This is a genomic window from Sphingobacterium sp. GVS05A (assembly GCF_019969845.1).
Taxonomy (GTDB): domain Bacteria; phylum Bacteroidota; class Bacteroidia; order Sphingobacteriales; family Sphingobacteriaceae; genus Sphingobacterium.
Window position 1 is genome coordinate 346030 of the sequence record NZ_JAHXYR010000004.1, and the last position, 57671, is coordinate 403700.

Sequence of the window (57671 nt, forward strand, 5' to 3'; positions counted from 1 at the left end):
CGGCTCATGGAGATGACCAAAGGCGATTGATCGTGATCATACCACACTGACTTTATATTTTTATAATGGTATATATTGTAGTTTTGGTAGGGAATAAGATCATCCTTACAGACGATGTAGACCGAAAATACAGAAGGACTCAGGGGGAGGCTGTGGATACGTTTGACGTAGGCCTGTTTCTGAAAACGTTCAGGTAGCATCGCAAAAGTATGACGAAGATTGATATTTGAAACAAATTCATTTGCATAAATCAATTGCTGATCATCTGTACGTACAGCTTTAATCAACTGTTCCTCCATTTCTACAGCAATGACTTCTTTGTTTTTCAAGATATCACCGCCATATTTTCGCAATTGGCGTATCAGTAATTTTGCGATTTGACTTCCTCCATTTATACATCGCCAAGCAGATTGAATATAGGAGTTGATGGTCAGCGCATGGACATAAAGTGGCGTACTCTCAGCCTTAGCAACATATAAGAAATTGGAACCAACAAGAACAGCTTTAAGTAGTTCATTATCGGTCAGCTCATCTAGGAAAGATTTTAATGAGGTCCCTAGAACGGTTTCATTGAATCCAAAGCTTTTCCGAAGATTATACATCGGAAAGGAGTTGCAGATTTCCTGTATTTTTTTGCAGTAATTTCTTAAAGCTTCCTCTTCTTCCGGAAAATAGGGGAGCAATTGATTGATGAAATTATCATAACCTTGAGCGTGCGGGTAATTGATTGGATCTCCTTCAAATGAAATTCGGTCATATTCATCGATATCCATGCGCTGGATGGCTAGATCCTGCATGATGCCCAGGTAATCAAAATATTTATACAGGTTTTCACCTTCACCTAGCCCGCCAATATAGTGTACTCCAGTATCTAAGATCTCCTTGTCGCGTACAAAGGTCTGCAGATTGCCACCATATTGATTGTTCTTTTCAATGACACATACCTTGCGCCCAAATCTGGCCAGCAGTACAGCGGTAACGAGACCGCCGAGGCCTGAACCAATGATCACACTATCATAGACCTTACCCATTCGTTTTTCTCTTTAATACATAACTGTGCTGGTCACTAAATACCTGTTCAAAACCTAGGTAGCTCGGTGCTTGTACCACATCATAATATATGATCGTCTGAACTGAATCCGCAATTTCATAGTTTTCGTCGTTGCTCCCGAAAATCACTACATCCAGTTTTAATTGACTTTCAGCAAGATGTTTTAGATAGGTTAATTTACGTTTTCGAACCAAATAGTTATTTGCCGCAATAATGCGTTTTTCTGAATCCCGGATAAAGGTTTCTATTTGCCGTTGCGCCTGTTGCATGGTTAACAAAAATTCAATATGACCATAATTGTCTCCAATATGCAAAATTTTTGCATTTGCTGCAATGAATTTATTCCATGCAGCGTAGGATGTCTGAAAGCGGTCAAAGGTGTTTAGGCTGGCTTTTTCTATTTCACTTTCTTTATAGCGATAGTTTAAACTGATTTTTTCTCTAAAATAAGCTGGATTTTCAAACTCATTTCTTATATCCGCAAATTGTTGTTTAAAAAAGCGACTGATATTTTTACAACGCTGGGTATAATTGTCACCAAATTGCTGATCTGTAGCAGGTATTCTTCTCCCTATGATTGTACTTAACGTACCGTCATAGATAATAAAATCGCCTTTGGGACATACATCTGCAGCGCCATGGATGTAAATTGGGATGATATCCAATTGCAATTGTTCGGCCAGATAAAATGCTCCTTTGTGAAATCGTTGTATGTCATTGGTCGCCGATCGTGTACCTTCGGGAAAGATGACAATAGAGAATCCTTCATCTATCCGTTGCTTTAATATTGTTTTGGTCTTTTCTAAATCATCATCTAACATCAAAAATCCGGCCCGCCGAACGACTCTTCCGAATACCGGTGACTTATAAACCCATTCGTTGGTGACAAAAATGCATTTTGGCATTAAACGCCCGATCAGTAAAGTATCCAATAAGGAATTGTGATTGGCAATAATGATCGCCGGTTTTTTGAAATCTTCTCCGTGTGGATTGAATTGCTGCTTTTTGACAAATGGATTTGATTTTAGGACGGAATCCCCAAAGCGGGACATGAGCCTTGTTATCAGGGCTCGGTTGTGGACAAGACTGAAAATAAAACCGGAAACAACACTTCCGATGATGTAATAGCTAAAGGAAAAGAGAGCGAATAATCGCAAACGCAGCGTCAATGGAGAACGACCTGCTGCTGGCCTATCGCTAAACAATAACCTAAAAATAATAGGATAGAGAACGAAGGTATTTAAAACGGCGGCGGTTACCCCGAGCAAGGAGACCGCGGAAATAGATTTTAACGCCGGATGTTTGGCAAAAATTAGTGCACCGATAGCCAGAATTGTGGTCAATACGGCAAGGAGAATGGATGTACGGTAGGTTGGCATCTCATCTTTGCCGGTACTGTATTCTTTTTGTAAGGCCGCTGTCATGAATATCGCAAAATCCACACCATGACTGAAGACTAATGTACATACGATCGTGCTGAAAATATTGAATTCGAGATGAAATAGACCCATGAGTCCACCAGTGACCAATCCTGTCAATGCAATGGGGATCATACTGACCAATGTCAGCTCAATACGACGAAAAGACAACCAGAGAATAATAAATATCGCGATAAAGCTGTAATTAACCAAGGTATTGAAATCATTTACGAGCTGGCCCAGAAAAGTTTCGTTCATCTCTTTTCGGTCAATCACAACAGTAGTTTTGTTGTTGAATTGCCCAATCAGATTTTCTCTGTATTTTTCCGTTGTTTTTACGACAGTATTTGCTGTAAGAAATCCATTTTTTGAACTCAGATACTCCGATAAGATACCACTATTTAGCGTGCGGTACTCAGCTAATGATATGGCTGAGAATTTTTGATCCAATAGATCAAAAAAAGCTTGATATGCATCGGGCTTAAATCCAAAGGCAGCGCTTGAACGGACAAGATTGCTGCGGATTTCTTTTTTGCGTGTCTCAGTCCAAAAGGCATTCCATTGTGCAATTTTTGCCTCCTGATCCTTTTTTGATAAAACAATTTCACCTATTGAGCTAATGGATGTGATTGTTGTATCTTGCTTTAACCTGTGATATAAGACGGTATTTTCGGAAAGAACCTGTTCGGAATTATTACCGTAACTTATTAAGAATAATGATTTGCTTTGCTGTTGCACAGAATTTTCGAGCTTTTGCTCTGCTTCCTGAAGCTCCTTTGGGAAAAAGTTTAATGCCGACAGATCTTTATTGAAACCCACCCGCCAAAAAGTGAATAAACTAACAGCAACCAACAGATAACTAAAGACCTGTAGGATTTTATTTCTCTCGAAACTGAAAGCAGATATGCGATCGATGGGATGATTTTTATCATCCGAACGTTTATTATTGGGCTTATATATATGCGGTATGAGAATCAATGAAAAAACTCCTGAAAAAAGAATAGCAATAAATGCAAAGATTCCTAAGTCCTTCAGCGCTTCGGAATTGACAAATAAGAGGCAGAGAAAAGATACCGCTGTCGTTCCGGCACTCATCAATATCGGTTTGGTGATTTCTTTATACAGATGCTTGATATCCTGTGTTTGTTTGAAGTGCGTCATGATATGAAGCGCGTAATCAATGGTAATACCTATCAGGACCGCTGCGATGGAGATCGATATAGCCGAAATAGTATCTCTCAGAAAGTAGAGAAATGAGAGCGCTAATAAAGCCCCAAATAATGATGGGATAAAGATGATGACAGGGATTTGTATTTTCTTATAAAAAAGAATCAAAATCAGCATCAATAGACTCATCGAAATAAGGATCGTTGTCTGGATATCCGTTTTGATTTGTTTTGCATTGGCAACAGCCACTAGCGAAGCTCCAAAATAACTTAATTTGGATTTCTTGCTATAATGCTGGTTGAGATCTTTTTTGATCCGGTTGAGTCCATCGACAAAAAGGACATTATGTTCGGTCTCTGAACCCGAATATTTCGGATTAATAAAGAGCAATAGCTTGCTTGAATCTTTCGTGATAATATAACCATTATAGAGCTGAAAATCACCGGCGATATTGAGTTGCTGGAATTTTTTTAGCGCTAAGAAACCAATTCCCAATGGATCCCGCTGTATAAAAGATTTTGCGATAATGCTGGTGGGGGAAATTAATGCTCCGTAATTAGCCGCAACTGTCTGGGCTATGCTATCGCTGGAAAGTCGCTCTTCGATTGATTTATAATCGTTTTCATCAAGCAGGGTAGGCAACTGCCCGTAGACGAATTTCATGGTGTTCTCCATTTCTTCCTCACTAATCTGTCCTTGGATAGCCTGATAGTAGGGGGCAAGAGGTACGATGCTATCTGAAAAAGAGTTGGCCATGTCAACCATATCATCAATTGAAGCATCTTTCTCCCGCTCGATGATAACACTGATTTTATCAGAAAATTTCAGTTGCGCTAATAATTTGGCTATTTCGTTTGTTCGTTCGTTTTTCGGTATTATCCGGGTGATATCTTCTTCAAATTTCAGTTTCAAGGCAAAAAATCCGGTAGCAACCAAAAAAAATAGTGCAATTAACCAAGCAATATAGGGCTTCTTCTTAAAAAATAAATAGAGCTGATAAAAATAGTGCTGCATATTAACGTCGTTGATTTAACCTTAATAGAGTAAATGATGAAAGTCCAAATAGAACAGCGGTAAACAGGGCTAGAGCAAGACTACCAAAGAGATATTGCAGAAAGTGCTCAGATATGGATTGGAAATCAATATTGCTATAATCTCGCAGCGGTCTGGCATTAGGGATAATCAGTTTGCCGGTCTGTATAGATCCCCAAATGATCAATGGTATCATAGGGGGAATACTGACATTTGAAAAGGCAAAGCAGAGTCCTTTATTAAGCCTAAAAATGGAAGCGAGAAAGATGGACAGAAAAGACTGAAACCCCCAGACTGGAGCAATGCCAATAAATACACCCAATGCGATGGAGATAGATTTAATTAAATCCGAATCATTGGTGCCTAGAATGTCCTCTTTTAGAAATTGCTTAAAGCTTTTTTTTTTGAAACTCTGGAAAGCATTTCTCGGGAATATATAAAGTAGGCTGATCAATACAAGGAATGTATTAAGTATACTGATTCGGGTGAAGTCTTTAAATGGTCGAAAATGGGAAACTCTCTCCGAGGGGTCGTAAAGTATTTTAATGGGTACATTTTTTACGTTAACACCCTTCCATGCCGAGCGAACAATTACTTCAATTTCGAGCTCAAACTTGTTGGTAAATAGTTTTTTAGGTATGAGGTCCAGCGGATATAAACGATATCCCGATTGCGTGTCTGCGAGCTTGATGCCCGTTTCAAACCAAAACCAGAAGTTTGAAAACTTATTACCAAAGCTACTTTTTTTTGGTATTCCGGCCTGATCCATCTGACGTTCACCAATCAATAGAACCCGACCATCACTCTGGCCAAGGGCATTAATAAATATTGGAAGATCATCGGGGAAATGCTGCCCATCTGAATCTATTGTTATTGCATAGTGAAAACCTTGCTCTCTCGCCAAGTCAAAACCTATTCGCAATGCCTTTCCCTTACCCGAGTTTTTATCAAGATGCTGTATCTCAATGGATGGATACTTTGCCAAAATTTCGGCTGTAGCATCAGTTGAACCATCATTGATGACGATGACCTGTGTGGTGTAGAACAATACACCATCCAGAACCCGCTGCAAGGTTTTTGCATTGTTGTATGTAGGAATTAGTACACATACATCTGCTGGGATCGCCATTTCACGGATAGGTTGCGAATTTAACATAGCTATTTAAATGGAATTAGTATAGCGATGAAAAAAGAGCTCCATTTTTAATGCGATAGTTTCGTCAAAAGAGCAATTAGCTTTGATCTGGATGGTATCAGCTTCTTTGATTGCTAACTCTAAACTTAGATTTGGATGAACAAAAGGATCTATAATTGCATAAAAACGAATGTTTTTTGCGGCGCTCATACGCAACTTTGATTGAAGTAAATCTTCACTTATATTTTTAATGATCTGTAACATGCATACCCCCGGTGTAACCGGTCTGTCCGGAAAATGTCCATTAAAAATAGAATGATTCGGATTAAGACTTATTTCCAACAAGTGTTTTCCATCTGCACTCAATCGACGTTCATGTATCTTATAAAAGTCTGCTAAAACCATATCCCAAATATACAGCTTTATTTATTTTTCGTAAGCTGAGTTGTGTATCAAGTCAGTTAAAAAGGAATATTTACAAAATCCATTTGCAACTTGATACCATGATGCTGTATACTAAACTTATCGAGTTTGCCAATGGAATCAGTGCTCAATTGGATTTTGAGTTTTGGTTTATATTTAGATGCGGTTTCAATTTTGGCTAATTTCCCCTGATCGTTTAGATCCAAAAAATATCGCTTCCCATCCATTGTGCTTAAAAATTGTCGCGAAGATGAATCTTGGTATGTTATTGGATAATTCACTTGTGTTAAGGTTCTAAAGTCTTTAACAAGCGTATTGATGATGATCTTTTTGTTGAGATCCTGCATGATATAGTTGACCTGATGCTTATCCTTGGCAATCGTTATATCAATGAGTGTATTCCCCAGATCAGAGGTAAGCACAATGCGGTGTTCATGCTGATTTATTCTTTTAGCCACAAACATACCCGAGAACTCTTTTTTATAAAAGCGGATCGTTGCCCGATAGAGACGTTCATCATTTAGATCTGCAAAATAAGGGTTCTGAATAACTGTATCCGCTTGTTTGTAATCCAGCTGTGTATGGTTTGGGTAGTATACCCTACAGCCGGTTAGGAGCAACAGGAGTAGTGTACTAAAAGCTAAATGACGCATCATCGATGGGCTGATTGATCTGTTTGTTTTTGAAAATAATTTTTGTGTAATCTTTAGATGGTTCTATTAATTGTACTTCAGATACCGTGAGTTGCTGATTATTAAAATAAAGAATAACTGTCTGTATATAAGTAGACAATTCTTTGGTTTTGGGCGATAATTTCGCAATCCGCTGGTTTCTATTTTTATAAAATGTGATATTGAAATCATTTGCCGAAAAAAGATCGCCACTGATACTGCCAATGATCATTTTATTGATTTTCTCAAATTTCTTATTGTTGCCCAGATCCACTTTATTCTTCTTGCCCTGATCATTTATGAGCACTTTATTGTCTTTGAAAAGAATCCCATATTGAATGGGCCTATTATATTTCCACAATAATTTATTTGGATTTTTTAGGAGCATTGATCCGCTGGAAGTAATTTCCTTCGACAAAAAATCCAGGTGCTTGTATTGCACAAAGTCTGTTTTTAATGTTTTAATTTTTTGCGCTTCGGCTACTACCGTTTGTTTGAAGTTGCTGATCTCAGCATTGGACATGGCTTCTTCTTGCGCTTTTATGTAAGCAAAATGAAATAAAAAAATAATGAGTAGGATGAGCTTAGTTTTCATATACTTTTTGATTTAAGAAATCTTCTAAATTTAACGCTTCTAGTTTGTTTGTCTGTAATTCTATCAATAAACTTTTAACAACATGGACCGTTTTTTGGGAGGTATCATGCAACAAAATGATCTTACCGGGACGGAGTCTTTTCTTTATGCGTTTGAAAATTTTATTTTCGTCTCGATTTAGGGTATCCAAAGAGCGGATGCTCCAGCCGATCGATGTCATTGCGCAATAGTCTAGTGCTTTTGCAATATGCGGATTACTGACGCCAAATGGCGGTCTATACAGCAATGTTTTCTTTCCTGTGATTTTCTCAATCGCCTGATTTGCATGTTTCATTTCAACAGCAACTCTGTCACTGGAAAGGAAACCGATCGAATTAGGATGATTCATACTATGGTTGGCGATAACATGTCCCTGCATAACAATTTGTTTTGCTATTTCGGGATATTTGAGTACCTGCGAGCCGATACAAAAAAAACTGGCTTTAACACCGTACTGATCTAATAAATCCAGAATTTCCAGCGTATAGGGGCTAGGACCATCATCAAAGGTGATGGCGATTTGATTCGTACCGGTCTTACGGTCACAGGTGGAGTGCATAAAGAAATTCAACCGGAGGTCAAAAACCCCCCAGGATAAGGCGCCGATATATAGTAGCAATACAACAAGTAATGGATAATAGAGCTGATATTCTTTCCATAGTAATATTGCCATTAAAAGTAGAGCAATGCATCCGTATGTTGTATGTCTAAAATTTAGCATCTTGATAACAGCATTAAACTGTTTTGTTCTCCAAAATTACAGATAAGAATATTTTGATCATGTTGTATTTTACCTTCATTTAGACTGATCGATGTTGAAAAGGTTTGATCGTTCAGTCGTTTTAAAGCCAGATCAAAAGCAAACACAATGTCGGTATCGAATATTCCGGTTTGAGAATTATATTTTATTTTGTTGATTTTCTCCAATATTGGTGATCCGGTGCTAAAGGGGGCTTCTACTGTTGTTGAACTATAGATAATGGTGTCTATTTGATTTATAGTCAGCTGGTTTCTTTTAAGAAATTCGCCGATTTGTTTTTCTGATGTATGATCAGCAGTATTACGATAGATGTCAATATCCTTTAATTCGCCGAGGGCGTGGCTGTCTTTTTGATTGGAAAATACAAAGAAACCAGCACCTTCTGTTTGAATGTCTTTTGTATCGTTTATCTGATCTTTGTCGATTGCTTGGTTTATTTCAATGCTAATATCTGAGAGCTCGTCAACGGCACCGACCAATAGCGACACCTGTTCATTCATTGTAAGCTGGATATAGGCGTCTAATGCGGCGGATTCAAAGGATATTCGACCTTGAGAATAGGTCATATTATAACCTGAATTTTTGGTTAGTAATGCAATTTGCCCTGCGACGGTATTATGGGTAGACTGGATAAAGGCTGTAGGAGATAAAAAATCCTCTTTTTGTTCACCGATCGCTTTTAGAAATTTGTCGGAATCAACCAGGCAACCTTTACCTGTACCGACCAATATACCATCAGGATTGGGGCAGTCCGCTTGACGCATCGCTTCCAGCCCGCAGATAATGCCCATTTTTACGGCCTTGGACATGCGTCTTGTGGCAGCTGGGGGAATTACCGCACTATCTATTTTTGGTAAATTGATCTTTATCCACTGTTCTGTAGTATCCAGCTGAGCTGAGTTAATGACAGCGACACTGCTACCATTAATATAAACTTTCTGCATCGGAAAAAATTAAAGTTGAGCAATTTCCGCCAAATCCAAAAGAGTTGCTGAGGACATGTTTGATGGAGGATGATCGATGATCGGTTACTGGTTGTAGTGCAGGTTGTTCCATTGCTGTTTCAAACCTTAAATTGGCAAAAGCCAATTGATGTTGGATTGCCAGTAAGGCGTAAATCGCCTCTATACCAGCGGAGGCCCCTAATGTATGGCCTGTATAAGCTTTTGTTGAACTAAAAGAAGGAACATTGTCTCCGAATATACGCTGTATGGCAATCGCCTCTGTTCGGTCATTATTTTCTGTTGCTGTTCCATGTGCATTGATGTAATCAATTGCATCAGGAACCAATCCGCTTATTGTTAAGGCTTCTTTCATCGCTAAATAAGCACCATCACCGCTGTCGGAAGTAGCTGTTTGATGAAAAGCATCATTCGCATTGGCGAATCCCGTAAGATAACCTAATATGGGCTTAGGCATTTTTTCTAATGCTTTAGCAGACTCCAATACCAAAAAGCCTGCACCTTCACCGAGGTTTAATCCGTTTCTATTCCGGTCGAATGGTCGATTAGGCTTGTCAGATAGGAGCATCAAGCTGTCAAATCCATTGATTGTAAACCGCGATAATGCATCTGAACCGCCGACCAAAACACGTTCTACACGACCTGAAAGTAATAAACGGGCTCCAAAACTAATCGCATTGGCCGCCGAAGAACATGCTGTGCTGATCGCTGTAGCAAATCCATTACCACCTAGTAATTTTGAAAGCACAGAAGCCGAATCTCCCACATCTCTTCTCTGTATGAGCGTTCTATCGCCATTTAAATGTGGAAAGTATTGTTCGAAAATATCCATTCCGGCGACAGATGTGCCCATAATAACGGGTATATTTCCCAAATGTGCTATCGCTGCTTGTGTCAGGGCTTCTTTGGCAGCAATGGCGGCCAATAAACTTGTGCGTGAGCTGTATTTCGGAACGGTAGTTCCCAACTTTTCTACTAGCTCCTGGTTTGTCCAAGGGACTTCACCAACTAGGGTGCCCGCTTGATGTTTTCCCGCAATATGCTGAAGTGGTTTAATACCGTGCTGTTTCCGGAGTAATGAATGATAGTTTTGCGCTACGTCATCTCCGATAGCGGTAATCATTCCCATTCCGGTAACAGCAATCGCATTATTCATGGGTTATTTTGTTCTATTTTCTGAAATATAGTGGGCAAGGGTGTCAATGGACTGAAAAATTGTCTTTCCAACTTTTGGATCAGTCACTTTGATGCCATAATCTTTATCCAATAACACGGTTAATTCCAATGCATCGATCGAATCGAGCCCAAGGCCATCTCCAAACAGAGGAGCATCGTTTTCAATGTCTTCTACCGCAATCTCTTCCAGATTTAATGCTTCTATTATCTTTGCTTTTAATTCAGATTTCAATTCTTCCATTCCTTTATAACATTAATTGTCTTACGACGTTTAAATCATGCGCTAAATTGCCTGTTTTTTCCACAAGATACAAAACCAATTTATAGTTTTCTTCCAAATATTCTACCCAGCCGCACAATACCTTTTCTGCTCTATTGCTGTTTAAAAGGTAATTGCAGTAGTTTACTGTGAGTTGGCTGTCAAACTGCTCCGAAACAAAAAATATATTCTCCGTTTGCAGATGATGTCGAATAGCAATCTCACCGATACAGACATTCGGTAAGGTATAAACAAAAATTGCAGGACTTGGGTAGTATTGTTCCGTGTTGCTGATCGTATGTATATGCTTTAAATCTGTATCGTAGCTGCTGGAACGATTTGATAACACGATGGCAATATTTTTGGAAAGCTCCTCTTTTAGCAATAGCTCAGCACCTAGCCAGGCTAATTTGCTGAGATTATCCATTTTAAAAAACTTGGGATAAGTCGTTCCCAGCGAATAATAAAACGCCTTCGAAAAGATGGAAAATTCCGTTGATATTTCTGCTGACAAGGGTCGACCATTGTAAAGTACACCATGATGATCAATACGACAGTGCTTGCTGATATGATATTTACGTTCCATCTATAAGATCTCCTTCTCGAACAGTATTGCCGTATTGGTGCCCGCAAATCCAGATGCTGTTTTCAGACAGCGGGAGAGTGGCTTGTGAATTTTTTCTGTGATCACCGCCAGCGGCAATGAGGTTCCCTGTTTTTGATAACCTAAACTGGGTAATAATATATTATTTCGTAAACTCTCCAGGGAGACAATGGTTTCTATCAGTCCGGCAGTACCCAATGTATGTCCAAAATAGCCTTTCAGGCTATTGATCGGTTTGTCGGCCAGTTTCGTACGATGCAGTGCTATGGCCTCCATTTCATCGTTATATACTGTGGCGGTTCCGTGGGCGCAGATAAAATCGACCGCTTCCGGTAAGGTAGCGGCTTCGGCTAAAGCTCGTTCTATGCTACACTTCAGGCCTTCTCCCGTACGTGAGGGACCAGAAATATGGTTTGCGTCATTGATTGAGGCTTCCCCAGCGACATAGAATTGTTGCTTTTGGCCTGGAATTGGTTGGTTGCTGATATAGAGCGCTGCTGCCGCTTCACCTAGATTCAGGCCTTTTCGGTCTTCATCATAGGGTCTGCAAATCCCATCACTCAATGCCTGAAACGATCGGAATCCCGAAAGGACAAATTCGCTCACCAAATCGGCGGCAACAATGACAGCATCTTTGCAGTAATCTATCTGGATAAGTCTTTTAGCTGTTGAAATAGCCTGTAGCCCCGAAACACAGGCATTGCTGATAACGATAGGGCTACGTTTAAAGCCAAATAGGTCCGCTATCCGCTGTGCGAGTGCAGGGAGGCTGGCAGCTGCACCATCTTTATCTTTGCCATCACATTGGGCAATATTACCTTTTGTTGTGGAAATGATCAATTCGGTCTCCGTAGTAATATCAAGGTTTCTGACTATTGGTAACAGCGCCGAAATCATTAATTTTTCCAGCTTTGTGAAACTGAAAGGCGCGGATAATTTTATATCCTGTAGTTGCGCTGTGAAGTAGCTGTCGAGTTCATCTGTGGCAATTATAGCAGCATAGGTATTGGGAATTTCACCGATTGGTTCTTGAAGAGCAATACCTGATTTCCCCTCGACAACAGCGTTCCATGTATCTTCAAGCCTATGACCCAGTGGGGATATGCAATTGTAAGGGCCTATATATACCTTTCTCATCTGTTGGAAAAATGGAGCGAATTTTTCCACTGTTGGAAAAATTCTGGAAAATACAACTGCAGGTTTCCGGATGCATCCAAAAAAACCTGGATTGTTTCGCCTAAACAGACAACTTGATTGTCATCGTTTAAAATACGGTAATGGTAGATTATTTTCGCAGCTTTGCAGTCAACCAAGGAGGTTTCAATGCGTGCATGTTCGCCATACCGTAAAGGCAATTTGTGCTCGCAGGTGCTTTTCACAATAGGCGTGGTATAGCCCTGCCGATGAATGTCCAGATAAGTCAATCCATGTTCAATTCCGAAGGATTCTCTGCCATCTTCAAAATAACTGATATAATGACCATGCCATACTATTCCCAACGAATCGACTTCATTAAAACGTATACGTAAAGGACTTGTCCAGCTGACCTGATTAACTGGTTCTGGTAATTTGTTTTTTGCCATAGTTAAGACGCTATTACACTTTTTATCTCGGCATAGGCGATGCGTCTATCTCCGATGAAGGTCTCTACTGAGACAAGTGTGACTCCCATAAATTCCTGCAATATTGTAGCGCTGGTCGATATATCTTCACCGATCATCGGAAAATAATCAATAGCAATACTTTTTATTGTACCGAGGTAACCGATTGGAGCAGCCTTTTGCTGGATATAGAAACTGTAACCAGTATGTAGAGCAATGGATTGGGCCATATGTTCTAAAATACCAGCTTCGAGGAATATCCCATCTTCAACAAAAATATTATCTTCCTGAATAGTTAAGCCAGCTTGCACGGTAGTGTCCGTAAAATCATATAAGGTATCAATCATTATCATAGGGGCACGATGCGGAAGCAATTCCTGCAATAATATGCTATCGGTTATTGGAAATGGGCTTGCTGTCATTTATATTAAACTTGCACCAAAGGTAGTAATTTAAAGACAAAATCAGCGATTACAGGAACCTCAAAATTGCTTGTAGGGCATCATAATGGATGAAATGCGACTTAGAGAGGGATATTTGGTGTTAATTTTTACTGTAATAGTTTTTTTGCAGTAGTTGCAAATTACGCTGTGCTTTTTGAAAGCGTGTAACTTTTAATCATTACTTTTTTTGTTCGATAGAATAAATAATATGCTGATGGATAGCGTATTTATTTGGAATAATCTTTCCAAAAATCAAAAAAATTAAACCATTGAAGTGGATGTTTTTTGATCATAGTTGAGAGGGATTCGCAATAGGATTGTAGCAGACCTTGGGCATCACGGTGCTTGATTTCAACTTCCCGCGCATATAAGTGATAGTGAAGATTGGGCTCTTTCATAACATATACGAAAATAACAGGTACTTTAAGTCTGGAGGCAATCAAAAAAGGTCCCGTCGGAAATTGGGTCTCTTTTCCAAGCAACTGAGCGCGGAGTGTTTTGGTTCCTTCCATATAGCGATCACCAGTAAAGACAATCAATTCGTTATTGGTCAGTGCCTCATTTATTGCAAAAACATGGGAGAGGTCTTCTTGGATAACAATGAATTTTATGGAAGATTTGCGGGCTACTTTTGATAGATAATCTTTGATTGCTTGATGTTCCCGATCTGAAATTACCAGGTTGATCTGGTTTTCAATATTAATATCTTCCAGAAAATAGGATGCAATTTCAAAGTTACCGATATGGGCTGAGAGCAGGATACCGCCATTTTTCCTTTTCAATGCGGATTTTAATATATCTATTCCATCAAATTCATAAGTGAATTTGTTGCGCATTCCGGCAGAGATCGCCGTTTTGTCAATAAGGACTTTACCGAATGTGAAATAACTTCTGTAGAAACCAATAACTGTTGCCCCAAGGGAATATCGAAGACGATATCTTAAATAATAGTACAACGATCGATTGCTATTCCAGGCCGTCATAAAATAATAAAAAGCCACGAATGCCAACAGCAGATATGCTGTGCGGATTCCCAGCTTTTGAATACAGAAGACAAAAATTCTATATCCTAAGACACTACCTTTGGATTGTCCTTTCCAGTGGCTCATCAGTAAGGTTTGGCTTAGTTCTCACCGGTTTTACGTTTTAAAAGATCATAAAAGTCTTGAAAGGTTTGAATGTTCGCAAAATCTGCTTCTACTAATTTAACACCAAAATTGGACTCAATGATAACGACAAGATCGACATAGTCCAAACTATCCAGATTTAAAGTGTCTTTTAAATTTAGATTCGGCTGAATTACGTCAACATCCACCTCAAACTCATCAACAAGTATTTCGTTAATCTTTTCAGAAATCATTTTTATAAGTTAATCATTAATTTTTTTAATAACTAAGGCGGAGTTAGTTCCCCCAAAGCCAAAAGAATTGGACAAATATAGATCAAATTCTTTAAATAATGTCTTCTTAACAATATTTAATTTGGCCGAATGCTCATCTGGATTTTCGAAATTAATGTTTGGGGCAATAAAATCATTTAGCATCATAATATTGGAGTAGATGATTTCACTGGCGCCAGCCATCCAACATTCGTGTCCAGTCATTGATTTTGTAGAACTGACGAAAGGTTGGTTTTCACCAAATACACGCAGGATCGCCTGGGCTTCATTTGCATCACCTACAGGTGTTGATGTTGCATGCGCGTTGATGTAAGCAATATCTGCGGGACTGATTTCCGCTTGTTTAATCGCCCGTTGCATAGCTAGAGCCGGGCCGTCGACGTTTGGCGTAGAGATATGACCGCCATTGGATGAAAAACCGTAACCGAGTATTTCGGCGAGGATAGGTGCGCCTCGCCGTACCGCTGATTCATAACTTTCGATAATTAGCGTAGCCGCTCCACCCGAAGGCACCAAACCAGAACGGTCTTTGTCAAAAGGGCGCGAAACGGTTGTAGCCGGTAAAGCATCATTTCCAAATACCCCTAGACCGTCAAAACTGGCCATTGCATATTTGTTGATCTCTTGTGCGCCGCCACATATAATCATGTCCTGCATTCCACTTTTTATTAAATTGAATCCCAGACCCAAGGAATGAGATCCCGAAGCACAGGCTGCGGAAATCGTCATATTGATTCCTTTCAATCGGAATATGGTGGAGAGGTTCATGGTCACCGTAGAGTTCATTGATTTGAAAATAGCCCCCGAACCGATAAGGCTGGTGTCTTTTTTCTCGCGGACAATATCAACGGCTTCAATGATTGCTTTAGATACCGAATCATTACCATATAAGATGCCGATCTCATGTTGATCTAGATAAGTATCATCAATGGACGCATTTTTTAAGGCTTCCATCGTCGCCAGATAGGCATATTCGGTTTCTTCGCCAATGGACATCCGTTGGCGACGGTTTAATTCATTTTTTAAATTAGGTAGAGGTACAGCGCCGGTCAGTGCTGAGCGAAACCCAAATTGCTTACGTTCGGTATCGAAGATTATACCCGATTTTCCTGCTTGAAGAGATTGCTTTACTTCATCCAAAGATGTTCCTAAGCAGGAATATATCCCCATACCCGTGATCACTACTCGTTGTTCCATAGCTTTACGAATAAACTCCTCCATTTATGTTAATCACCTCACCTGTAATATATCCCGCTTTTGGAGAAGCCAAAAAGCTGACTAAGTCAGCGACTTCTTCGGGCTCACCAAATCTATTTGCGGGTATCAATTTTTTTAATTCTTTTTCATCTATATTGGCCGTCATATCGCTATGGATAAACCCTGGTGCGACAGCGTTGACGGTAATGTTCCGTTTGGCGACTTCTTGTGCTAATGCTTTAGTAGCACCCAGCAAAGCGGCCTTCGCAGCTGAATAGTTGGTCTGGCCCGGTGTTCCCTTGACACCAGAGACTGAAATAATATTGATGATACGACCATAACGTTGGCGAAGAAGCTTCTGTATGAAAAACTGTGTGACATGATAGAAACCGTTTACAGTCGTGTTAATGACTGAAGACCAGTCTTCGCTGGACATCCACATAAATAAACCATCCTTGGCAATACCGGCATTGTTGACAATGACCTCGATAACGGCTTCGGGATGATTAGATTCCCATTGGGTTAGGGCATTGGTTACTGCCGCATGGTCTCCCACGTCAAATTTTAAAATAGTCCCAGTTCCACCTGTCGCCTCAATGCCAGCAAGCGTTTCCTTTGCTGCATCCTCATTATGCTGAAAATTAATCAATACATGATAACCTAATTCCTGAGCTAGTTTAATACAAATTGCTCTTCCAATTCCTCTAGATCCACCAGTAACTAAAGCACACTTCATCCTTCGGTACGTATATTAATTTTGAAATAATTCTGCATTGTCAAACCATTTATTTCCTAAGAGATTTCCTTTGGTATCAATGAATCCCCATTTACCGTTGAGTTTGACACGGGCAAGTCCGTCAATAAAGCCCTTTTCCTGCTTCTTAAAAGTCAATGCCGCGGTAATGTCGTATTGAAAAGGAATAACAACTTTGCCCGCTCTATCGATAAATCCCCATTTGCCATCTTTGACAGCAGCAAGTCCTTCGGGAGAGAAAGATAAGGCATCATGGTAGGCTACAGGAATAATCATTTTGCCTGTGGTATCGACAAATCCCCATTTCCCATTCATTTTCACAGGCGCTAGACCTTGCTGAAAATTTCGGGCATCATCATAAGTCGCAGCAATTGCCCATTTACCTTCTGCTGTCATAAAACCTACTTTATTGCCTTGTTGAACAAGAATAAAGTCTGGATTTTTTATGTTTTCAATTTTTGAAGCAGCCGGCACGAGGATTTCTGTTTGACCGGACACGATATACCAGTTATTTTGTTTTTTTGCCCAAACGAATCCCGCATTGAAGTCTCCGATATCATCATAGTTAGGTGCAACAATTTCTTTCCCCAGGTTGTCAATGATACCCCATTTTTTGTTTTTTGCAATTTTGGCATAACCACCTTTAAACGGACGGATAACATCATAAGTAGGGGCGAGCACAACCTCTTGTTTATTGTTAATAAGCCCGACCAAGTTTGAGTCGTCACGGTAGAAGGCTACACCGTCATTGAATTCATAGACACGTTTACTGGAAATTGCTTTCATTTCCTGACCTAAGGAATCGATATATTGCCAACCTTTCGACGATTTGACCATAGCCATTCCCTGACTGAATGATCTGGCATTATCATATTGTGGCTGAACGATATAATTGGCGTCTTTATCTATAAATCCCCATTTGCTACCATTGTAAACAGCGATCTTTCCTTCGGACTGATCCTGTGCATCTTTATATTGAGGAGCAATCTGAAATGTCCCGTCTTTTTTGATAAATCCGATAAGTCCTTTTTCTTGGACCCGAGCTAATTGCTGTGCGGATGTGATGGAACAGGATAGTATAAACAGTCCGCCAAGGGTGAGCTTCTTAATCATCATTTTTATTTATCAGATAGTCTTTTACTTTTTGTATAATCGGATACATCGCTTGATCTTCTTTAAAGACCGGAAATAATTTGCGAAGGTCCATATACCAAGATAGTGTTTCTTTTGCTAATTTTTCCTGACAGCCCAAATTGTCAATTGCCTGAGCTAAAGTTATAAATTCTATAGCCAATACTTCAAACGAGTTTTCAATAATCTGACTGCAGGACATTGCGGCATTTGTACCCATACTGACAATATCCTGGTTGTCGTTATTGTTGGGAATACTATGGATATAGATGGATGTACTTAAGGCCTGAGATTCCGCAGTAGTGGAGGTCGCGGTGAACTGTACACCCTGCATGCCAAAATTTAGTCCCAAGGTTCCCAGATTCATAAAAGGTGGGAAAATCTCATTGATCTTGCTATTCAAAAGATAATTCAATTGTCTTTCTGCCAGCATGGTCATTTTGGTCATAACCAGTTTGAGCTTATCCATCTCAAGTGAAATATAATCACCATGAAAATTACCACCATGATATACATGTTTGTTCTCCACATCAATTATGGGATTGTCATTGGCGGAATTGAGTTCATTTTCAAGCACAGATGCGACATTGTCAATGGTATCTGAAATTGGTCCCAAGATCTGCGGTACACAACGGATAGAATAATATTCCTGAACTTTGTCCTTGAAAATATCCTCTTGGTTTTCGCCTGAGTACAGGTGGTCTTCACGTTTTCGGATCAATAAGCTGGAAGCAAGGTGATCCCGCATTTTCTTTGCGATATGCTGCTGTCCAATATGTTTTTTACTTTGATTTAACGCTTCTGAAAAATGATCATCGTATGCTTGCACAATTTCGTTGATAGCGCATGCCGCTTTGATAGACCAGGATAGTGCCTTTTGGGCCTGATTCCAATTTAGGATACCAATGCCTGTCATGACAGAAGTTCCATTGATCAGTGCTAAACCTTCACGAAGGACAATTTGAATAGGTTTGAGCCCCTCCGCTTCAAAGGCTTGCATGGTGGGGATACGTTCATTTTTATAAATTACCTCGCCTTCACCGATCAACACTAATGCCAGATGGGCCAATTGTACAAGATCGCCACTCGCACCAACACCACCATGAGCAAAAATGATCGGCGTAATGTCGCGGTTGATGAGTTCTTTCATTAATGCGATCGCTGAACGATGAACACCCGAATAGCCCAGTGTTAGTGTATTCAAGCGGGCTAAAATCGTGCTTTTAACCTGCAATGGGTCTAAGAGCCGCCCTGTTCCTGATGCGTGACTGCGGATCAGATTGTATTGAAGCTTGATTCTATCCTCGTCCTTAATTCTATATTGTGCCATAGGGCCGAAGCCGGTATTGACACCATATATTATTTTGTTATCGGCAAATTTTAGAAGAAAATCGTGACTAGCATCAACTTTCTCCCAGACATCGTCATCAATAGCCAAGTGTTCATTTCTATAGGTTATTTGGACAAACTGTTTTAAATCTAAATGCTTTGCAAGTGAGCTCATGGGGTATGGGATAGCAATTTTGAAAAACTCTCGAAATTGGTTTTTTTATATTATTTTTTGTGAATAGATTTGGCATTTATTAATCAGAGACGAAATTAATATTTTTTTCTTTTAATCAAAGCGTATAATGAACGTTGAAGAGGTCGACATTTTGATCATTGGCGCTGGTCCATCAGGAGCAGTGGCTGCGGGGTATCTGCAAAAACAGGGGGCGAAAATAAAAGTAGTTGAAAAGAGCAGATTTCCAAGGATAGTGGTTGGGGAGAGTTTGATTCCACGGGTTATGGATCACTTTGATGAAGCAGGATTGTTTGATGCGTTGGATGCTAAAGGTTTTGAAAAGAAATTTGGTGCGCGTTTTATACGCGGCGAGGAAATCTGTATTTTCGATTTCTCTGATAAGTTTTCTCTGGGCTGGGATTGGACATGGCAGATTCCGAGAGCAGACTTTGATCTGGAAATGGCCAATGAGCTCATCCGAAAGGGTGTGGACTTGCAATTTGAAACCGAAGTGATCGATGTACAGTTTATGGATGAAATGTCTATGACCACTGTACAGAACAAAGAAGGCGTAGAGACAGCCATCAAAGCAAATTTTCTGATCGATTGCTCTGGTTATGGTCGGGTGCTACCACGTATGTTAAATCTGGATCAACCTTCCAGACTAAGTCCGCATTCGGCGATATTTAGCCATGTCAGCGATGTGAACAGACCAGTAGGACAGGAGGGGAGCTTGATATCTTTTGATATATTGGAAACGCAGGTCTGGTTATGGGTTATCCCATTTTCCAATGGCAATACATCTGTAGGGATCGTAGGGCCAACTTCCTTTATTGAAAATCTTGGTGCAGATACAACTCTTGCATTGAACAAGGCGATTCAACTCTCTGATTACTATATGAAGCGTTTTGGCGATTTGCCTTTTATTTTTGAACCGCGCAAATTGAGTAATTATTCGACAGCGGTAACTAAGATGTACGGAAAGGGGTATGCATTGACCGGTAATAGCTCTGAATTCCTAGATCCTGTATTCTCTTCTGGTGTGTGTTTCGCTACAGAGTCCGGTATCTTGGCTGCGAAACTAGCCTTAAGGCAAGTGCGAGGAGAAACGGTAGACTGGCAATCAGAGTTTGAAGATTATATGAAAGAAGGGATTGCTGTTTTTACCACTTACATCCAGGAATGGTATACCGGCAATCTACAGGAACTGTTTTATCATCGTCCGGAGAACCCAGAAGTTAAAAGAAGCATCTGTGCTATATTAGCGGGATACGTCTGGGATAGAAATAATCCTTTTGTTGTGAAGCATGATCGTGCTGTGAAAAATCTGGCACACCTTATCCGAATGTCCAAAGGTGAACAATATGATTCGCTATGCTAAAATTACGATCTGGGATGGTATTGCGTGATAATGGAATGGAGATAATCCCGATCAATATGGGTATATATTTCGGTTGTCGTAATACTCTCATGCCCCAGCATATCTTGTACAGCCCTTAGATCTGCACCTCCTTCAACGAGATGGGAGGCGAAACTATGCCTAAAGGTATGGGGACTGATTATCTTTTGTAGTCCAATTTTTTGAGCAAGCTCCTTAATGATCAGAAAGATCATCACCCTAGACAAAGCCGAACCTCTTCTGTTCAGAAATACAATATCCTCATTCCCATTCTTGATCTTAATATGTGATCTAATGGAATCCAAATAAAGCCTAAGATGTTTGATCGCTTGTTGGCCAATCGGAATCAGTCGTTCTTTGCTACCTTTACCTTCCACTTTGATAAATTCTACGTCGAGAAACAAATTGGAGATCTTGAGATTAACGAGCTCGGACACACGCAATCCACAGCCATATAAAACCTCAATAATTGTTTTATTGCGTTGCCCCTCCGTGGAAGAAAGATCTATGGCAGCTATCAGTTGATCGATCTCATGAATACTCAGTACACTAGGGAGTTTCCTCGCAAGACGTGGAGCCTGTAGCAATTCTGTTGGATTATTATCTAGTTCATGTTCAATGATCAGAAAACTAAAAAAGGTTTTTAGTCCGGATATCAAGCGGGATTGTGTGAATGGTGAGATATTGAACTCCTGTAACCAGTGCAGAAAATCCTGAATATCCTTTCTGACGATTTTGTTTAAAAGGAGCCCGTTGTCCTCACAATAGATTTGGAATTTGGAGACATCGTTGAGGTAAGCCTCGATCGAATTAATGCTCAAACCCCGTTCGAACTTTAGAAATTGCTCGAATTCTTTTTTAATGACCTGCCAGTTGCTAAAATCCATTTGCAACAAAATTACAATTAACTATTGTTCTTTTCGAAAGATATTCTGTATTTTTAAACGTGTTTTTTACAAACCATAAGCTATAGCAATGATACGCTCCATCCCATAAGGGATATTAATAAATATTATTTATCTGTATTTTACTATTTAGCGGGACAATTGGTCTCCAGTTCCGTTTACCCTAATATAAACAATTAGCAAAAAATAACTGACTAAAAAAAAGAAATTTTTTTGTATGAAATTCATTAAACCACTTGCATTAGCCTTTTTGCTTCCGGCTACATTTTACGGCGTAGAGGCAAAAATGCCTACTACTTTAACGGCACATGCCAGGGCTATTCTATCGCAGGATAGTTTGGCCTTAAACCAAAAGTTACCTTTTGACAATGAAGTTGTCACTGGTAAATTGAAAAATGGATTTACATATTTTATTCGCAAAAATACAGAGCCGAAGGGGCGTGTTACCATGTATTTGGGTATGAAAGCTGGCTCAATCCTAGAAAACGAAAAACAGCTTGGGTTGGCGCACTTTTTAGAGCACATGAACTTTAATGGCCTGAAGCATTTTCCAAAAAATGAACTTGTTAATTACCTTCAGAAAGCTGGTGTACGGTTTGGCTCGGATCTGAATGCTTATACGAGCTTTGATCAGACCGTCTATCAACTACCTATCCCATCTGATGATCCGGAATTACTAAAAAATGGATTACAGGTCATGCGTGATTGGGCACAGGATGCCTTATTGGACGGTGAAGAAATTGATAAAGAACGCGGTGTTATCTTGGAGGAGAAGCGTGGGGGAAGGGGCGTACAACAGCGTCTGCAAGACCAGTATTTTCCAATGGTGCTTAACGGCTCCCTTTATTCGAAACGTCTACCTATTGGTACCGAGGAAATTTTAAAGACTTTTCCGTATACTGAAATACGCAAATTTCATCAGGATTGGTATCGACCAGATCTACAAGCCCTCATTATTGTAGGTGATATTGATCCCAAAGCAATTGAGGAAAAAGTGAAAGTATTATTTTCGGATATGACAATGCCGAAAAAGGTGCTTCCACGCAAAGAGTACAAGGTCGATTTATTAAATAAAAATCAGTTTTTGACTATTTCGGATCCGGAATTGCCTTATACTGTTGCTCAGGTCTTAATCAAAAATGAGAAAGACAAGGTTGTGACTGTCGGAGACTACCGTAATGAATTACTCAAAAATATTTTCAATCAGATGATTGCTGGTCGTTTTTCTGAACTGATGCAGCAACCGAATCCACCTTTTATGCAAGCTGGTGGTAGTATTGGTGATTTTGTCGCGAATTTAAATACCTTCTCTTTATTGGTTGTACCTAAACCGGGTGAACTGGAGTCTGGATTTAAGGCCATGCTGACTGAATTTGAACGTATTCAAAAATATGGTTTCACGCAGACAGAATTGGATCGTGCGCTTGCCGATATGAAGAAAGGAAATGAAATGGCATATATCGAGCGGGATAAGAAGAAATCCGATAGCTATGTCAACCGTTACCTGAACTATTTTATCGACAATGAGCCGGCCTTGAGCAATGAAGCTTCTTATAGCTTAACGAAACAGTTGTTGCCTACATTGAAACTCGAAGAGGTGAATGGCCTGGTCAAAAAGTATTACACGGATTTAAATCGTGATATATTAATTATGGGACCAGAAAAGGAAAAGGCAAACCTGCCTACAGAACAAGCGGTTTTGGGATGGGTGAAGGCGGTCGAAGATAGTCCGGTTTCTGCTTATGAGGATAAGGTTTCCAATCTTCCTTTGCTTTCCAAAGAACCTACTAAGGGTACAATCGTGTCCTCAAAGGATGTCACAGCTGTCCAAGCTAAAGAATTGGTTTTGAGTAATGGCGTGAAGGTGATTTTAAAACCTACAGATTTTAAAAATGACGAAATCCAGATTATGGCCTATAGCCCTGGAGGGACCTCGTTGTATACTGATGCTGATTATTTCTCCGCTTCAAATGCCTCTTCATTAGTCGATGCGAGCGGTGTCGGACAGATGAGCAATGTGGAGCTGACTAAGTACCTTGCCGGAAAAGATGTGTCGATTTCGCCATATATCTCAGAACGATATGAGGGACTTTCAGGTAGCACAGACAAAGAAGGCTTGAAAAATGCTTTTGAGCTGATTTATGGCTATTTTACAGAGCCTCGTTTGGATAGTGACGTTTTCCAAAGTACAATGACAAGGGCAAAAGGATCTTTGGAAAATAGATTGAGTGATCCAAATAATGTTTTTTCAGATAAAGTGAAGGCGGTGCTCTATGGGAATAACGTTCGCCGACAAAATGCTACTGTCGAGACGCTAACAAAAATCGACCGTGATCGTGCATTGGCAATTTATAAAGAGCGATTTGCAGATGCTTCAGATTTTGTGTTTACCATTGTAGGTTCATTTGATGAAGCGCAAATTAAACCGTTTATTGAGACTTATCTTGCTTCCCTGCCTTCGGTCAAACGAGGAGAGAATTACAAAGACTTAAATATTCTAGAGCCGAATAAAGGAGAGCGTGTGGTTGTTCATAAAGGCAAGGAAGAAAAAGCAAGTACCCAATTGGCTTATTACGGAGACTATAATTATAGTGAAAGTGAAAATGTCAATATGGAAGCTTTGGAAAGTGTATTGACAATCAAATTGCTTGAGCGACTGCGTGAGAAAGAAGGTGGTGTTTATGGTGTTGGTGCCCGTGCCAGCTTCGGTAAATTACCTAAAGCACGCTATGCCTTTTCAATTGGTTTTGGTTCAGCAGTGGATAAAGCAGATGCTTTGATTGCTTCTGCTTTGGATGAAGTGAAAAAGATTCAGGATCAAGGTGCGGATAAAGTAGATATTGAAAAATTTGTGGCTGAACAAAAAAGACAGAATGAATTGAGTTTGCGTGAAAATGGCTACTGGTTGAATTACATTTCGAGTTCTTATCAAAATGATTTGGATATCACTAGATATAAACGTCGGATGGAGAACCTGAATAAGGTTACGCCAAAATCAATACAAGATGTAGCTGGAAAATACCTGAAGAAAGATCGGCTTTTCGAATTCATTTTAATGCCAGATTCTAAATAAAGAGTAGCATTGCTCCAATATCAATGCAGGGTAGAGGCTGTTTGCGAAAAGCAAGCAGCCTTTATTGTACAAAAAACTTTATTACACAAAAAATCCCAATCATTTCTGATTGGGATTACCAAAAATTTCAATAAATATCTCTTTTAACCTAAATAAGATTTTAAGATTTTGCTTCTTGAAGTGTGTCTCAAACGTTGAAGAGCCTTGTCTTTAATTTGACGGACGCGTTCACGTGTCAAATTGAATTTCTCACCGATTTCTTCGAGCGACAGTTGGTGGTTGGAACCTAATCCAAAGAATAGAACGATGATTTCACGTTCTCTTTCTGTTAAAGTTGCCAATGATCGCTTGATTTCTTCTGATAGAGATTCATCAATTAGAGAACTATCGGTGTCTGGGTCATGGTTTTCCAATACATCCAAGAGTGTGTTTTCTTCACCTTGAACGAAAGGTGCATCCATAGACACATGACGTCCAGAATTACTTAGGGTATCTGAAACCTTGTCAACTGTGGTTTCAAGGATATCCGCCAATTCTTCTGGAGATGGTTCCCGCTCGTATTCTTGTTCTAGTTTTGAGAAAGCTTTACTGATTTTGCTTAGAGAACCTACTTGGTTCAATGGCAGACGTACGATACGTGATTGTTCAGCAATTGCTTGAAGAATAGATTGGCGAATCCACCAAACGGCATAAGAAATAAATTTAAAACCCTTTGTTTCGTCAAAACGTTTAGCCGCTTTAATTAAGCCCAGGTTGCCTTCATTGATTAAATCACCTAAGGTCAATCCTTGATTTTGATATTGTTTTGCTACTGATACTACGAAACGAAGGTTGGTTTTAGTCAATTTTTCCAAGGCAACTTGGTCGCCTTCGCGGATGCGCTGTGCTAATTCTACTTCTTCTTCTGCTGTAATTAAGTCTACTTTACCAATTTCGTGTAAGTATTTGTCCAATGACTGGGACTCACGATTGGTGATAGATTGTGTAATTTTGAGCTGTCTCATTAATTTTTATTAATTCTCCTCTCTAAGAAATGTTTGCGAAAATACGAAAAATTTTTGAATTATTAATGGAAAATGGATTATCTAACCTCTCATCTATAATGAGTTATGATTTTGTGAATCTTCATTTTACACTATCAAAAACTATTCCATTTAAAATTGTTTTTCTTTCTCAATTGTGGCTGTAATATTCAACTGATTGATATTTAAAGCGCTAACAAATTTTATTTTTTTCTATTCTCAAGTAATTTATCTAATGATATCAGATATGTTACGTAAAACGTATTCTTTGAATTTATTTTAAAATGATAATTTTATGATAAAACAAAAAGATATATGTTTTGTTTTACAAGAGACATTAAATAAATTTAAAGGAATAAAAATTATAATATGCCAATCTTAATTCATTTGGATAAAATAATGAAAGAGAAAAAAATGTCACTTAACCAATTGAGTGACAGTGTAGGGATTACACTTTCTAATCTTTCAATCATAAAAAATCAAAAGGCTAAGGCCCTGCGATTAGATACACTTGAAGCAATATGTAAAGCGCTAGACTGTCAGCCTGGTGATTTGTTGCAATATTATGATGGAGATGACGAGAAAAACTAGAATCTATAGCCTTTTAAAAAGTCTACCACATTCATTTTCTTCTTGCCTTCCAGTTGAAGTTCCGATACCATGATATAGCCATCTTGTGTCGCAAACCTTAAATAGCTTTTTTGGTCTGTCTCTATTGTTCCCGGTGTGGCAGTAGTAGCTGTTTGCTCTTTTTCTGTTTTATATATTTTTAATACCTTATCATTGAGTACAGTAAATGCCGTTGGATAAGGGCTAAGTCCGCGTATAAAATTATAAACAACGTTAGTAGATTGATCCCAATTTATTTTACAATCTTCTTTAAAAATTTTCGGTGCGTGTTTCAACGTTTCTGTTGGGAGGATATCATCTTGGCTTTTCGGCTGTAAATTTCCCTCTTTCAGCTGTTGTATCGTTTGAAGGAGTGTTCTGGCTCCCGCAACCATCAGGTTGTCGTGAAGATCTCCAGCTGTGTCAGTTTCATTTATTGTAACTTTTTCGGCTAAAAGTATATTTCCAGTATCAATCTCATGTTGCAATAAGAATGTAGTCACTCCGGATTCTTGCTCCCCATTCATAATGGCATGATTGATTGGAGCTGCACCGCGGTATTGTGGAAGTAAAGAGGCATGGACGTTAATGGTGCCATGTTTCGGCATATTCCAGACAACTTCAGGCAGCATACGGAATGCTACCACGACCTGAAGATCGGCTTGATAGTTTTTGAGTTCGGCAAGAAAGGCCTCATCCCGAAGTTTGACTGGTTGAAGGACGGGGATATGGTGTTGGGTAGCGTATACTTTAACGGCTGATTCATGTATTTTTTGACCACGACCTGCCGGTTTGTCCGGTACTGTAACTACAGCAACGACTTGTTCGCCAGATTGAATGAGTGCATCAAGTGAAGCAACGGCAAAGTCAGGAGTGCCCATGAAAATAATACGCATAAGAGCTGTGTTTTTTGTAAAATCCTTAAAATCAATAAAATCGTTGGGATGATAGAAATCATCTGCGAAAGCGCTAATAATTTGCTATTAAAGTTTTGTAAATAACAAATTTTTATAACTTTGCGAAGTTACATAAATATATTGAAAGCTTGAATTTTCCTTATTTTTTAGCAAATCGAATAGCATTTTCAGGTAAACGGACGTTCTCAAAATTGATCGTTCGGGTTACGATCGGTGCAATTGCGCTAGCCATTGCTGCCATTATCATATCTATTGCGGTTTTGCGGGGATTTAAGGGGGAGATCATCAGCAAGCAACGTGGTTTTTTTGCGGATGTATTGGTGCTACGTTATGATCTCAACAAATCGTATGAAAATTCACCCATCTCACTTACGCCTCAACTCCATAAGTCTATATTAGCAGATCCTGAAGTATATTCCATTAATCTATTTGCAACCAAAGCTGGGATTATCAATGTGAACGACGAAGTGGAGGGTGTAGTTTTGAAAGGTATTGATTCACTATACGATCAGCAGCCTATAAAAAATATGTTGCTCGAGGGGAATACCATAGATTTTAAATCCGAGAATACCGATAATCAGATCTTAATTTCTAAATATCTGGCAGATAGGTTGTTGTTGAAAGTAGGTGACGACTTTATTATGTATTTTGTCCAGGAGCCTATCCGTAAACGAAAGTTTGTCATCAAGGGAATATTTAATACTGGGTCGGAGGAGCTTGATAAAGTTTATGTAATCGGATCCTTGAATGTCATTAGGAAGCTGAGCAATCTTGATGACAATGAGGTCGGTGGCTATGAGATTCGAATCAAGGATTTCAGCCAACTCCAACAGACAACACAAAAAATAGAAGATATGCTGCCTATTGATATGCAGGCAATCAATATTAAAGACCAGGTGCCCGATATTTTCCAGTGGTTGGATTTATTGGATATGAATACCAAAATTATCTTTATCTTAATGACTGTGGTAGCGATTATCAATATGATTTCAGCTTTATTGATCACCATCCTTGAGCGCACATCCATGATTGGTATATTAAAGGCTTTGGGTTACCATAATGCCGGTATACGCCAAGTCTTTATGTATAGTGCTCTGTATCTCATTGGACTTGGTTTACTGATTGGAAATCTTATCGGATTGGGCTTTTATTTTCTACAGGATTATACCCATTTTTTCAAACTGGATCAGCAGACCTACTACATTTCTTATGTTGCCGTAAAACTCTATTGGTCCGATGTTATTTTGGTCAATCTTGCGGTGGTATTTATTGGCATGGTTTCCTTGTTTATTCCTTCGATGTTAATCACCAAGATTAGTCCGATAAAAGCAATTTCTTTTAAGTAAGCCCTTTTTTAGGCGTCGTTTTGTTGGAAAAATTGTATTTTTAATGCTGTTAGCTATTTTACTGCTGGTAACGAATAATAAGTTGACACATTTTACCGATAGCATACGAGCACATATGAATAAAACTTTCGAGCATATTTCCCACGCCTTCGAAGCGCCCTTACAGAATCCCGTACTCATTTTTTCACTGGTACTCTTTATTATCCTACTTTCACCCATTATCCTCAGACCGATCAAGGTGCCGGGTATTATTGGTTTGATAATATCTGGTGTTATTATTGGACCCCATGGATTAAATTGGCTGGAAAAAAACTCTGCAATTAATCTGTTTTCCACGATAGGGCTTCTGTATATCATGTTTATTGCAGGTCTGGAATTGGATATGAATGAATTTAAAAAGACTAAGAACAAAAGTTTACTGTTTGGTTTTTTTACATTTATTGTGCCTATAAGCATAGGGTATCCCGTTTGTCATTTGTTGTTGGGCTATGATGTACTGGCGAGTCTTTTGATCTCGAGTATGTTTGCGACCCACACCCTGGTATCTTATCCCATTGTGAATAGTTATGGTATTTCCAAAATGGAAGCTGTGGCGATTACGATCGGTGGTACGATCCTGACCGATACGGCAGTACTGATTATACTGGCTGTTATTACCGGAGTTTCACAGGGTAATATTGGAAATGAATTTTGGGTTACACTGGGTATTTCCTTTGCGATTTTCCTCTTTATCATGTTCGGTATTATCCCGCGGATCGCAAAATGGTTTTTTGAACGGTTGGGCAGCGAAAAGACATCAAACTATATTTTCGTACTTTCCGTTGTGTTTTTTGCGGCATTCTTAGCGGAAATTGCGGGATTGGAACCTATTATAGGGGCCTTTGTGGCTGGTCTGGCCTTAAATAAATTGATTCCGCATTCTTCGGCGCTGATGAATCGAATCGAGTTTATCGGGAATGCCATTTTTATTCCTTTTTTCCTCATATCAGTCGGTATGATAGTGGATGTGAGTGTAATTTTAAAAGGACCTCAGGCATTAATTATAGCGGGTACCTTGACCGTCGTTGCAATCGTCGGGAAATATGCCGCTGCTTGGCTGACACAGAAAACATTTAAATATAGCCGTGGGCAGCGCAACTTGATTTTTGGTTTGAGCAGCGCTCATGCTGCGGCGACTTTGGCTGTTATTATGGTCGGTTATAAAAATGGGATCATTGACGAAAATGTCCTGAATGGTACGATTTTGTTGATCTTGGTAACTTGTATTGTCGCCACCATTGTGACAGGGAATGCTTCCAGGAAAGTGGTTATGGATGGGGAGCAAGATGAAGAACATACCGACGTGGTGAAGGAGAAAGACGAAAATATATTGATCTCTATTGCAAATATGGACAATATGGAACCTATCCTTGACTTTTCCACTTACATCAAGAGTAAAAAATGCACTCAGCCTGTGAATATTGTATCCGTGGTAAAAGATAATGAACAGGCACAGCTGAATATGAGCAAAGCGCGCAAAAATTTGGACAATATGGTGCGTTATGCTTCTGGTTCGGAGACCAATGTTAATATCAGTGCAACGATAGATCTAAATATTGCAAGCGGTGTGGCGCGGTCAGCGAAAGAAGTTTCCGCAAATTGCATTGTGCTTGGTTGGCCAAGCGCAGCGAATTTTATGGATAAATTTGTTGGCGAAAAAACAGAAAGTATCCTCAACAGAACATCGGCCAACGTGATGCTCTGCCATTTTAGAAAACCTTTTATTTCCAATAAAGCTATCGTTGTATTTGCACCGCCAATGTGTGAGGCAGAGTTTGGTTTCGAATATTGGTTGGAGAAGGTGATTAAACTTGCGCAGGAACTATCGGTTCCAATCTCTTTTGTTGTGGATACGCGCTCCACATCGGCAATTGAGGCGCACCTGGTCGAAATAAAGAATTCCGTGCCAGTTACTTTTAAACACTACGATGACTGGGATGATTTACAGGGATTAAAAGCGTTTAAGGACGAAGCGTCCATGTTCATTTTTGTGTCTGCACGAAATGGCGAGGTTTCATATCGCGATTCACTGGATGGTGTGGCAAAAAAATTAGATCGGATCTATGCAAACGAAAACCTTGTTTTGGTGTTTCCTAGTAGGGTAGAGAATGCGCACATCGACGAATACGAAGATGTTGAGGCTGCTCCGATATTCCGAAAGATTAGTAAAGAGATTGGAAATATGTTTAATAAAGGATAGTTGCTATCCGCAAAAAACGCTGATTATGTCAAATAAGATTACAATGTCCAACGATGGAACACTACAAGTTCCAGATTCCCCAACGATTCCTTTTATCATAGGTGATGGTATAGGTCCTGACCTATGGCATGCCGCCGTGCGTGTTTTTGATAAAGCCGTGGAGAAAGCCTATAACGGACAACGAAAAGTAAGTTGGAAGGAAGTTTTGGCGGGGGAGAAAGCATTTGATGAAACCGGAGAGTGGTTGCCCAAAGCGACATTGGATCTATTGCGCGAATACCTGGTTGGTATAAAAGGGCCTTTGACCACACCTGTAGGTGGTGGCATACGCTCCTTGAATGTTGCCTTACGGAAGGATTTGGATCTCTATGTCTGCCAGCGACCGACGAAGTGGTTCCAAGGTGTGCCATCTCCGGTCAGACATCCAGAATATGTGGATATGGTCATATTTCGGGAGAATACCGAAGATATCTATGCCGGGATAGAGTTTCAGGCGGGAAGTGCAGAAGCCAATAAACTACAGGATTTTTTACATGACGACCTTGATATTGACTATAACTTTTCGAGTACCACGGGGGTAGGGGTCAAACTGGTTTCTGAAGAAGGATCCAAACGCTTGGTTCGAGCAGCGATTGAACATGCGATCCATTATGGATTACCCTCGGTGACTATAGTGCACAAGGGTAATATTATGAAATATACAGAAGGAGCCTTTAAAATCTGGGGTTTCGAGGTTGCAGAAACAGAATTTGCGGATAAGACCTATACTTGGGGGCAATGGGAACGTACCAAAGCAGCGCAAGGTGAGGCCGCGGCCAACCAGGAACAAAAAGAAGCCTTGGCTTCAGGTAAAATCTTGATTAAGGATATTATCGCGGACAACTTCCTGCAACAAATCTTGCTTAATCCGCGCGACTTTTCTGTGGTGGCAACCTTAAATCTAAACGGAGATTATATCTCGGATGCTTTGGCAGCCATGGTAGGCGGTATAGGGATTGCACCGGGGGCCAATATCAACTTTAAAACCGGTCACGCTGTTTTTGAAGCGACCCATGGTACAGCACCTCGGTTTGCAAATACAAATACCATGAATCCTTCATCCGTTATCCTGAGCGGTGTGATGATGTTTGAATACCTGGGCTGGACCGAAGTAGCGGCGGCAATTGTGCGCGCATTGGGGGAAACCATTATTGCGAAAACGGTCACTGTTGATTTTTACAATCTGATGGATGATGCGACCTTAGTGAAAACCAGTGAGTTTGCTGATCGGATCATCGAAAAATTATAAGGATTTTCTTTTTTAAGATATTAAGCAGAAATTTGACTAAAATTTCTGCTTTTTTTATGGACTACGACCAACTTCCTCCTTTTGTAAAGGAATCCACCGTTTTTAGTACGGAAGATAAAATTAAACTGGCAAAGTTAGACCGACTGCCTACACCGTTGGAGGTGGATGAGATTACGTCCTTGCCCGAAATTTACGAATTGTTAAATGCCTTTATTGGGGACCAATCCTCCCGTAACGTTCATCTTCAGCTTAAAGCAAAGGAGTATTTGCAAGATAATCAATTAGATATGGCTTGGAAAGTGATTCTTCTCTGATTGTTTTAATAACCAATAGGGATCTACTTGTGTAATATTTTTATTGAAATGATTCAGAATTTTGTAAATTTTCAATAAAAAAACAGAATAGTTGAAAAATATATAATTTTATTTTACCTTTGGTTTTTAAAACAACAGATTGCTTTACTAGGGTTCTGAATGAGCAGTCAAACAAACTATAACATCAATGAAACATAATTTTGGAGCAGGTCCATGTATTCTGCCAAAGGAAGTATTTCAACAAGCCTCAGAAGCTGTAATTGATTTTAACAACACAGGTTTATCAATTTTAGAGATCTCTCACCGTTCCAAAGAGTTTGAAGCAGTGATAGATGAGGCGACTCAGTTAGTAAGAGAATTATTAGCCGTACCACAAGGATATTCGATTCTTTTTTTGCAAGGTGGAGCGAGTCTGCAATTTGCGATGGCACCACTTAATCTTTTACCTGAAGGCGGTAAAGCTGCTTATTTGGATACAGGTGTATGGGCAACAAAGGCCTTAAAAGAAGCGAAGAAATTCGGAACAGTAGATGTTGTAGCTTCGTCGATTGATAAAAACTATTCTTATATACCTAAAGGGTATTCAATCCCTTCGGATGCTGCCTATTTTCACTATACTTCAAATAATACCATTTACGGTACTGAGGTGTTTGAAAAACCAGCGACGGAATTACCAGTGGTTGTAGATATGTCTTCAGATATTTTTTCCCGCGAGATCAATGTCGCAGATTACGATTTGATCTATGCTGGAGCACAAAAAAATATGGGTCCTGCTGGCGTAACACTAGTTATTGTGAAGGATGATATTTTAGGTAAATCAGGACGTGTTCTACCTTCGATGTTAGATTATAAATTGCATATCGATGGCGGTTCCATGTATAATACTCCTCCGGTATACTCGATCTTTGTTTCCATGTTGAACTTACGTTGGTTAAAAGCAAAAGGTGGTGTGCCAGTTTTAGAGCAAGAGAATATTATTAAAGCACGTGCTTTATACGATGAGATCGATCGCAACCCTTTATTTAAAGGCACTGCTGCTGTTGAAGACCGCTCACGCATGAACGTGACTTTCGTGATGGATACTCCTGAATTGGAAGCGGAATTCTTAGCTTTGGCAAAAGAACGTAATCTGATTGGTATCAAAGGACACCGTTCGGTAGGTGGCTTTAGAGCTTCTATCTACAATGCATTGCCTTTGAGCAGTATAAATGCGTTGATTGATGCCATGAAGGAATTTGAAGACACACGCAAATAGTCTATTCGGTCAAAAATATTTTGATGAAATCGTCGGATTCATTCCGTTCACATAGCTGTCCGAATGAATCTGATTGCTTCATCGCTTAAATAAACAATCAGGGTGTCACAGATTCATATATACAATGAAAAATCGACATTCATAAATAAATATAAAGGATGAAAATATTAGCAAATGACGGTATCGATCCACTAGGAAAGAAAATGTTGGAAGATGCTGGTCATACTGTAGATACAAATCATATACCACAAGAGGAGTTAGCTGAAAAGCTGCTTGCTTATGATGCAATCACTGTACGTAGCGCAACTAAAGTTCGTCAGGAATTAATTGATGGCTGCCCAAATTTGAAAGTAATCGGTCGTGGTGGCGTAGGAATGGATAATATTGACGTGGAATACGCACGTTCAAGAGGTATTGCTGTTGTCAATACTCCTGCTGCATCTTCTTTATCGGTGGCTGAATTGGTTTTTGCGCACCTTTTAAACGGTGTACGCTTTTTATATGACTCCAACCGCAAGATGCCTGTTGAAGGAAATACCAAATTCGGTGCTTTGAAAAAAGCCTATGGTGCCGGAACTGAGCTTCGCGGTAAAACAATCGGTATTGTTGGTTTTGGCCGTATCGGTCGTGAAGTGGCTAAAATCGCGATCGGTCTGGGAATGGATGTAGTCTATACAGATCTATTCGAAGGACCCAAAGGTTTAACGATTGAACTTTCTGGTGGTATTCAGGTTGAGGTTCCGATCAAACAGGTGGAAATGGAAGACTTATTAAAAGTTTCTGATTTTATTTCCTTGCACGTGCCATTTTTGGACAAACCAGCAATTGGCGCAGGAGAGTTTCCGCTGTTAAAAGATGGTGTTGGACTGGTCAATGCTTCTAGAGGCGGTGTTATTGATGAGTTGGAATTAGTGAAGGCATTAGATGCAGGTAAAGTAGCATTTGCAGGTTTAGATGTGTTTGACAACGAACCTACACCACGTGAGGAAATTTTAAAACATCCAAAGATTTCGTTGACACCACATATTGGCGCAGCGACAAATGAAGCACAAGAAAGAATCGGCGAAGAATTGGCCGGTTTACTGATCGAAAACTTGAAGAAGTAATTCTTCCGCATAGAACAAATATATGCGGCACAAAACTTTCATGATTTTGTGCCGCATTTTTTTTAATATACATTCATGAATTGCCTATATTGGCGCACAGAAATTTAATAATTGTAACTTTAGTATGAAAGTTTTAAAATTTGGTGGTACTTCAGTAGGAAGTGCAGTACGTATCAAAGGGTTGTTGGATATTGTAAACCCTTCGGAACGTCAGATCGTTGTGTTGTCCGCGGTAGCTGGAACGACAAATGCTTTAGTAGAAATTGGTCAAGCTTACACAGCAGGTAAGAAGGACGAGGCTAAGGATTTGATCAAGAAGCACAAGGATAAGTACGAAGACCTTATTAAGGAACTTTTTAATACTGAAGCCGGTTATAAAAACGGGAAGGAATTAATCGACTATCATTTTAACCTGATCTCTAGCTTGGCGAACGAGCTGTTTACGTCGATAGAAGAAAAGATTATTTTGGCGCAAGGAGAATTGATGTCTACAGCATTATGGCATTTTTACCTCAATGAAATCGGAATTCAGTCTGTCTTATTGCCGGCGTTGGATTTTATGAAAATCGACGAGGACAATGAGCCAATGGTGGAATACATCGGTGAGAAATTGAGTACCATTCTTGCTCAGCATCCCGAAAATACCTTGTTTATTACACAAGGATTTATCTGTAGAAATTCGTTTGGTGAAATTGATAACCTACGCCGTGGCGGATCGGATTATACAGCTTCATTGATTGGCGCAGCTATCCGTGCGGATGAGGTTCAGATCTGGACAGACATTGACGGTATGCACAACAATGACCCGCGTGTCGTAAAAGGGACAACACCGATAGCACATCTCAGCTTCGATGAGGCGGCCGAATTAGCTTATTTTGGGGCGAAGATATTACACCCTCAATCGGTATTTCCTGCACAAAAATATAATGTACCGGTGCGTCTGTTAAATACGATGGAGCCAAATGCTAAAGGAACATTAATTAGCAAAGATGGTGCACAAAAAGGTTGTATCCGGGCAATCGCGGCAAAAGATGGTATCACCGCAATTCATATTCATTCCTCAAGAATGTTGCTTGCTTACGGTTTCTTGCGTCGTGTTTTCGAGATTTTCGAACGCTATAAAACACCGATCGATATGATCACTACCTCAGAAGTAGCGGTTTCGTTGACCATAGATGATACCACCAATTTAGCCGATATTATTAAGGAAGTAGAAGATTTTGGATCTGTTACCGTAGATGGCGATCAGACAATTGTTTGTGTAGTCGGTGACTTTGGTTTGAATAGCCATGGTTATGCTGCACGTGTACTTGATGCTGTAAAACATCTTCCGGTCCGTATGATTTCATACGGTGGTTCGGATTTTAATGTATCCATTTTATTGAATTCGGATCATAAAACAGAGGCTTTACGTTCATTGCATAATCGTTTATTTTAAGAATTAGGTTTTATATGATAAATACAGCTATTGCAGCAAAATTTGCAGAGAAAGAAACGCCGTTTTATTACTATGACTTGGCCGTGTTAAACAACACCTTGGAAGCGGCTTACGCAGCTTCCCACAAAAGAGGATTCCATGTTCATTATGCATTGAAAGCTAATTTTAACGATGTGTTATTAAAAGCCATGCAACAGATCGGCTTCGGTGCGGACTGTGTGAGTGGAAATGAAGTGAAAAAAGCTATAGAGTGTGGTTTTGCGCCTCAGAATATTACCTTCGCCGGCGTTGGGAAATCGGATAAAGAGATCAATTACGCATTACAACAAAATATCTTTGCATTCAACGTAGAGTCTATTCAGGAGCTTGAAGTTATTAACGAATTGGCATCAAAACAAGGTGTGAAAGCGAATGTTGCATTGCGAATAAACCCGAATGTTGACGCGCATACACACCATTATATTACAACAGGACTCGACGAAAACAAATTTGGTATTCCAAATGCGGATCTGGAGAAATGTGCCGCTGTTCTCAAGAAATGTGATTTTATAGAATTGGTAGGCTTACACTTCCACGTCGGATCTCAGATTACCGATATGACGGTATTCAAAAGTTTGTGTGTAAAAGTTAACGAGTGGAAAAACTGGTTTGAGGAGCGTGGAACACAGATTCGTGTGTTGAACGTCGGTGGTGGCCTTGGGATAGATTATAAAAATCCAGATGGGAATCCAGTTCCAGATTTTGAAGCTTATTTTGATATTTTTGATCGTTTCCTAGAGCGTAAGCCACATCAGGAAGTTCATTTTGAACTGGGCAGGGCTTTGGTTGCTCAATGTGGAAGCTTGGTGAGCCGTGTATTATATGTTAAGAATGGTGTCAAGAAAAACTTTTTGGTACTGGATGCAGGGATGACTGAATTGATGCGACCAGCCTTGTATCAAGCTTACCATAAAATAGAAAATATTAGTGAAGGCAGCGCTACCGAAGCATTAAACTACGATGTTGTAGGGCCAATCTGTGAATCCTCGGATTGTTTTGGAAAGGAAGTACCTTTGCCGGTATCAAAACGTGGTGACTTGATCGCGATTCGTTCTGCAGGAGCTTATGGTGAAGTTATGGCTTCCCGCTATAATTTGAGAGAAGAAATCAGATTTGTCTACAGCGATCAATTGTAGGTAGCTATCCTAGACGGAGATAAGGAGATAAAGCCGGTTTATTTGTGAACCGGCTTTTGTTTTTTGGTGATCGATATCTGAATTGTCTTTTGTATACTTGCTTATGCTAACTGCAATCGAATTTCCTGTTACCATTGATTTATTTGGAAAGACCTTTCTCCTCCATCCCTTTATGGAAGGCTTGGGGATGTTTATGGGCATGCGTTATTATCAGCTTCTGAAATGGAAAGATAAGGAGAGCTTAGGTCACACCAACTCACTTTTAATTGTCATTGCAGCCGCTGTAGGAGCCTTGATCGGATCTCATGTGATCGGATCGCTTGAGCGCCCAGCGGAATTGTTTGGTGCCCTAAGTAAATGGCGTTATATCTGGCTAAATAATACGATTGTAGGTGGTCTGGCGGGTGGACTGGTCGGGGTGGAACTGATGAAAAAAATCATGCGCAAGCAAGAGAGCACGGGGGACCGCATGGTCTTTCCGCTGATTGTTGCGATTATGATCGGGCGGATAGGTTGTTTTTACACTGGGGTATTTGAGCAGACCTATGGCTTGCCTACGGAATGTCCATTGGGGATGTACCTTGGTGATACTTATCGCAGGCACCCGGTAGCTTTATACGAAATTGCATTTTTGATTCTGCTATTTATTTCCCTGCAATGGTTTAAACGGAGATTTATATTCCAAAATGGCGTACTGTTTCAGTTTTTCATGCTCAGCTATTTCAGCTTTCGTTTTTTATTGGATTTTATCAAGCCAAGGGTAGTTATTCTTTTCGGAATGAGTACAATACAAATTACCTGTCTTGTCGTGATAATTTATTATATTTATTTATTGAATAATACGCATATAGAAAGGAAGGTCTAAGTTATGTATTTACTCGAAGGGTCATTTGGTTCGGAAAACACAGCTGTATTGGGCTTGTTTTTACTGTTTGGAGGAGCTATAGTCATCGGAATAGCACTTTTGGTCATTATTATTGGTTCGATTATGAAATCCAATAATAAAGAGTCTACATTTAATGTCAACCTTTGGCTTAAAGTGCTTTTGGGTGGTGTTGGAGCGATGATCGCAGGTGGAGTTGCCTGTGGGATAGCATTAAGTTAATAACGATAAGATATATGCCAGTTAGAAATTATACCTATTACGATTATACCATTAGTCTGTGTCCGACCTGTCTTTCGCGCGTAGGGGCAAAAATTATCATCGAAGATGAAAAGGTTTTTATGACCAAAAATTGCCCTGATCATGGTTTTTTCAAAACCCTGATCGCCACAGATGTTGAATATTATAAAAATATCCGAAATTATAACAAAGCGTCTGAGACGCCATTGAAATTTGAGAACGAGGTTCATTTTGGCTGCCCGTATGATTGTGGCCTCTGTGTCGATCATGAACAACACAGCTGCCTGTCTATCGTTGAGGTGACCGATCGTTGCAACCTGACATGCCCGACCTGCTACGCCATGTCTTCACCTCATTATGGGCGGCATCGTTCACTGGAGGAAATCGAACGCATGTTTGACAAGATTGTCGAAAATGAGGGCGAGCCTGATGTTGTTCAGATTAGTGGCGGAGAACCAACTATTCATCCGGAGTTTTTTAAGATTTTGGATATCGCTAAAACAAAGCCAATTAAGCATTTGATGCTGAATACCAATGGTATCCGGATTGCGAATGACCCTGGATTTGCTGAACAGCTAGCAACCTATGCTCCGGAATTTGAAATTTACCTCCAATTTGATTCTTTCCGTCCGGCTGTGCTGGAGAAATTTAGAGGAAAGGATTTGACCGATGTACGGAAAAAGGCAATCGACAAGCTCAATGCGTTAAACCTAAGTACGACACTTGTCGTTGTCCTGGAAAAAGGAACCAACGATGATGAGATCGGAGCGATATTGGATTATGCTTTGAATCAGCGTTGTGTTCGTGGTGTAACCTTTCAGCCCGTAGAAATTGCCGGTAGAAATGCGGAGGATGCACAGCAGCATAAGATGACCCTCACTGAGGTCAGACAGGAAATCTTAGATCAGTACCCGCTCTTGAATCCGCATGATATCATTCCCGTACCTTGCAACCCAGACGCTTTGGCTATGGGCTATGTGCTTAAGATTGGTGATGAAAGGATTCCGCTAACACGGCATATTGACCCCGCTGTACTCTTGAATAATCAGTCACGCAATACCATTGTGTATGAACAGGACACTGGTGTGCAGATGCAGTTGCTGGATATTTTTAGTACCGGTATTTCGGTGGATAAAGTAAAACCAAAGGTCAATCAATTGCTTTGCTGCCTGCCTGATGTGTGTGCTCCTGAGCTGGATTATGATAATCTTTTCCGCATCATTATCATGAATTTTATGGATGCTTATGACTTCGATGTCCGTGCGGTCAAAAAATCCTGCGTACATATTGTCAATAAAGATTTAAAGCTAATCCCCTTTGAGACAATGAATCTGTTTTACCGTGATGACAAAGTCAAGCGTTTGGAAGAACTTAAATTATCAGATGCTATACGATTTTAAGCTTAGATAAGCTATTTTTGTCGGAAAAATAATAATCGTTATCGGCTTTCCTGAAACTTCATTTTGCGGAGTTCTCCTGTGAGGCACAGGTTATTATTTAGAGAGATTAACATATTGGGCGTATGAAATTGAGCAGCATGAAGCATTTCATTGTTTTTATAATAAGTCTATTGGCATTGCATCTGTATGCTATCGGACAAGATTCGGTTCAGGTAAGAAGAGGTGTCAGTACCGATAGATCACAGCCGCATACTGGTTTAAATAGAAGATCTGGTTCCGATTCGACAAGAGTAGGGAACGATTCGCTGCGGAATGACCTGCGTAAGGTAAATTTGACATTTTTGTCCAATATCCGTACAGCCTCTATGGCTGAGTTTGTCGCTCAGTTAAATGAAAAATCCAACTCTTATGCCTCGACAAGTGCCAATTCCGCAAAAGATTCTGTCGCAACAATAAAAAATGCGATTTCCGAAGAAATCAGACAACTTAAATCGATCAAAGGGAGTATTGCAAATTATTCCAACAGTTTAAGTGGCACGAAAGACCAAATCCGTAATATCGTCAATCATTATGATATCAGTGCCAATAATCATGCTAGGGCACATCAATACCTGAATAGCGCTGAACTTAAGTTATCGTCAAAGATGGATTCGCTGGAAATGATCAATCGCACGATAGATGAGCTTATCCTAAAGAACCAGCGGCACCTCAACAGATTGGATCTGATTACTGAAACAAAAACTGCTGCGAAGAAGTCTACTACCGCTCCTGGTAAAAGTTCCATTTGGAAGGCCAATACGACAAGTATCTCGAAAGATGTTATTTTAGACAATATTCGCAGTAATTATAGTAACAATAAATCCATTGATAAATATGTGAATCGTACAGATTGGGCGAGCCGGATTCTATTGATTGTGCTGGGACTGGCTTATTCATATTGGATTGTGCGGGTTGCCTATGTGCTGAAACAAAATGATCCATCTAATAAACTTGCTATTGATGCTATTGTTGGAAAAACAATTATTTTCCTGCTGACCTTATTGCCCTTTGTCAATTTCTTCACGCCAACTTTCATCTTACAAGCGTCTCAACTGGTGATCATGTTAATTTTTATGTATTTGCTAAGACATAAAATGACTGGACAACAACGTAAGATCGCGCTAATTCTGATCATCTTTTACCTATTGGATGTTTTTGTCAATATGATTGTGAGTGATGATCTGTTTTTACGTATTGTTTGTATTGGTTTTAATCTAATCGCATTGGGATTGGTAAGTTATACTAAACGGCGTATAAAGAATCCAGAGAGTCCGGGTTATATCAGTAATTTTATCTACGTGGTATTTGCGATCTTAAATATCACGGCGATTACATTGAATGTCATTGGGCATGTAGAGCATTCACGCAGTTTCAGTATAGCCTGTGCGGTAGGCTTGGTACAGTCATTTACCTTACAATATTTTACGGACATGATCAAATTGGATGTCCGTAATCAATTCAAAAAAGACCGCTTGGTGGCGGGATTTTGGATGCGTTTTAATGAACAGCGCACGCTGACGATTATAACAGAGATCCTTCGGATTGTATGTATCCTTTTGGCAATTATTGTTTTGGCCAATAATCTTCAGTTTATCGAAACCTTATTGGCGCTTAGTGAAACATTCTTTGGAAAAGTGCGTAGTATCGGCAGTATATCGTTCACTTTGGGGAACCTTGTTGTTGCGGTTTTGCTCTTGCTGGTCGCCAATTGGTTTCAAAAGAATATTAGCCTCATCGTACTCGGTGGTGAAGATGGTCAGTTAAATCAAGCCTATAATCAAAAAATGACGCTGTTCCCGTTATTTCGTTTGGCGATTATTCTGGTTGGGTTTTTTATTGCTATTTCCGCTTTGGGGATGAGCTTGGATAAACTTACCGTCGTTATCGGGGCGCTGAGTGTGGGGATAGGTTTGGGGATGCAAAATATCATCAACAACTTTGTATCTGGGATTATTCTCGTTTTTGATAAGCCTTTCCGCGTGGGAGACCAGATTGAACTCGCCGATAAAAAGGGGCGTGTCAAGGAGATCGGTATTCGTGCAAGTGTATTGAAAACTGCCGATGGTGCTGATGTAATTATTCCAAACGGTGATTTGCTGTCGGGTAGATTAGTCAATTGGACATTATCTCAAGAGTACAGTCGGACAAGTTTTGTCCTCCATATCGATCGAAAGACGGACCTTGACGAAGCCAAACAATGGATTAATGCGGCTATAGCGGCGAGCCCACATTTCGTCAAGGAAAGAGATAGTGGTATCAGCGTGCAAGACATTAGCGAAGAAATGATTTATTTAAGTGTTTTCTGCTGGGTAAATTTCGCGGCGAATGCCTCATCTCTGAAAAATGATGTGTTAGTTGTCCTCTATAAACAGTTTGAGGAAAAGGGACTGAAATTCTATAGTGTATTGCCTCCTAAATCTTGATAGGCACCAGTGTCTTTTGTATGTTGCATGCTTGGGGTGGATCATAGGATTACTTTGTCTGTTGTTGCCGATATGCTTTGGGGCTGTAACCCTTTGTGCGCTTGTAGAAATGGGATAAGTGGCTTTCGTCGACAAAGCCCAGTTCTTCGGCAATCTGTTTGAGTGTATATGCAGTGGACTTAAGCCGATGTTCTATTAATTCGATTCGGTACATGGTGATGTAGTCTCTCAGGCTACTCCCAAAGTTTTTCTTGAAATAAATGCCAAAATAAGTCGGGGAGAGGTTAAATTTCTGAGCAATCGTTTTTAGCTGAAGATACTCTGGGGTAAAGATATGCTGGTGGATATAAGCCGAAATGGAGCTGTCGATGTGCAGCGTATGTGCCTGTGGCAAGCGCTGTATTTCGGATATTTCCTTATAGCGACCAAAGATAGCAACCAGTTGATCAAACAGCCATTGTGATGTCTGGTTGATAGCGGTAATACAGTATAGCCGGACCGCTTCCATAAGATGGGAATAAATCAAACGATCGTGATCGGTCATGTGTAATTTACTTTCTCGCAATCCTCTGTCGTTCATTAATTCCATTATCCAGGCGTAGAGTTTTTGCTGACGCCGATTTTGCATAAAATAGCTATCCGTAAAAAGAATGAATAGGAAATGTGTTTTTTCGTGAATATTAAAGTAATGTTTATCTGCTGGGCTAACAAGAAAAATATCACCGCGTTCATAATCCAATTCAAATTTATTGATGATATGTTTCCCCTGTCCGCTGCGTATATAAACAAGTTCATAATAATTTTGCTCATGCATAGGCAGGTGGAAAGTTTCTTCCACAAACTCACTGATCAATAATGGTTCGAATTGTTTCTTTCGCATGATTTTTTTGTGTATCGTGTTAAATGTACATAAAAATAATGTATTTATACATGTTTTTACTAAGCATACTATTGCACTTTTGTGTCGTATAAAATTGTAGAGAAAACATGGTGAATTTTATAATGATTGCGTTTTGTATTGCTGCTGGTATGCTGTTGCGAAGGACAAATTTAATCCACGCTGAGGCGCATAAAGGAATCAATACCTGGATACTTTATTTTGCTCTTCCGGCGGTTTCGTTTAAATATATTCCAAAGATCGTATGGTCGTCACAGTTGTTGTTTCCGATCTTTTCGGCAGTTTTGGTTTGGGCCGGAAGCTGGTTATTTATGGAATGGTATTGTAGGCGAAAATCCTATAAGCAACGTTCCAGGAGCAGTCTGGAATTGGCGGCAGGCTATAGCAATACATCCTTCATCGGGTTTCCATTGATTATGGCTTATTTTGGCGAGGCGCAACTACCGATTGCAATCATTTGTGACCAGACGACATTTATTCTATTATCTACTGCTGGTATCATCAATGCGCTTAAAGCAAATCTTCAGGAAGGGCAATCCATTGAGGCCAAATTTATGATCAGGAAACTGATTACTTTTCCGCCATTGATCGGTTGTCTTCTTGCATTGACTTTATCTCAGTTTATTGATTTTAGTGTTGCCGAACCTTTTTTTGATAAACTCGTGGCGACAGTAGGACCATTGGCACTATTTTCTATCGGTTTACAGTTGAAATTCGAGGGCTGGCGCCAACAATTCGCACAGATTAGTACAGCCATGATCTATAAATTAATTTTGGCTCCCGCATTGGTTTTGCTATTTGCATTGTTACTTGGAGTAAAGGGGCCTGTGGCGCGAATCAGTATTTTCGAAGCTGCCATGCCCACCTTAGTCACCTCAGGGATCATCGCTGAACAATATCATCTCAATGCAAAGTTGGTGAATCTTGTTATCGGGTTTAGTATTGTAATCGGGCTAATGACAACGGCCTTATGGGATCTTGTGATCCGGTTTGCGATAGCCTAATGTTTCGTTCAACCTTTTTGAAGGACTTCGATCCCATGTAAGGGCAATGGTCTGTGTATTAAAATGATACTGAGCTACAACTTTTTTGCAATTCAGTTGTTATAGCAGTATAACCATCGATAAAAGGAGGTATGTTATGAACCTGATACATAGAATTGAGCATTGGGGAAATGTCCATCACCCACAATGGATTGATTACCTAAGAATTGCCTTGGGTATTATGATTTTCGCCAAAGGTATAACTTTTGTAAACGATAGGCAAGTGGTTGAGCACATGATCGAACAAAGTAGCTTTCACCTGTCTGTTTGGGGTGCCGTTCACTATGTGGTATTTACGCACTTGGTTGGCGGGTTATTCCTTATTTTGGGTTTTCAAACCCGTTTAGCTTCTTTATTATTGTTACCAGTCTTGGTGGGAGCTGTCTTTTTTGTTAATATCACCAATGGTTTTAGTTATGTGAATTCCGAATTGTGGCTTTCTATAGTCGTATTCTTTTTGTTGATCTTTTTTATGGTCATGGGATCTGGAAAATATTCCCTTGACAATATGATGAACAAACCAGGATATAAAAGGGATATCTAAAAAAAGAAGCTCCTTCATAGATGAAGGAGCTTTTATGTAGTGCTTATTACTTGCTTTGATTGTCAATCCAATTGCGGGCATTGACGAAAGCCTCTAACCAAGGAGAAACTTCATCCTGACGTCCTTTTGGATAGTTTGCCCAATGCCATTGGAAAATTGAGCGCTCGATATGCGGCATTGTGGCCAAATGGCGACCAGTTTTATCGCAGATCATCGCTGTATTGTAATCCGAGCCATTTGGATTGTGCGGATATTGCTCATAACCGTATTTCGCAACAATATTGTATTGTTCCTCTGCATACGGTAGATTGAATTTTCCTTCACCATGTGAAATCCAAACACCCAATGTACTTCCTGCTAATGTAGAAAGCATAACAGAGTTATTTTCCTGAACTTTCACGGAAATGAAATTTGACTCGTGTTTGCCTGAAGTGTTGTGCAACATTTTACCATGAACCTCGTGCTCCGGATTGATCATTTCCAATTCCATAAACAACTGGCATCCATTACAGATACCAATCGAAAGCGTGTCTGGGCGTGCAAAGAAATCGGTCAATGCCTTTTTCGCTTTCTCATTGTAGAGGAATGCTCCGGCCCATCCTTTTGCCGAACCCAGTACATCCGAGTTGGAGAATCCACCAACAGCACCGATAAATTGAATGTCTTCCAAAGTCTCACGGCCTGAAATCAAGTCAGTCATATGAACATCCTTCACATCAAAACCTGCTAAGAACATCGCATTTGCCATCTCGCGTTCCGAGTTGGAGCCCTTTTCTCGAAGAATTGCCGCTTTTGGACGTGCTTTACTTCCGTCGATCACCGGTTTTTTGCCGTTGAACTGACTTGGAAAGGTAAATGTTAAAGGTTGATTTTTATAGTTATCGAAACGTTGTTGTGCAGTTCCGTTTTTCGATTGTTTCGAATCCAATAGGAATGAAGTGGTCGACCAAACATCACGTGTTGCCGCAACATCAAAGCTGAAGTTCTCTTCTCCATTTTTGATGGTAACGGTGTTCCCTGCTACCGCCTGACCAATTTTTATGGCATCTACGCCAGCTTCTTTAACAGCTTGCTCGAAAACAGTGTCATTTTTAGCTTGAAGCACAAGTCCAATATTTTCACTGAACAATACTTTTACAGCATCAGACTCATTTAATCCCGAAAGGTCATAATTTGCAGCCAAATTCACATCTGCAAATGTCATTTCCAAAAGGGTCGTGATCAAACCACCGGATCCGATATCATGACCGGCTTCGATTTGATTATCGTTGATTAATTGCTGAACGGTATTGAATGCTGTTTTGAAATAATTTGCATCTTGAATTGTAGGAACTTCTATGCCTAATTTGTTGACAATCTGAGCGAAAGACGAACCACCTAATTTGAAGTTGTCTTTTGATAGATTGATGTAGTAAATGGATCCTGCATTTTTGTTTAATACGGGTTCAACTACTTTAGTAATATCCGTACAATTTCCAGCTGCTGAAATAATCAATGTGCCGGGAGCAATTACATTCTCACCATTTGGATATTTTTGCTTCATCGATAAGGAGTCTTTTCCTGTAGGGATATTGATTCCTAGTGCGATTGTAAAATCCGAACAAGCTTTGACAGCCTGATAAAGTCGAGCATCTTCACCTTCGTTATTTGCGGCCCACATCCAGTTGGCCGACAATGAGATGCCTGCAAGACCATTTATAATCGGTGCAAATACGATATTTGATAATGATTCTGCGATAGCAGTTTTACTAGCCGCTGCCGGATCAATTAATGCTGCGACAGGGGAGTGTCCTATCGTTGTTGCGATACCCTCTTTTCCTTTGTAGTCAAGAGCCATGACACCAACGTTATTTAAAGGTAACTGTAATGGACCTGCACATTGTTGTTTGGCAACACGGCCACCCACACAACGGTCCACTTTATTGGTCAACCAATCTTTGGAAGCCACAGCCTCCAATTGTAGGACCTGATTTAAGTAGCTCGGGATATTCGCGGAATCATAGGTAAGATCTGCATAATTACGAGCAACTATTTTATCACGCATAAAGGTCTTTGGTGAGGAACCAAAGAAATCCTCTAAGGCATAATCCATTGGTTTGGCGCCATTGCTTTTTGATGCAAATGTGAAGCGGTGATCTCCAGTGACGTCACCTACGGTGTACATTGGTGCACGTTCACGATCAGCAACACGTTTTAGGATTGCAATATCATCTTCAGCAATCACCAAGCCCATTCTTTCCTGAGACTCATTGCCGATGATTTCTTTTGCTGAAAGGGTAGGATCACCTACCGGAAGTGCATCAAGATCAATTAAACCGCCTGTTTCCTCCACCAATTCGGATAGACAGTTGAGGTGTCCACCAGCGCCATGGTCATGGATAGAGACAATTGGGTTATGATCCGCTTCAACTAAGCTTCGTACAGCATTGGCCGCACGTTTTTGCATTTCCGGATTTGAACGTTGAATGGCATTCAATTCAATGCCTGACCCGAAAGCGCCTGTATCAGCAGAAGATACTGCAGCACCTCCCATACCGATACGGTAATTTTCACCCCCTAAGATGACGATTTTATCACCTATTTTTGGGGTATGTTTTTTGGCTTGATCCAATTTTCCATAACCGACACCACCAGCTTGCATGATGACTTTGTCATAACCAAGCTTACGGCCTTCTTCTTCATGTTCGAAGGTCAGTACAGATCCCGTAATCAAGGGTTGTCCGAATTTATTACCAAAGTCAGAAGCTCCATTGGAAGCTTTGATAAGGATATCCACTGGTGTTTGGTAAAGCCATTGGCGTTCTGGCATTGCTTTCTCCCAAGGACGATCTTGCAATAGACGTGAATAGGCTGTCATATAGACCGCGGTACCCGCCAAAGGAATCGCGCCTTGACCACCGGCCATACGGTCACGAATTTCACCTCCTGATCCTGTCGCCGCTCCAGAGAAAGGCTCTACAGTCGTTGGGAAATTGTGGGTTTCGGCTTTTACGGATAAAACAGAATCGAAAGATTTCTCCTCGTAAAAGTCAGGCTTATCAGCGGATTTAGGTGCAAACTGGGTGACCCGTGGGCCTTTAATAAAGGCTACGTTGTCTTTATACGCAGAAACAATCTCATTTGGATTTGTTTCGGAAGTTTTCTTGATTAATTTAAATAGGGAAGTAGGTTGTTCTTCACCATCAATGATAAATGTACCATTGAAAATCTTATGTCTACAGTGCTCGGAATTAGCTTGTGAAAAAGCAAAGACCTCGGAGTCTGTTAAAAGACGTCCCAATTTGGTGGCAAGATTGTTTAGGTAGGCTACTTCTTCCGGATTTAATGCCAATCCTTCGGATTTGTTGTAGGCGTCAATGTCTTCAATTTCCAAAATAGGTTCTGGTGTGATGTTGACCGTATACATATCCTGCGTCAACATACTGAACTTTTGCGAAATCATTGGATCGAAATCATTGAAATCTGCTGGTACCGGTTGAAATTCTTCGATACGAACAATTCCTCCAATACCCATGTTCTGTGTGATTTCTACTGCATTGGTACTCCAAGGAGTGACCATCGCTGCGCGGGGGCCTACAAAGTAATGGTTAAGGGTTTGGTCGTCGAGTTTTTTGGCGTTGCCGAATAGCCAGTTGAGTTTAGTAATGTCTTCTTGTGATAAAGAGTTTACGCTTTGAACACCATATACGGTGTTCGATGGGTTCTCAAAGAAATGAATCATTATAAATGTTTGTTTTGAACGTTCTTCAAATTAAAGCACAAAGTTACATATTATTTTTATGGAAATGATTGAATTTTGATTAAAAAATAGTGGTTACTATTCGGTTTAAAAACAGTGAAATAACGGTTCTAATGTAAATAAATGTAAAGTTGTGTTAATTCGTGTAAATAAATGTTATCATTCTACCCGCTATTAGGATAGGTCGCTTGTAGGTGGTAGATTCGTAAACCCTATTCCCTATGAGTATAACATGATCGAGCCTTGGGATGTGGATCTAATGCGTATCCCAAGGCAAAGATTGAATTAGGCTGTCGATCAACCAACCTCATAGTCATCTTCTATTCGATTTTTTTCAATCTTTAAGAATCCTGTTTTCTCAGCGCATTATAACAAGCAAGGTGGGTAGCAATCAGGATATGGCAGATTGCAAAGAATGCGAGGAACAGAAAGACTATAGTCGGGTGAGCGCCTGGGAAAATGTATGTATTGACAGGGATAAATTGATATACTACGCAATTATAATTGCATACAAAGTCAAATTTATCTAAGTTTGTGCATCAAATCAAATTCGAGATGAACATTTCATATAATTGGTTAAAACAACACGTTAATATAGATTCGACGCCGGAGGAATTATCTTTGATCTTGACAAACACAGGATTGGAAGTAGAGGCACTGGACGTCGTACAGAGTATCCCCGGTGGATTGGATGGTTTGGTCGTTGGCGAAGTAAAAACTTGTGAGCAACACCCGAATGCTGATAAATTGCGCGTTACTACAGTTGATGTAGGCGCTTCTGAATTACTAAATATCGTATGTGGGGCGCCAAATTGCCGTACAGGATTGAAAGTAATTGTGGCAACAGTAGGTACAACATGTCACCCCTTGAGCGGAGAACCCTTTAAGATTACCAAATCTAAAATTCGTGGCGAAGTATCCGAAGGTATGTTATGTGGTGAGGATGAAATCGGTTTAGGTACATCGCATGCCGGTATTGTTGAATTGCCAGCTGATGTTGCGGTAGGGACATTAGTGAAAGATCATTTCAATATTCAGGATGATTACCGTTACGAAATAGGCCTTACACCGAATCGTGCGGATGCGGCATCCCATTTAGGTGTAGCACGCGATATCGCTGCTTATTTCCGTACAAATATTCTAAAAGCGGATGTTTCGGCCTTTCAAGCGGCTGAGGAAGCTGGAACAGCTGTTGTCGTCGAAGACACTGCGGCTTGTCCACGTTATAGCGGAATCAATATTTCCGGTGTTCAGGTTGCAGAATCGCCTGATTGGTTGAAAGAAAAATTAAATGTGATCGGTGTACGTCCAATCAATAATATTGTCGATATCACCAATTATATATTGCATGACCTTGGCCAACCATTGCATGCGTTTGATGCGGATAAAATTGCTGGTAACAAGGTGCTTGTCCGTACAGCAAAAGAAGGGGAAAAGTTTGTGACCCTAGATGCTGTGGAACGGACGCTTTCTGCTGAAGACCTTGTGATTGCTGATGCTGAAAAACCAATGTGTATCGCTGGTGTTTTTGGTGGTGCACATTCAGGTGTTTCGACAGAAACAACCAATGTGTTTTTGGAATCGGCTTATTTTAATGCTGTATCAGTGCGTAAGACCTCTAAAAGACATGGTCTGAAAACAGATGCTTCATTCCGTTTCGAACGTGGTACAGATCCTAACATTACGGTGGAAGCGTTAAAACGTGCGGCATTGTTGATTCAGGAAATTGCTGGAGGGACGATATCTTCGACCTTGAAAGATGTATATCCTGTCGAAATTAAACCATTCTCATTCCATGTGAGCTATGCGAACGTGGTACGTTTAATTGGGCAAGCAATCCCAAATGAAGAAATTAGAGCCATTATCGTTGCTCTTGGTATTGAGATTGCTTCGGAGACAGCTGCGGGACTAGATGTTTTAGTGCCTGCTTATCGTGTCGATGTAACCCGCGAAGTAGATGTTGTGGAAGAGGTATTACGGATTTATGGCTACAATAACATTGAACTAAAATCCCAAATTAAGGCTTCCTTAAACACGGTCGAAAAACCAGATAAAGAGGTCGTCTTAAATCAACTTGCGGACTTATTGATCGGTAATGGATTCCGTGAAATATTAGCGAATTCGTTGACAAAGCTTGATTATGCAGACGACAGTGAAACTGCTGTCAGATTGTTCAATCCCTTGAGTTCGGATTTGGATACCATGCGTCAAAACATGTTATTCTCCGTGTTGAATGCCATTGAATATAATCAGAAACGTAGAAATTTTGATCTGAAATTTTTTGAATTCGGTAAAACTTATGCGTTGGATGGTGAGGGATATAAAGAAACGCAGCATTTGACTTTTGCAATAACGGGAAGGGAGCAAGCTGAACAGTGGAATAGCAAAAAAGGTAATGTGAATTTCTATAACCTTAAAGCTGCAGTTGATACCATTGTCAAACGTCTTAAGATAGAGGGCATACAAATACAAGATGCGCCGAGCAATCATTTTGCCTACGGATTGAGTTATATGAAAGGTCAGAAATGTCTGGTTTCTTTTGGCGCGGTAGCTAATGCCAACTTGAAAAAAGCAGATGTTGAGGGGCAGGTTTTCTTTGCAGATTTTGACTGGGATGTCTTGATGAAAATCATTCGCAAGAATAGTATTCAATATAAGGAAGTGTCGAAATTCCCTGCTGTACGCCGTGATTTATCCTTGTTGATTGACGAAAATGTGAGCTTTGATAAGCTTCAATTTGTCGCTCAAAAGACCGAACGCAAGCTTTTAAAGGAGGTAAATGTGTTTGATGTGTATAAAGGTGATAAAATTCCGGAAGGGAAAAAGTCTTATGCTCTGAGCTTTATCCTGCAAGACGAAGAAAAAACATTGACCGATAAACAAATTGATGCGATAGTTCAAAAATTAATTGTTAATTTTGAGAAGGAACTAAGCGCAGAGGTGCGTGGTTAATTAGATATAGAACATTAATTGGTAATATTCGATTTACGCTATGGCAACATTGTCTTCACAAATGAATCTGATCGTTGAGAAAACGAAAAACTTAATTCAAATGTGCGAAGTCTTGCAAGAAGAAAATGATTTGCTTAAATTAGAGGTACAATCCTTAAAAGTGGCTTTCGACGCGAGCAACGATAAAAGCAAGCAGTTGGAAGAGAAAGTCAAGGCGCTGGCAGTAGCCCGAACCTTGGATTCAGAAACGGATAAGGAAGCAATTAATGAAAAAATACTTGACACAAAACAAAAAATTAACGATTTTGTGCGAGAAATAGACAAGTGTATTAGTTTGTTGAAGTAGTTGGAATTTGGAGATCATCGGAATTTAAACTAATACAACGTTAAAAAGCTCAAAGAAATGGGAGAGATTTCCATAAAAATAAATATCGCAGATCGTGTCTATCCCCTTCGGGTGGAAAGCGCGGAGGAAGAAGTGATTCGACATGCTGCGAAATTGATAAATGAAAAAGTAAAGGAATTGCAGGAAAACTATACTGTTAGAGATAAGCAGGATTTGTTGTCCATGTGTGTATTGCAGTTCGCTACGCGAATGTTAAATGCGGAGCGACAGTCCCAGAACCACGAAGTGGGGCTGGAGAATTCAGTACAGGAGCTTGATCAGTTGTTGACGGATTTCTTTAACAAATAAATTTACGTTCTTTATATTTAGAGCTTAAAACGACGAATTTGCCGCAATTAAATTCGGGTTGTCACTATTTTAAACTTAACGCTTCAATATTACAGGCGCAAAAAGATATAGGCCATTTTGCGAAAGCCATCTGGGTCATAATCTAAGCCTAATTATGTAATCACGAAGTTTAATAATACATGAGACCTGTTTAAATTTAATTGCGGTTTTTTTTTGTTTTGAAACCATCATGCGTTGGGCCTGTTTGCATAAAATGTAAACACTGTCTGATTCAATCGCTGGTATTCCCAAGAAGTATATTGGAATACCAATTGCATTAAATCAGCTTGTGTCCAGTTCAAAAAATAGCGAAGATATTTTTCTATTGAAATTTAATAATTAATAAAAACAAACATATATAATACAATTATACATACATGGACGTCGCAATTTATATCATAATTTCTCTGATTGTTGGTGTAGTTATAGGTCGTTATCTGTTGGTTCTGTTATTCAAAAAACAAGAACAGGAAGCCAAAGATAAGGTAAATAGCATACTAAAAGATGCAGAGCAAGAAGGAGAACACATTAAAAAGAAACGCCTTTTAGAGGCTAAAGAAAAATTCCTTCAATTAAAATCCGAACATGAAAAGGAGGTGAATCAACGTAATAACACCATCAACCAAAAGGAAAATACGTTGAGACAGAAAGAACAATCGATTAACCAAAAGCTTGAAAGCATCAATCGCGATAAGCAGGATGTGGATACCAAAAAGAAGCAATTGGATAAATTGGTTGAACTTAATGAAAAGAAATCCGAAGAAGTCGAGGCTTTAAAATTACAACAGATCAAACAATTGGAGAGTATCGCTGGTGTTACAGCTGACGAAGCTAAAAACCAATTGGTGGATTCATTGCGCGAGGAAGCCCGTTCCCAAGCAATGATTCAGATCAAGGATATTGTGGACGAAGCGAAATTGACCGCGACGAAAGAAGCGAAAAAAGTCGTTATCCAAACGATCCAACGTACAGCTACTGAATCTGCAATCGAAAATACAGTTTCCATTTTCAATATCGAAAATGATGAGATCAAAGGCCGTATTATTGGTCGTGAGGGCCGTAATATCCGTGCATTGGAAGCTGCAACAGGTGTAGAGATCATCGTGGATGATACACCGGAGGCAATTATCCTTTCAGGTTTCGATCCAGTACGTCGTGAGATTGCCCGTTTGGCTTTACACCGTCTTGTAACGGATGGCCGTATCCACCCAGCTCGTATCGAGGAGGTTGTAGCAAAAACACGTACACAGATTGAAGACGAGATTGTTGAGATTGGTGAACGTACTGCCATTGATCTGGGTATTCATGGATTGCATCCTGAACTGATCCGTATGGTGGGACGTATGCGTTACCGTTCTTCTTATGGTCAGAACCTTCTACAGCACTCCCGTGAGGTTGCCAATTTTGCAGCAACAATGGCTGCTGAGTTGGGATTGAATGTAAAACATGCCAAACGTGCTGGACTATTGCATGATATTGGTAAAGTGCCTGATGATAATCCTGAATTGCCACACGCGATTCTAGGTATGCAATTGGCTGAAAAATATAAAGAGCACCCAGATGTTTGTAATGCCATTGGCGCTCACCACGATGAAATTGAGATGACAGCCTTAATTTCTCCTGTTGTACAAGCCTGTGATGCTATCTCAGGAGCACGCCCTGGAGCACGTCGTGAAGTCGTTGAAAGCTACATCAAACGTTTGAAAGAACTTGAAGACTTGGCACTATCTTACCCTGGTGTCGAGAAAACTTTTGCGATACAGGCAGGTCGTGAATTACGTGTCATCGTTGAGAGTGAAAAAGTGTCGGATGCGCAATCAGAAATATTGGCAGCTGATATCTCAAACCGTATACAGACTGAAATGACTTATCCAGGTCAGATTAAAGTGACTGTCATCCGGGAGACAAGATCCGTATCTTACGCGAAATAACGTATGGGAGAGTCCTGAAAAACAATACAGGATCTTTGGTAAACAAATAATAATAAAAAAGCCTCAATCATTGATTGGGGCTTTTTGTTGCTGTATCTTTTGATACAGGGAAGTTTTCGGCGGTCCACCTGAGCTAACATAGTTATTTCTTCTGAAAATCTGTTTATGAGCCAAAAAACTCCATTAAATCATCCACACTATGCAGCAGATAGGTTGGCTTTTCCTTCATAAGTTCATCCTCACTACCATAACCATAAAGCACAGCGATGGCATCCATACCCGTTTCCTGGGCACCGATTAGATCATGTTTGCGGTCGCCGATCATAATACAGTGCTGTGGCTCCGTCAGGCTAGCCTTATCTAATACATACTGAATGACACTTGTCTTGGTCGGTCTGGAGTCGTCCAATGCACTTCCGCCAGCAAAATCGAAATAACTGTCGATTGCAAAATGCTGTAAAATCTTATGTGCAAAAATTTCGGGTTTGGAGGTCGCTAAGTATACCTTATAGCCTTTCGATTTTAGTCCTTCCAGTAATTCGGGGATACCATCAAAGAGCAGATTCTCATATAAACCCTGGGTAGCAAAGCGTTCACGGTATTTGTCCACACAAGCCAAAGCTTCCTTTTCGTCAAATCCATAGGTATGCATGAAGGTATCTTTCAACGGAGGGCCAATTAATGGCTTCAGACTATTTAAATCAGGCGTATGTACTCCTTTTGCTTCGAGTGCATACGCAATGCATTTGGTGATGCCTTCAGCAGGGTCTGTCAGCGTACCATCGAGATCAAATAAGATATGTTTGTAAGACTTCATGTTGCAATATTACGTAATTGGATAGGAGATTGCCAGTTAAAGGTCGAAGAAAGCATATAATGACAAGCGACAGACCAAAAAAATGAGAATATTATCCCGTTCAACGGTTTATGCAGATCAATATTTATTAAATTTGCCGAATGAAACAAAAGAAGAAAGTTCAGGAAGTAGAACCGAAACGTCCAGTAGATACCTATTTTGAGGAATTGAATGCTAATTTTCAAGATCCAATCAATCGTATTATTCAGATCATCTTTTTGCCGCTGTTATTCTTCGGTGTGATGGGCTGTATTTGGATGATTCCTTTTCCACAGTTTGAATTTTTGGTGAAGCTCAATTGGCACACCTTTTTGAATTGGGGTTCTTTCTTCATTGCAATTATCATCTATTTTTACCTGAAATTATCCGCGACCCTGTCTTATGCAATCTTGTTCTCAATAGGAGCAATGAGCTTTTTTATTGTTCAATTGGAATATGTACAAAAAAACGGCGGTCCTGCGGTGATATGGGTATGCTTGGCGATCGCATTGCTGGCGTTAGTTGCACTGTTTCTCGGTAAAGGAAAAGAGAAAAAGGTAATTACTGGAAAGGAATTTCTGCAATTTCTACTGATAGGCCCGATATGGCTATGGCATTTTGTATTTCAGAAGTTCAATATTAGATATTAACCCATTTGCCCTATAGTTGTCATACTGAAAGAAAAGCAGGTTTATGGATCTGTTTGAACTGAGGTTTTGACAGTTGGATTGATAACAAGCGAAGGCTGGATTGTACTGTACAATCCAGCCTTCGCTTCTTTATATGCCTGTCGATCGGTCCGATCAATTTTTATAATTAAACCATTTGATGATTTCTTTGAGACTGGCTTTCTTTCCATAGATCAATATCCCTACACGATAGATACGTGCAGCTACCCAAGTGATCAATAGGAAGGTTAAAATAAGCAAGGTCAATGAAGTTAATATCTGCCATAAGGGGACACCAAAAGGAATGCGAACCAGCATAGCGATGGGGGATGTAAATGGAATAAAACTCAGCCAGGTGGCAATTGGACCATTGGGATCGTTAATGATAACTCCGAAAGAGAGAATATACGTCAACAATAGGGGCATAGTGATCGGCATGGAAAACTGATTGGCCTCGGTTTCGTTATCTACGGCAGAACCCGCAGCAGCAAATATAGCACTATAGAGGAGGTAGCCTGCTATAAAGAACAGAAAGAAGAATACAATAACCTCTGTGAAATTGAAACTTTGGATTGAAGCGAGAATAGAGGCAGAACCACCTTGTCCCATTGCTTTGGATACTGTTCCCATATTGGCCGCTCCAGGCTGGCTGGCCGCGACTTCCTGTATGTCTTGTGGATTGACAAATAATGTAGTAGCCACAAGAAAGAGCCCTAGCGTGAGTACAAGCCACATCACAAATTGTGTAAGGCCAACCATACCGATGCCCACAATTTTACCCATCATAAGCTGAAAGGGCTTTACAGAAGAAATAATAACTTCTATAATGCGATTGCTTTTTTCTTCAATGATACCCCGCATGACTTGCGCGCCATAGAGAAAGAGGGACAGGTAAACCAAAATAGCCAAGGCGACGCCAATCCCCATCGCTATTGCCGTATTGCTGTTTTTTTCCTCACCGTCTGCAGTTATTTCTTTCGCTTCAATATCCACCTTAGGTTTAATGGATTGAATCAGCTTGAGGTCTATCCCTTTGGCTTTATATTCCTTTTCCCGAATGATGTCTTCCAACTGACCACTGATAATCTCCTGCGTGACAAAACTTGTTTTGCCGCTGGTAATCAATTCAGCCTTTTGTGTCGTCAGGATATCTTGAGGGATGTATAAGATCGCCTGTTTGGTTTGCTCTTGGGCCAGGCGTTGTTTTTGTTGCTGCAGCGGTAGCTGACTCTTCTTGTAGCTTACATTTTTATTGCTTTGAAGCCTATTGGCAAAGTCGCCCTGTTGATCAATGATAAAGACTTCTGTATGGGCATCTTTAAAGCTCTTTTTTGTCAGGTAAAACATACCTGCATACAGCGCAAAAAAGAAAAGCGGGACCGCGAAAGTCATCACAATGAATGATCTTTTCTTGACTCGGGATAGATATTCCCGTTGGATGATGAGTAATATCTTATGCATGATCTGGGGATAAAGGTGAGACCTCAGTAACCTTCTGGATAAAAATATCTGCCATAGAAGGGACAAGCTCAATGATTTGATTGAGCTGTATTTTTGGTAATAAAGATGTTAATGCATTGTTTATATTAACATCTTTATTTAGCTGAATAGTAGTATTGTAAATATTTTCTTTTTGTGATGAGCTGACAATTTTAAATAGACTTTCATTGCTGATGTCAATGCCTTCTGCATTGGGGGTGAATTCCAATGTATAGGTTTGGTTCCTGTAGTCTTTCTTGATCTCTTGTACGGGACCATCCAGGATTTTCTTGGAGCGGTGGATCAAGGCGATATGATCGCAGAGCTCTTCTACCGTTTCCATACGATGGGTGGAGAAGATAATTGTAGCACCTTCAGCATTTAACCGTAGGATCTGTTCTTTGATGATATTGGCATTCACTGGGTCAAAACCTGAGAAGGGTTCATCAAGGATAAT

50 protein-coding genes (2 of these 50 only partly in view) are annotated in these 57671 nt (G+C 40.0%); 22 read left to right on the forward strand and 28 right to left on the reverse strand.

Annotated elements, in window-relative coordinates:
* The 20 genes from LC454_RS11980 to hutH form a co-directional block, all read right to left on the reverse strand.
* Nucleotides 1-1031: the 5' portion of a phytoene desaturase family protein gene (locus tag LC454_RS11980; protein ID WP_223582608.1), read on the reverse strand. Its footprint begins 511 nt before the window's first position; 1031 of the gene's 1542 nt are visible here — the first part of the coding sequence; its start codon is at nucleotides 1029-1031; its stop codon lies beyond the left edge, outside the window.
* Entirely contained in the window at nucleotides 1024-4650 is a 3627-nt protein-coding gene (locus LC454_RS11985) for a 1-acyl-sn-glycerol-3-phosphate acyltransferase (RefSeq protein ID WP_223582610.1), read from the reverse strand. Before LC454_RS11985 ends, LC454_RS11980 begins: the two co-directional genes overlap by 8 nt.
* A 1-nt stretch (nucleotide 4651) precedes the next feature.
* The gene (locus LC454_RS11990; protein WP_223582612.1) at nucleotides 4652-5824 is read right to left on the reverse strand and encodes a DUF2062 domain-containing protein; all 1173 of its coding nucleotides are present in this window, start codon (nucleotides 5822-5824) and stop codon (nucleotides 4652-4654) included.
* Between the two features lie 6 nt (nucleotides 5825-5830).
* The gene (locus LC454_RS11995; RefSeq protein ID WP_223582613.1) at nucleotides 5831-6208 is read right to left on the reverse strand and encodes a hypothetical protein; all 378 of its coding nucleotides are present in this window, start codon (nucleotides 6206-6208) and stop codon (nucleotides 5831-5833) included.
* Between the two features lie 56 nt (nucleotides 6209-6264).
* Nucleotides 6265-6882, reverse strand: a complete 618-nt coding sequence (locus LC454_RS12000; RefSeq protein ID WP_223582615.1) for a hypothetical protein — start codon at nucleotides 6880-6882, stop codon at nucleotides 6265-6267.
* A complete protein-coding gene (locus LC454_RS12005; protein WP_223582617.1) occupies nucleotides 6860-7492 on the reverse strand; it encodes a LolA family protein in 633 nt (210 codons plus the stop codon). Before LC454_RS12005 ends, LC454_RS12000 begins: the two co-directional genes overlap by 23 nt.
* Complete coding sequence (locus tag LC454_RS12010) at nucleotides 7482-8204, reverse strand: polysaccharide deacetylase family protein (RefSeq protein ID WP_223582619.1); 723 nt, start codon at nucleotides 8202-8204, stop codon at nucleotides 7482-7484. The genes LC454_RS12005 and LC454_RS12010 overlap by 11 nt, the downstream gene beginning before the upstream one ends.
* A gap of 41 nt (nucleotides 8205-8245) precedes the next feature.
* Nucleotides 8246-9235 (reverse strand): beta-ketoacyl synthase chain length factor, encoded by a 990-nt coding sequence (locus LC454_RS12015; protein WP_223582621.1) that lies wholly within the window; start codon nucleotides 9233-9235, stop codon nucleotides 8246-8248.
* Entirely contained in the window at nucleotides 9216-10409 is a 1194-nt protein-coding gene (locus LC454_RS12020; RefSeq protein ID WP_223582623.1) for a beta-ketoacyl-[acyl-carrier-protein] synthase family protein, read from the reverse strand. The genes LC454_RS12015 and LC454_RS12020 overlap by 20 nt, the downstream gene beginning before the upstream one ends.
* A gap of 3 nt (nucleotides 10410-10412) precedes the next feature.
* The gene (locus tag LC454_RS12025) at nucleotides 10413-10670 is read right to left on the reverse strand and encodes a phosphopantetheine-binding protein (RefSeq protein WP_108633207.1); all 258 of its coding nucleotides are present in this window, start codon (nucleotides 10668-10670) and stop codon (nucleotides 10413-10415) included.
* A gap of 4 nt (nucleotides 10671-10674) precedes the next feature.
* Nucleotides 10675-11274: a hypothetical protein gene (locus tag LC454_RS12030; protein ID WP_223582625.1), complete on the reverse strand. Its 600-nt coding sequence runs from the start codon at nucleotides 11272-11274 to the stop codon at nucleotides 10675-10677.
* Nucleotides 11275-12429 carry a beta-ketoacyl synthase N-terminal-like domain-containing protein gene (locus tag LC454_RS12035; RefSeq protein WP_223582627.1) on the reverse strand — a complete coding sequence of 385 codons (1155 nt, stop codon included), beginning with the start codon at nucleotides 12427-12429 and terminating at the stop codon, nucleotides 11275-11277.
* Nucleotides 12426-12875, reverse strand: a complete 450-nt coding sequence (locus tag LC454_RS12040) for an acyl-CoA thioesterase (protein WP_223582628.1) — start codon at nucleotides 12873-12875, stop codon at nucleotides 12426-12428. Before LC454_RS12040 ends, LC454_RS12035 begins: the two co-directional genes overlap by 4 nt.
* 2 nt (nucleotides 12876-12877) lie before the next feature.
* The gene (locus tag LC454_RS12045; RefSeq protein ID WP_223582629.1) at nucleotides 12878-13315 is read right to left on the reverse strand and encodes a hypothetical protein; all 438 of its coding nucleotides are present in this window, start codon (nucleotides 13313-13315) and stop codon (nucleotides 12878-12880) included.
* Nucleotides 13316-13563: 248 nt separating this feature from the next.
* The gene (locus LC454_RS12050; RefSeq protein ID WP_223582630.1) at nucleotides 13564-14445 is read right to left on the reverse strand and encodes a hypothetical protein; all 882 of its coding nucleotides are present in this window, start codon (nucleotides 14443-14445) and stop codon (nucleotides 13564-13566) included.
* A gap of 14 nt (nucleotides 14446-14459) precedes the next feature.
* Nucleotides 14460-14696: an acyl carrier protein gene (locus LC454_RS12055; RefSeq protein WP_223582631.1), complete on the reverse strand. Its 237-nt coding sequence runs from the start codon at nucleotides 14694-14696 to the stop codon at nucleotides 14460-14462.
* 9 nt (nucleotides 14697-14705) lie between these two features.
* On the reverse strand, nucleotides 14706-15932 hold the full coding sequence (locus LC454_RS12060; RefSeq protein ID WP_223582632.1) for a beta-ketoacyl-[acyl-carrier-protein] synthase family protein: 1227 nt from the start codon (nucleotides 15930-15932) through the stop codon (nucleotides 14706-14708).
* A 4-nt stretch (nucleotides 15933-15936) separates the two neighbouring features.
* Complete coding sequence (gene fabG / locus LC454_RS12065) at nucleotides 15937-16668, reverse strand: 3-oxoacyl-ACP reductase FabG (RefSeq protein WP_223582633.1); 732 nt, start codon at nucleotides 16666-16668, stop codon at nucleotides 15937-15939.
* A 15-nt stretch (nucleotides 16669-16683) separates the two neighbouring features.
* Nucleotides 16684-17802, reverse strand: coding sequence for a WG repeat-containing protein (locus tag LC454_RS12070; protein ID WP_223582634.1), 1119 nt, complete (start codon nucleotides 17800-17802; stop codon nucleotides 16684-16686).
* Nucleotides 17792-19321, reverse strand: a complete 1530-nt coding sequence (gene hutH, locus LC454_RS12075) for a histidine ammonia-lyase (RefSeq protein ID WP_223582635.1) — start codon at nucleotides 19319-19321, stop codon at nucleotides 17792-17794. The genes LC454_RS12070 and hutH overlap by 11 nt, the downstream gene beginning before the upstream one ends.
* 127 nt (nucleotides 19322-19448) lie before the next feature.
* Between hutH and LC454_RS12080 the strand changes: the two genes are divergently transcribed.
* Nucleotides 19449-20702 carry an NAD(P)/FAD-dependent oxidoreductase gene (locus LC454_RS12080; protein WP_223582637.1) on the forward strand — a complete coding sequence of 418 codons (1254 nt, stop codon included), beginning with the start codon at nucleotides 19449-19451 and terminating at the stop codon, nucleotides 20700-20702.
* Between the two features lie 2 nt (nucleotides 20703-20704).
* Here LC454_RS12080 and xerD read toward each other — a convergent pair whose 3' ends face one another.
* Nucleotides 20705-21607, reverse strand: coding sequence for a site-specific tyrosine recombinase XerD (gene xerD / locus LC454_RS12085; RefSeq protein WP_223582638.1), 903 nt, complete (start codon nucleotides 21605-21607; stop codon nucleotides 20705-20707).
* Between the two features lie 235 nt (nucleotides 21608-21842).
* Here xerD and LC454_RS12090 point away from each other — a divergent pair, with 235 nt between their 5' ends.
* A complete protein-coding gene (locus LC454_RS12090; RefSeq protein ID WP_223582639.1) occupies nucleotides 21843-24698 on the forward strand; it encodes a M16 family metallopeptidase in 2856 nt (951 codons plus the stop codon).
* Between the two features lie 143 nt (nucleotides 24699-24841).
* Here LC454_RS12090 and LC454_RS12095 read toward each other — a convergent pair whose 3' ends face one another.
* Nucleotides 24842-25702, reverse strand: a complete 861-nt coding sequence (locus LC454_RS12095) for an RNA polymerase sigma factor RpoD/SigA (protein WP_028068906.1) — start codon at nucleotides 25700-25702, stop codon at nucleotides 24842-24844.
* A 387-nt stretch (nucleotides 25703-26089) separates the two neighbouring features.
* Here LC454_RS12095 and LC454_RS12100 point away from each other — a divergent pair, with 387 nt between their 5' ends.
* On the forward strand, nucleotides 26090-26311 hold the full coding sequence (locus LC454_RS12100; RefSeq protein ID WP_120260837.1) for a helix-turn-helix domain-containing protein: 222 nt from the start codon (nucleotides 26090-26092) through the stop codon (nucleotides 26309-26311).
* On the opposite strand, the gene fmt is transcribed toward LC454_RS12100, so the two are convergent.
* Nucleotides 26308-27225 carry a methionyl-tRNA formyltransferase gene (fmt, locus tag LC454_RS12105; RefSeq protein WP_223582640.1) on the reverse strand — a complete coding sequence of 306 codons (918 nt, stop codon included), beginning with the start codon at nucleotides 27223-27225 and terminating at the stop codon, nucleotides 26308-26310. The two genes, LC454_RS12100 and fmt, sit on opposite strands and share 4 nt — an antisense overlap.
* Before the next feature lie 149 nt (nucleotides 27226-27374).
* Here fmt and LC454_RS12110 point away from each other — a divergent pair, with 149 nt between their 5' ends.
* The 12 genes from LC454_RS12110 (at nucleotide 27375) to LC454_RS12165 (ending at nucleotide 42392) form a co-directional block, all read left to right on the forward strand.
* Entirely contained in the window at nucleotides 27375-28592 is a 1218-nt protein-coding gene (locus tag LC454_RS12110) for an ABC transporter permease (protein WP_223582641.1), read from the forward strand.
* 115 nt (nucleotides 28593-28707) lie between these two features.
* Entirely contained in the window at nucleotides 28708-30831 is a 2124-nt protein-coding gene (locus LC454_RS12115) for a cation:proton antiporter (RefSeq protein WP_223582642.1), read from the forward strand.
* A gap of 25 nt (nucleotides 30832-30856) precedes the next feature.
* The gene (gene icd / locus LC454_RS12120; protein WP_223582643.1) at nucleotides 30857-32119 is read left to right on the forward strand and encodes an NADP-dependent isocitrate dehydrogenase; all 1263 of its coding nucleotides are present in this window, start codon (nucleotides 30857-30859) and stop codon (nucleotides 32117-32119) included.
* A gap of 56 nt (nucleotides 32120-32175) precedes the next feature.
* On the forward strand, nucleotides 32176-32433 hold the full coding sequence (locus LC454_RS12125) for a hypothetical protein (protein ID WP_120260842.1): 258 nt from the start codon (nucleotides 32176-32178) through the stop codon (nucleotides 32431-32433).
* A 187-nt stretch (nucleotides 32434-32620) separates the two neighbouring features.
* Complete coding sequence (gene serC, locus LC454_RS12130) at nucleotides 32621-33688, forward strand: 3-phosphoserine/phosphohydroxythreonine transaminase (protein WP_223582652.1); 1068 nt, start codon at nucleotides 32621-32623, stop codon at nucleotides 33686-33688.
* A 158-nt stretch (nucleotides 33689-33846) separates the two neighbouring features.
* Complete coding sequence (locus LC454_RS12135) at nucleotides 33847-34794, forward strand: D-2-hydroxyacid dehydrogenase (protein ID WP_223582654.1); 948 nt, start codon at nucleotides 33847-33849, stop codon at nucleotides 34792-34794.
* 124 nt (nucleotides 34795-34918) lie between these two features.
* Nucleotides 34919-36232 (forward strand): aspartate kinase, encoded by a 1314-nt coding sequence (locus LC454_RS12140; RefSeq protein WP_223582656.1) that lies wholly within the window; start codon nucleotides 34919-34921, stop codon nucleotides 36230-36232.
* Nucleotides 36233-36246: 14 nt separating this feature from the next.
* Nucleotides 36247-37407, forward strand: coding sequence for a diaminopimelate decarboxylase (lysA, locus tag LC454_RS12145; RefSeq protein WP_223582658.1), 1161 nt, complete (start codon nucleotides 36247-36249; stop codon nucleotides 37405-37407).
* A gap of 103 nt (nucleotides 37408-37510) precedes the next feature.
* Nucleotides 37511-38272 carry a prolipoprotein diacylglyceryl transferase gene (locus LC454_RS12150; protein WP_223582660.1) on the forward strand — a complete coding sequence of 254 codons (762 nt, stop codon included), beginning with the start codon at nucleotides 37511-37513 and terminating at the stop codon, nucleotides 38270-38272.
* A 3-nt stretch (nucleotides 38273-38275) separates the two neighbouring features.
* Nucleotides 38276-38512 (forward strand): hypothetical protein, encoded by a 237-nt coding sequence (locus LC454_RS12155; RefSeq protein WP_120260848.1) that lies wholly within the window; start codon nucleotides 38276-38278, stop codon nucleotides 38510-38512.
* Nucleotides 38513-38526: 14 nt separating this feature from the next.
* Nucleotides 38527-39930, forward strand: a complete 1404-nt coding sequence (locus LC454_RS12160) for a radical SAM protein (RefSeq protein WP_223582661.1) — start codon at nucleotides 38527-38529, stop codon at nucleotides 39928-39930.
* Between the two features lie 137 nt (nucleotides 39931-40067).
* Nucleotides 40068-42392, forward strand: coding sequence for a mechanosensitive ion channel family protein (locus LC454_RS12165; RefSeq protein ID WP_223582662.1), 2325 nt, complete (start codon nucleotides 40068-40070; stop codon nucleotides 42390-42392).
* A 49-nt stretch (nucleotides 42393-42441) separates the two neighbouring features.
* Here the strand turns inward: LC454_RS12165 and LC454_RS12170 are convergent, their stop codons facing one another.
* Complete coding sequence (locus tag LC454_RS12170; RefSeq protein WP_223582663.1) at nucleotides 42442-43272, reverse strand: AraC family transcriptional regulator; 831 nt, start codon at nucleotides 43270-43272, stop codon at nucleotides 42442-42444.
* Nucleotides 43273-43379: 107 nt separating this feature from the next.
* Here LC454_RS12170 and LC454_RS12175 point away from each other — a divergent pair, with 107 nt between their 5' ends.
* Together LC454_RS12175 and LC454_RS12180 are read left to right on the forward strand one after the other, a co-directional pair.
* Nucleotides 43380-44294, forward strand: coding sequence for an AEC family transporter (locus LC454_RS12175; protein WP_223582664.1), 915 nt, complete (start codon nucleotides 43380-43382; stop codon nucleotides 44292-44294).
* Nucleotides 44295-44430: 136 nt separating this feature from the next.
* On the forward strand, nucleotides 44431-44877 hold the full coding sequence (locus LC454_RS12180) for a DoxX family protein (protein WP_223582665.1): 447 nt from the start codon (nucleotides 44431-44433) through the stop codon (nucleotides 44875-44877).
* Nucleotides 44878-44923: 46 nt separating this feature from the next.
* Here LC454_RS12180 and purL read toward each other — a convergent pair whose 3' ends face one another.
* Nucleotides 44924-48598 carry a phosphoribosylformylglycinamidine synthase gene (purL, locus tag LC454_RS12185; protein WP_223582666.1) on the reverse strand — a complete coding sequence of 1225 codons (3675 nt, stop codon included), beginning with the start codon at nucleotides 48596-48598 and terminating at the stop codon, nucleotides 44924-44926.
* 573 nt (nucleotides 48599-49171) lie between these two features.
* Between purL and pheT the strand changes: the two genes are divergently transcribed.
* The 4 genes from pheT (at nucleotide 49172) to rny (ending at nucleotide 54232) form a co-directional block, all read left to right on the forward strand.
* Nucleotides 49172-51568: a phenylalanine--tRNA ligase subunit beta gene (pheT, locus tag LC454_RS12190; RefSeq protein WP_223582668.1), complete on the forward strand. Its 2397-nt coding sequence runs from the start codon at nucleotides 49172-49174 to the stop codon at nucleotides 51566-51568.
* Between the two features lie 40 nt (nucleotides 51569-51608).
* Entirely contained in the window at nucleotides 51609-51914 is a 306-nt protein-coding gene (locus tag LC454_RS12195) for a hypothetical protein (RefSeq protein ID WP_077432703.1), read from the forward strand.
* Nucleotides 51915-51971: 57 nt separating this feature from the next.
* Nucleotides 51972-52262, forward strand: coding sequence for a cell division protein ZapA (locus LC454_RS12200; protein WP_077432704.1), 291 nt, complete (start codon nucleotides 51972-51974; stop codon nucleotides 52260-52262).
* 416 nt (nucleotides 52263-52678) lie between these two features.
* Nucleotides 52679-54232, forward strand: a complete 1554-nt coding sequence (rny, locus tag LC454_RS12205; RefSeq protein WP_120260856.1) for a ribonuclease Y — start codon at nucleotides 52679-52681, stop codon at nucleotides 54230-54232.
* 163 nt (nucleotides 54233-54395) lie between these two features.
* Here the strand turns inward: rny and LC454_RS12210 are convergent, their stop codons facing one another.
* Nucleotides 54396-55049, reverse strand: coding sequence for an HAD family hydrolase (locus tag LC454_RS12210; protein ID WP_223582670.1), 654 nt, complete (start codon nucleotides 55047-55049; stop codon nucleotides 54396-54398).
* Nucleotides 55050-55189: 140 nt separating this feature from the next.
* Between LC454_RS12210 and LC454_RS12215 the strand changes: the two genes are divergently transcribed.
* Nucleotides 55190-55717 carry an Mpo1-like protein gene (locus tag LC454_RS12215; RefSeq protein WP_223582671.1) on the forward strand — a complete coding sequence of 176 codons (528 nt, stop codon included), beginning with the start codon at nucleotides 55190-55192 and terminating at the stop codon, nucleotides 55715-55717.
* Between the two features lie 153 nt (nucleotides 55718-55870).
* Here LC454_RS12215 and LC454_RS12220 read toward each other — a convergent pair whose 3' ends face one another.
* Both LC454_RS12220 and LC454_RS12225 read right to left on the reverse strand, forming a co-directional pair.
* Nucleotides 55871-57196: an ABC transporter permease gene (locus LC454_RS12220; protein ID WP_223582672.1), complete on the reverse strand. Its 1326-nt coding sequence runs from the start codon at nucleotides 57194-57196 to the stop codon at nucleotides 55871-55873.
* On the reverse strand, nucleotides 57189-57671 hold the 3' portion of the coding sequence (locus LC454_RS12225; protein ID WP_223582673.1) for an ABC transporter ATP-binding protein. It continues 453 nt past the right edge of the window; the window shows 483 of its 936 coding nt (coding positions 454-936); its start codon lies beyond the right edge, outside the window; its stop codon occupies nucleotides 57189-57191. Before LC454_RS12225 ends, LC454_RS12220 begins: the two co-directional genes overlap by 8 nt.

Excerpts from the sequence above, each read along its gene's own strand:
- serC (WP_223582652.1), top strand. The coding sequence starts at position 32,621 with ATGAAACATAATTTTGGAGCAGGTCCATGTATTCTGCCAAAGGAAGTA.
- fmt (WP_223582640.1), bottom strand. The coding sequence starts at position 27,225 with ATGCGTATTATTTTCATGGGCACTCCTGACTTTGCCGTTGCTTCACTT.
- LC454_RS12020 (WP_223582623.1), bottom strand. The coding sequence starts at position 10,409 with ATGAATAATGCGATTGCTGTTACCGGAATGGGAATGATTACCGCTATC.
- fabG (WP_223582633.1), bottom strand. The coding sequence starts at position 16,668 with ATGAAGTGTGCTTTAGTTACTGGTGGATCTAGAGGAATTGGAAGAGCA.
- LC454_RS12050 (WP_223582630.1), bottom strand. The coding sequence starts at position 14,445 with ATGAGCCACTGGAAAGGACAATCCAAAGGTAGTGTCTTAGGATATAGA.
- LC454_RS12035 (WP_223582627.1), bottom strand. The coding sequence starts at position 12,429 with ATGAGAAAGGTATATATAGGCCCTTACAATTGCATATCCCCACTGGGT.
- LC454_RS12060 (WP_223582632.1), bottom strand. The coding sequence starts at position 15,932 with ATGGAACAACGAGTAGTGATCACGGGTATGGGGATATATTCCTGCTTA.
- LC454_RS12125 (WP_120260842.1), top strand. The coding sequence starts at position 32,176 with ATGGACTACGACCAACTTCCTCCTTTTGTAAAGGAATCCACCGTTTTT.
- purL (WP_223582666.1), bottom strand. The coding sequence starts at position 48,598 with ATGATTCATTTCTTTGAGAACCCATCGAACACCGTATATGGTGTTCAA.
- LC454_RS12095 (WP_028068906.1), bottom strand. The coding sequence starts at position 25,702 with ATGAGACAGCTCAAAATTACACAATCTATCACCAATCGTGAGTCCCAG.
- LC454_RS11995 (WP_223582613.1), bottom strand. The coding sequence starts at position 6,208 with ATGGTTTTAGCAGACTTTTATAAGATACATGAACGTCGATTGAGTGCA.
- LC454_RS11985 (WP_223582610.1), bottom strand. The coding sequence starts at position 4,650 with ATGCAGCACTATTTTTATCAGCTCTATTTATTTTTTAAGAAGAAGCCC.
- LC454_RS12215 (WP_223582671.1), top strand. The coding sequence starts at position 55,190 with ATGAAACAAAAGAAGAAAGTTCAGGAAGTAGAACCGAAACGTCCAGTA.
- xerD (WP_223582638.1), bottom strand. The coding sequence starts at position 21,607 with ATGGATTTTAGCAACTGGCAGGTCATTAAAAAAGAATTCGAGCAATTT.
- LC454_RS12005 (WP_223582617.1), bottom strand. The coding sequence starts at position 7,492 with ATGAAAACTAAGCTCATCCTACTCATTATTTTTTTATTTCATTTTGCT.
- LC454_RS12030 (WP_223582625.1), bottom strand. The coding sequence starts at position 11,274 with ATGGAACGTAAATATCATATCAGCAAGCACTGTCGTATTGATCATCAT.
- LC454_RS12010 (WP_223582619.1), bottom strand. The coding sequence starts at position 8,204 with ATGGCAATATTACTATGGAAAGAATATCAGCTCTATTATCCATTACTT.
- LC454_RS12040 (WP_223582628.1), bottom strand. The coding sequence starts at position 12,875 with ATGGCAAAAAACAAATTACCAGAACCAGTTAATCAGGTCAGCTGGACA.
- LC454_RS12135 (WP_223582654.1), top strand. The coding sequence starts at position 33,847 with ATGAAAATATTAGCAAATGACGGTATCGATCCACTAGGAAAGAAAATG.
- LC454_RS12080 (WP_223582637.1), top strand. The coding sequence starts at position 19,449 with ATGAACGTTGAAGAGGTCGACATTTTGATCATTGGCGCTGGTCCATCA.
- LC454_RS12160 (WP_223582661.1), top strand. The coding sequence starts at position 38,527 with ATGCCAGTTAGAAATTATACCTATTACGATTATACCATTAGTCTGTGT.
- LC454_RS12175 (WP_223582664.1), top strand. The coding sequence starts at position 43,380 with ATGGTGAATTTTATAATGATTGCGTTTTGTATTGCTGCTGGTATGCTG.
- LC454_RS12220 (WP_223582672.1), bottom strand. The coding sequence starts at position 57,196 with ATGCATAAGATATTACTCATCATCCAACGGGAATATCTATCCCGAGTC.
- LC454_RS12055 (WP_223582631.1), bottom strand. The coding sequence starts at position 14,696 with ATGATTTCTGAAAAGATTAACGAAATACTTGTTGATGAGTTTGAGGTG.
- LC454_RS12045 (WP_223582629.1), bottom strand. The coding sequence starts at position 13,315 with ATGACAGCAAGCCCATTTCCAATAACCGATAGCATATTATTGCAGGAA.
- lysA (WP_223582658.1), top strand. The coding sequence starts at position 36,247 with ATGATAAATACAGCTATTGCAGCAAAATTTGCAGAGAAAGAAACGCCG.
- LC454_RS12000 (WP_223582615.1), bottom strand. The coding sequence starts at position 6,882 with ATGATGCGTCATTTAGCTTTTAGTACACTACTCCTGTTGCTCCTAACC.
- LC454_RS12195 (WP_077432703.1), top strand. The coding sequence starts at position 51,609 with ATGGCAACATTGTCTTCACAAATGAATCTGATCGTTGAGAAAACGAAA.
- LC454_RS12070 (WP_223582634.1), bottom strand. The coding sequence starts at position 17,802 with ATGATGATTAAGAAGCTCACCCTTGGCGGACTGTTTATACTATCCTGT.
- LC454_RS12200 (WP_077432704.1), top strand. The coding sequence starts at position 51,972 with ATGGGAGAGATTTCCATAAAAATAAATATCGCAGATCGTGTCTATCCC.
- pheT (WP_223582668.1), top strand. The coding sequence starts at position 49,172 with ATGAACATTTCATATAATTGGTTAAAACAACACGTTAATATAGATTCG.
- hutH (WP_223582635.1), bottom strand. The coding sequence starts at position 19,321 with ATGAGCTCACTTGCAAAGCATTTAGATTTAAAACAGTTTGTCCAAATA.
- LC454_RS12170 (WP_223582663.1), bottom strand. The coding sequence starts at position 43,272 with ATGCGAAAGAAACAATTCGAACCATTATTGATCAGTGAGTTTGTGGAA.
- LC454_RS12140 (WP_223582656.1), top strand. The coding sequence starts at position 34,919 with ATGAAAGTTTTAAAATTTGGTGGTACTTCAGTAGGAAGTGCAGTACGT.
- icd (WP_223582643.1), top strand. The coding sequence starts at position 30,857 with ATGTCAAATAAGATTACAATGTCCAACGATGGAACACTACAAGTTCCA.
- LC454_RS12150 (WP_223582660.1), top strand. The coding sequence starts at position 37,511 with ATGCTAACTGCAATCGAATTTCCTGTTACCATTGATTTATTTGGAAAG.
- LC454_RS12210 (WP_223582670.1), bottom strand. The coding sequence starts at position 55,049 with ATGAAGTCTTACAAACATATCTTATTTGATCTCGATGGTACGCTGACA.
- LC454_RS12155 (WP_120260848.1), top strand. The coding sequence starts at position 38,276 with ATGTATTTACTCGAAGGGTCATTTGGTTCGGAAAACACAGCTGTATTG.
- LC454_RS12015 (WP_223582621.1), bottom strand. The coding sequence starts at position 9,235 with ATGCAGAAAGTTTATATTAATGGTAGCAGTGTCGCTGTCATTAACTCA.
- LC454_RS12100 (WP_120260837.1), top strand. The coding sequence starts at position 26,090 with ATGCCAATCTTAATTCATTTGGATAAAATAATGAAAGAGAAAAAAATG.
- LC454_RS12115 (WP_223582642.1), top strand. The coding sequence starts at position 28,708 with ATGAATAAAACTTTCGAGCATATTTCCCACGCCTTCGAAGCGCCCTTA.
- LC454_RS12165 (WP_223582662.1), top strand. The coding sequence starts at position 40,068 with ATGAAGCATTTCATTGTTTTTATAATAAGTCTATTGGCATTGCATCTG.
- LC454_RS11990 (WP_223582612.1), bottom strand. The coding sequence starts at position 5,824 with ATGTTAAATTCGCAACCTATCCGTGAAATGGCGATCCCAGCAGATGTA.
- rny (WP_120260856.1), top strand. The coding sequence starts at position 52,679 with ATGGACGTCGCAATTTATATCATAATTTCTCTGATTGTTGGTGTAGTT.
- LC454_RS12180 (WP_223582665.1), top strand. The coding sequence starts at position 44,431 with ATGAACCTGATACATAGAATTGAGCATTGGGGAAATGTCCATCACCCA.
- LC454_RS12025 (WP_108633207.1), bottom strand. The coding sequence starts at position 10,670 with ATGGAAGAATTGAAATCTGAATTAAAAGCAAAGATAATAGAAGCATTA.
- LC454_RS12090 (WP_223582639.1), top strand. The coding sequence starts at position 21,843 with ATGAAATTCATTAAACCACTTGCATTAGCCTTTTTGCTTCCGGCTACA.